54 protein-coding genes and 1 CRISPR repeat array (1 of these 55 running past the window's edge) are annotated in these 57,671 nt (G+C 33.6%); of the genes, 35 read left to right on the top strand and 19 right to left on the bottom strand.

Features of this window, described 5'->3' with window-relative positions:
• Nucleotides 1-471: 471 nt before the first annotated feature.
• Nucleotides 472-1,173: a Bax inhibitor-1/YccA family protein gene (locus tag ACQY56_RS07970; RefSeq protein WP_428739246.1), complete on the top strand. Its 702-nt coding sequence runs from the start codon at nucleotides 472-474 to the stop codon at nucleotides 1,171-1,173.
• Nucleotides 1,160-1,567 carry a thiamine-phosphate pyrophosphorylase gene (locus tag ACQY56_RS07975; protein ID WP_428739247.1) on the top strand — a complete coding sequence of 136 codons (408 nt, stop codon included), beginning with the start codon at nucleotides 1,160-1,162 and terminating at the stop codon, nucleotides 1,565-1,567. Before ACQY56_RS07970 ends, ACQY56_RS07975 begins: the two co-directional genes overlap by 14 nt.
• On the opposite strand, the gene ACQY56_RS07980 is transcribed toward ACQY56_RS07975, so the two are convergent.
• From ACQY56_RS07980 to ACQY56_RS07995, 4 genes are read right to left on the bottom strand one after another with little or no spacing between them, the layout of a single operon-like run.
• On the bottom strand, nucleotides 1,564-2,247 hold the full coding sequence (locus tag ACQY56_RS07980; protein ID WP_428739248.1) for a methyltransferase domain-containing protein: 684 nt from the start codon (nucleotides 2,245-2,247) through the stop codon (nucleotides 1,564-1,566). The genes ACQY56_RS07975 and ACQY56_RS07980 overlap by 4 nt on opposite strands.
• The gene (locus ACQY56_RS07985) at nucleotides 2,244-3,062 is read right to left on the bottom strand and encodes a metal ABC transporter permease (protein WP_428739249.1); all 819 of its coding nucleotides are present in this window, start codon (nucleotides 3,060-3,062) and stop codon (nucleotides 2,244-2,246) included. The genes ACQY56_RS07980 and ACQY56_RS07985 overlap by 4 nt, the downstream gene beginning before the upstream one ends.
• Entirely contained in the window at nucleotides 3,046-3,822 is a 777-nt protein-coding gene (locus ACQY56_RS07990) for a metal ABC transporter ATP-binding protein (RefSeq protein WP_428739250.1), read from the bottom strand. The genes ACQY56_RS07985 and ACQY56_RS07990 overlap by 17 nt, the downstream gene beginning before the upstream one ends.
• Nucleotides 3,813-4,763 carry a metal ABC transporter substrate-binding protein gene (locus ACQY56_RS07995; RefSeq protein WP_428739251.1) on the bottom strand — a complete coding sequence of 317 codons (951 nt, stop codon included), beginning with the start codon at nucleotides 4,761-4,763 and terminating at the stop codon, nucleotides 3,813-3,815. The genes ACQY56_RS07990 and ACQY56_RS07995 overlap by 10 nt, the downstream gene beginning before the upstream one ends.
• A gap of 100 nt (nucleotides 4,764-4,863) precedes the next feature.
• Between ACQY56_RS07995 and secG the strand changes: the two genes are divergently transcribed.
• The 3 genes from secG to pyrE are packed head-to-tail and all read left to right on the top strand — an operon-like array spanning nucleotide 4,864 to nucleotide 6,354.
• Complete coding sequence (gene secG, locus ACQY56_RS08000) at nucleotides 4,864-5,178, top strand: preprotein translocase subunit SecG (protein ID WP_428739252.1); 315 nt, start codon at nucleotides 4,864-4,866, stop codon at nucleotides 5,176-5,178.
• A gap of 10 nt (nucleotides 5,179-5,188) precedes the next feature.
• The gene (gene frr, locus ACQY56_RS08005; protein ID WP_428739253.1) at nucleotides 5,189-5,746 is read left to right on the top strand and encodes a ribosome recycling factor; all 558 of its coding nucleotides are present in this window, start codon (nucleotides 5,189-5,191) and stop codon (nucleotides 5,744-5,746) included.
• Nucleotides 5,746-6,354, top strand: a complete 609-nt coding sequence (gene pyrE, locus ACQY56_RS08010; protein ID WP_428739254.1) for an orotate phosphoribosyltransferase — start codon at nucleotides 5,746-5,748, stop codon at nucleotides 6,352-6,354. Before frr ends, pyrE begins: the two co-directional genes overlap by 1 nt.
• A gap of 10 nt (nucleotides 6,355-6,364) precedes the next feature.
• Here the strand turns inward: pyrE and ACQY56_RS08015 are convergent, their stop codons facing one another.
• Nucleotides 6,365-7,990 carry a cation:proton antiporter gene (locus tag ACQY56_RS08015; RefSeq protein WP_428739255.1) on the bottom strand — a complete coding sequence of 542 codons (1,626 nt, stop codon included), beginning with the start codon at nucleotides 7,988-7,990 and terminating at the stop codon, nucleotides 6,365-6,367.
• A 97-nt stretch (nucleotides 7,991-8,087) separates the two neighbouring features.
• Between ACQY56_RS08015 and ACQY56_RS08020 the strand changes: the two genes are divergently transcribed.
• The 3 genes from ACQY56_RS08020 to ACQY56_RS08030 are packed head-to-tail and all read left to right on the top strand — an operon-like array spanning nucleotide 8,088 to nucleotide 13,483.
• Entirely contained in the window at nucleotides 8,088-9,707 is a 1,620-nt protein-coding gene (locus tag ACQY56_RS08020; RefSeq protein WP_428739256.1) for a CTP synthase, read from the top strand.
• Nucleotides 9,685-11,283: a single-stranded-DNA-specific exonuclease RecJ gene (recJ, locus tag ACQY56_RS08025; protein WP_428739257.1), complete on the top strand. Its 1,599-nt coding sequence runs from the start codon at nucleotides 9,685-9,687 to the stop codon at nucleotides 11,281-11,283. Before ACQY56_RS08020 ends, recJ begins: the two co-directional genes overlap by 23 nt.
• A gap of 52 nt (nucleotides 11,284-11,335) precedes the next feature.
• Nucleotides 11,336-13,483: a hypothetical protein gene (locus ACQY56_RS08030; RefSeq protein WP_428739258.1), complete on the top strand. Its 2,148-nt coding sequence runs from the start codon at nucleotides 11,336-11,338 to the stop codon at nucleotides 13,481-13,483.
• A gap of 2 nt (nucleotides 13,484-13,485) precedes the next feature.
• On the opposite strand, the gene fliI is transcribed toward ACQY56_RS08030, so the two are convergent.
• Together fliI and folE are read right to left on the bottom strand one after the other, a co-directional pair.
• The gene (gene fliI / locus ACQY56_RS08035) at nucleotides 13,486-14,790 is read right to left on the bottom strand and encodes a flagellar protein export ATPase FliI (RefSeq protein WP_428739259.1); all 1,305 of its coding nucleotides are present in this window, start codon (nucleotides 14,788-14,790) and stop codon (nucleotides 13,486-13,488) included.
• Between the two features lie 3 nt (nucleotides 14,791-14,793).
• Nucleotides 14,794-15,378 carry a GTP cyclohydrolase I FolE gene (folE, locus tag ACQY56_RS08040; protein ID WP_428739260.1) on the bottom strand — a complete coding sequence of 195 codons (585 nt, stop codon included), beginning with the start codon at nucleotides 15,376-15,378 and terminating at the stop codon, nucleotides 14,794-14,796.
• A 234-nt stretch (nucleotides 15,379-15,612) separates the two neighbouring features.
• Between folE and cas9 the strand changes: the two genes are divergently transcribed.
• The 3 genes from cas9 to cas2 are packed head-to-tail and all read left to right on the top strand — an operon-like array spanning nucleotide 15,613 to nucleotide 19,763.
• Nucleotides 15,613-18,537, top strand: coding sequence for a type II CRISPR RNA-guided endonuclease Cas9 (cas9, locus tag ACQY56_RS08045; RefSeq protein WP_428739261.1), 2,925 nt, complete (start codon nucleotides 15,613-15,615; stop codon nucleotides 18,535-18,537).
• 12 nt (nucleotides 18,538-18,549) lie between these two features.
• Nucleotides 18,550-19,443: a type II CRISPR-associated endonuclease Cas1 gene (gene cas1 / locus ACQY56_RS08050; RefSeq protein ID WP_428739262.1), complete on the top strand. Its 894-nt coding sequence runs from the start codon at nucleotides 18,550-18,552 to the stop codon at nucleotides 19,441-19,443.
• Nucleotides 19,440-19,763, top strand: a complete 324-nt coding sequence (gene cas2 / locus ACQY56_RS08055; protein WP_428739263.1) for a CRISPR-associated endonuclease Cas2 — start codon at nucleotides 19,440-19,442, stop codon at nucleotides 19,761-19,763. Before cas1 ends, cas2 begins: the two co-directional genes overlap by 4 nt.
• Nucleotides 19,764-19,931: 168 nt before the next feature.
• Nucleotides 19,932-21,287: direct repeats of the CRISPR family, unit length 36 nt; unit sequence AGTATAGCACATCCGAGTGAGAAAGGGAGCTATAAC.
• Between the two features lie 94 nt (nucleotides 21,288-21,381).
• Here cas2 and ACQY56_RS08060 read toward each other — a convergent pair.
• The 3 genes from ACQY56_RS08060 to ACQY56_RS08070 form a co-directional block, all read right to left on the bottom strand.
• The gene (locus ACQY56_RS08060; RefSeq protein WP_428739264.1) at nucleotides 21,382-23,310 is read right to left on the bottom strand and encodes a ribonuclease J; all 1,929 of its coding nucleotides are present in this window, start codon (nucleotides 23,308-23,310) and stop codon (nucleotides 21,382-21,384) included.
• A gap of 9 nt (nucleotides 23,311-23,319) precedes the next feature.
• Nucleotides 23,320-24,096, bottom strand: coding sequence for a 16S rRNA (adenine(1518)-N(6)/adenine(1519)-N(6))-dimethyltransferase RsmA (gene rsmA / locus ACQY56_RS08065; protein ID WP_428739265.1), 777 nt, complete (start codon nucleotides 24,094-24,096; stop codon nucleotides 23,320-23,322).
• Nucleotides 24,097-24,157: 61 nt separating this feature from the next.
• Entirely contained in the window at nucleotides 24,158-24,628 is a 471-nt protein-coding gene (locus ACQY56_RS08070; RefSeq protein WP_428739958.1) for a CZB domain-containing protein, read from the bottom strand.
• 356 nt (nucleotides 24,629-24,984) lie between these two features.
• Here ACQY56_RS08070 and hisF point away from each other — a divergent pair, with 356 nt between their 5' ends.
• The 5 genes from hisF (at nucleotide 24,985) to ACQY56_RS08095 (ending at nucleotide 28,351) form a co-directional block, all read left to right on the top strand.
• Entirely contained in the window at nucleotides 24,985-25,743 is a 759-nt protein-coding gene (gene hisF, locus ACQY56_RS08075; protein WP_428739045.1) for an imidazole glycerol phosphate synthase subunit HisF, read from the top strand.
• Nucleotides 25,744-25,745: 2 nt separating this feature from the next.
• Nucleotides 25,746-26,378: an NAD(P)H-dependent oxidoreductase gene (locus tag ACQY56_RS08080; protein ID WP_428739044.1), complete on the top strand. Its 633-nt coding sequence runs from the start codon at nucleotides 25,746-25,748 to the stop codon at nucleotides 26,376-26,378.
• Nucleotides 26,375-26,917 (top strand): purine-nucleoside phosphorylase, encoded by a 543-nt coding sequence (locus ACQY56_RS08085; RefSeq protein WP_428739043.1) that lies wholly within the window; start codon nucleotides 26,375-26,377, stop codon nucleotides 26,915-26,917. The genes ACQY56_RS08080 and ACQY56_RS08085 overlap by 4 nt, the downstream gene beginning before the upstream one ends.
• Nucleotides 26,914-27,996 carry a 23S rRNA (adenine(2503)-C(2))-methyltransferase RlmN gene (gene rlmN / locus ACQY56_RS08090; protein WP_428739042.1) on the top strand — a complete coding sequence of 361 codons (1,083 nt, stop codon included), beginning with the start codon at nucleotides 26,914-26,916 and terminating at the stop codon, nucleotides 27,994-27,996. The genes ACQY56_RS08085 and rlmN overlap by 4 nt, the downstream gene beginning before the upstream one ends.
• Before the next feature lie 115 nt (nucleotides 27,997-28,111).
• The gene (locus tag ACQY56_RS08095) at nucleotides 28,112-28,351 is read left to right on the top strand and encodes a hypothetical protein (RefSeq protein ID WP_428739041.1); all 240 of its coding nucleotides are present in this window, start codon (nucleotides 28,112-28,114) and stop codon (nucleotides 28,349-28,351) included.
• 386 nt (nucleotides 28,352-28,737) lie between these two features.
• On the opposite strand, the gene ACQY56_RS08100 is transcribed toward ACQY56_RS08095, so the two are convergent.
• The gene (locus ACQY56_RS08100) at nucleotides 28,738-29,649 is read right to left on the bottom strand and encodes a pseudouridine synthase (RefSeq protein WP_428739040.1); all 912 of its coding nucleotides are present in this window, start codon (nucleotides 29,647-29,649) and stop codon (nucleotides 28,738-28,740) included.
• Nucleotides 29,650-29,729: 80 nt separating this feature from the next.
• On the opposite strand from ACQY56_RS08100, the gene purB reads away from it, so the two are divergent.
• The 5 genes from purB to trxC all read left to right on the top strand — a co-directional run bounded on the left by purB (nucleotide 29,730) and on the right by trxC (nucleotide 35,059).
• Nucleotides 29,730-31,067 carry an adenylosuccinate lyase gene (purB, locus tag ACQY56_RS08105; RefSeq protein WP_428739039.1) on the top strand — a complete coding sequence of 446 codons (1,338 nt, stop codon included), beginning with the start codon at nucleotides 29,730-29,732 and terminating at the stop codon, nucleotides 31,065-31,067.
• Between the two features lie 422 nt (nucleotides 31,068-31,489).
• Nucleotides 31,490-33,856: a ribonucleoside-diphosphate reductase subunit alpha gene (locus ACQY56_RS08110; protein ID WP_428739038.1), complete on the top strand. Its 2,367-nt coding sequence runs from the start codon at nucleotides 31,490-31,492 to the stop codon at nucleotides 33,854-33,856.
• Between the two features lies 1 nt (nucleotide 33,857).
• On the top strand, nucleotides 33,858-34,223 hold the full coding sequence (locus tag ACQY56_RS08115; RefSeq protein WP_428739037.1) for a hypothetical protein: 366 nt from the start codon (nucleotides 33,858-33,860) through the stop codon (nucleotides 34,221-34,223).
• A gap of 9 nt (nucleotides 34,224-34,232) precedes the next feature.
• Nucleotides 34,233-34,616, top strand: coding sequence for a flagellar assembly protein FliW (fliW, locus tag ACQY56_RS08120; RefSeq protein ID WP_428739036.1), 384 nt, complete (start codon nucleotides 34,233-34,235; stop codon nucleotides 34,614-34,616).
• Between the two features lie 17 nt (nucleotides 34,617-34,633).
• Nucleotides 34,634-35,059, top strand: a complete 426-nt coding sequence (gene trxC / locus ACQY56_RS08125; protein ID WP_428739035.1) for a thioredoxin TrxC — start codon at nucleotides 34,634-34,636, stop codon at nucleotides 35,057-35,059.
• Here the strand turns inward: trxC and ACQY56_RS08130 are convergent, their stop codons facing one another.
• Both ACQY56_RS08130 and ruvC read right to left on the bottom strand, forming a co-directional pair.
• Nucleotides 35,060-35,374, bottom strand: a complete 315-nt coding sequence (locus tag ACQY56_RS08130) for a pyrimidine/purine nucleoside phosphorylase (protein ID WP_428739034.1) — start codon at nucleotides 35,372-35,374, stop codon at nucleotides 35,060-35,062.
• Nucleotides 35,375-35,412: 38 nt separating this feature from the next.
• Nucleotides 35,413-35,886, bottom strand: coding sequence for a crossover junction endodeoxyribonuclease RuvC (gene ruvC, locus ACQY56_RS08135; protein ID WP_428739046.1), 474 nt, complete (start codon nucleotides 35,884-35,886; stop codon nucleotides 35,413-35,415).
• Nucleotides 35,887-36,013: 127 nt separating this feature from the next.
• Here ruvC and dnaA point away from each other — a divergent pair, with 127 nt between their 5' ends.
• From dnaA to ACQY56_RS08150, 3 genes are all read left to right on the top strand, one after another.
• Nucleotides 36,014-37,321, top strand: coding sequence for a chromosomal replication initiator protein DnaA (dnaA, locus tag ACQY56_RS08140; protein WP_428739033.1), 1,308 nt, complete (start codon nucleotides 36,014-36,016; stop codon nucleotides 37,319-37,321).
• A gap of 169 nt (nucleotides 37,322-37,490) precedes the next feature.
• Nucleotides 37,491-38,558: a DNA polymerase III subunit beta gene (dnaN, locus tag ACQY56_RS08145; RefSeq protein ID WP_428739032.1), complete on the top strand. Its 1,068-nt coding sequence runs from the start codon at nucleotides 37,491-37,493 to the stop codon at nucleotides 38,556-38,558.
• A 6-nt stretch (nucleotides 38,559-38,564) separates the two neighbouring features.
• Nucleotides 38,565-39,428: a DUF3943 domain-containing protein gene (locus ACQY56_RS08150; protein ID WP_428739031.1), complete on the top strand. Its 864-nt coding sequence runs from the start codon at nucleotides 38,565-38,567 to the stop codon at nucleotides 39,426-39,428.
• On the opposite strand, the gene ACQY56_RS08155 is transcribed toward ACQY56_RS08150, so the two are convergent.
• Nucleotides 39,425-40,384, bottom strand: a complete 960-nt coding sequence (locus ACQY56_RS08155; RefSeq protein WP_428739030.1) for a lipid A deacylase LpxR family protein — start codon at nucleotides 40,382-40,384, stop codon at nucleotides 39,425-39,427. The two genes, ACQY56_RS08150 and ACQY56_RS08155, sit on opposite strands and share 4 nt — an antisense overlap.
• Before the next feature lie 110 nt (nucleotides 40,385-40,494).
• On the opposite strand from ACQY56_RS08155, the gene gyrB reads away from it, so the two are divergent.
• The 4 genes from gyrB to ACQY56_RS08175 are packed head-to-tail and all read left to right on the top strand — an operon-like array spanning nucleotide 40,495 to nucleotide 45,083.
• Nucleotides 40,495-42,813, top strand: a complete 2,319-nt coding sequence (gene gyrB / locus ACQY56_RS08160; protein ID WP_428739029.1) for a DNA topoisomerase (ATP-hydrolyzing) subunit B — start codon at nucleotides 40,495-40,497, stop codon at nucleotides 42,811-42,813.
• Nucleotides 42,814-42,817: 4 nt separating this feature from the next.
• Entirely contained in the window at nucleotides 42,818-44,221 is a 1,404-nt protein-coding gene (locus tag ACQY56_RS08165; protein WP_428739028.1) for an EAL domain-containing protein, read from the top strand.
• Complete coding sequence (gene queF, locus ACQY56_RS08170) at nucleotides 44,222-44,608, top strand: preQ(1) synthase (RefSeq protein ID WP_428739027.1); 387 nt, start codon at nucleotides 44,222-44,224, stop codon at nucleotides 44,606-44,608.
• A gap of 4 nt (nucleotides 44,609-44,612) precedes the next feature.
• Nucleotides 44,613-45,083 (top strand): hypothetical protein, encoded by a 471-nt coding sequence (locus ACQY56_RS08175; RefSeq protein WP_428739026.1) that lies wholly within the window; start codon nucleotides 44,613-44,615, stop codon nucleotides 45,081-45,083.
• Here ACQY56_RS08175 and ACQY56_RS08180 read toward each other — a convergent pair.
• Complete coding sequence (locus ACQY56_RS08180) at nucleotides 45,075-46,220, bottom strand: CCA tRNA nucleotidyltransferase (protein WP_428739025.1); 1,146 nt, start codon at nucleotides 46,218-46,220, stop codon at nucleotides 45,075-45,077. The two genes, ACQY56_RS08175 and ACQY56_RS08180, sit on opposite strands and share 9 nt — an antisense overlap.
• 198 nt (nucleotides 46,221-46,418) lie before the next feature.
• Between ACQY56_RS08180 and typA the strand changes: the two genes are divergently transcribed.
• Both typA and ACQY56_RS08190 read left to right on the top strand, forming a co-directional pair.
• Nucleotides 46,419-48,227: a translational GTPase TypA gene (gene typA / locus ACQY56_RS08185; protein WP_428739024.1), complete on the top strand. Its 1,809-nt coding sequence runs from the start codon at nucleotides 46,419-46,421 to the stop codon at nucleotides 48,225-48,227.
• A gap of 69 nt (nucleotides 48,228-48,296) precedes the next feature.
• A complete protein-coding gene (locus ACQY56_RS08190) occupies nucleotides 48,297-49,775 on the top strand; it encodes an ATP-binding response regulator (protein ID WP_428739023.1) in 1,479 nt (492 codons plus the stop codon).
• Nucleotides 49,776-49,779: 4 nt separating this feature from the next.
• Here ACQY56_RS08190 and ACQY56_RS08195 read toward each other — a convergent pair whose 3' ends face one another.
• From ACQY56_RS08195 to ACQY56_RS08210, 4 genes are read right to left on the bottom strand one after another with little or no spacing between them, the layout of a single operon-like run.
• Nucleotides 49,780-51,012, bottom strand: coding sequence for a diguanylate cyclase domain-containing protein (locus ACQY56_RS08195; protein ID WP_428739022.1), 1,233 nt, complete (start codon nucleotides 51,010-51,012; stop codon nucleotides 49,780-49,782).
• Nucleotides 51,013-51,510 carry a Rab family GTPase gene (locus ACQY56_RS08200; protein ID WP_428739021.1) on the bottom strand — a complete coding sequence of 166 codons (498 nt, stop codon included), beginning with the start codon at nucleotides 51,508-51,510 and terminating at the stop codon, nucleotides 51,013-51,015.
• Nucleotides 51,497-53,146 (bottom strand): BON domain-containing protein, encoded by a 1,650-nt coding sequence (locus ACQY56_RS08205; protein WP_428739020.1) that lies wholly within the window; start codon nucleotides 53,144-53,146, stop codon nucleotides 51,497-51,499. Before ACQY56_RS08205 ends, ACQY56_RS08200 begins: the two co-directional genes overlap by 14 nt.
• An 8-nt stretch (nucleotides 53,147-53,154) precedes the next feature.
• Entirely contained in the window at nucleotides 53,155-53,724 is a 570-nt protein-coding gene (locus ACQY56_RS08210) for a hypothetical protein (RefSeq protein ID WP_428739019.1), read from the bottom strand.
• 131 nt (nucleotides 53,725-53,855) lie between these two features.
• On the opposite strand from ACQY56_RS08210, the gene ACQY56_RS08215 reads away from it, so the two are divergent.
• The 5 genes from ACQY56_RS08215 to ACQY56_RS08235 form a co-directional block, all read left to right on the top strand.
• Nucleotides 53,856-54,566, top strand: coding sequence for a sensor histidine kinase (locus ACQY56_RS08215; protein ID WP_428739018.1), 711 nt, complete (start codon nucleotides 53,856-53,858; stop codon nucleotides 54,564-54,566).
• Between the two features lie 13 nt (nucleotides 54,567-54,579).
• Entirely contained in the window at nucleotides 54,580-55,263 is a 684-nt protein-coding gene (locus ACQY56_RS08220; RefSeq protein WP_428739017.1) for a response regulator transcription factor, read from the top strand.
• A gap of 78 nt (nucleotides 55,264-55,341) precedes the next feature.
• Entirely contained in the window at nucleotides 55,342-56,364 is a 1,023-nt protein-coding gene (locus ACQY56_RS08225) for a ribonucleotide-diphosphate reductase subunit beta (RefSeq protein WP_428739016.1), read from the top strand.
• Between the two features lie 3 nt (nucleotides 56,365-56,367).
• Complete coding sequence (locus ACQY56_RS08230; RefSeq protein ID WP_428739015.1) at nucleotides 56,368-57,093, top strand: carbon-nitrogen hydrolase family protein; 726 nt, start codon at nucleotides 56,368-56,370, stop codon at nucleotides 57,091-57,093.
• A gap of 1 nt (nucleotide 57,094) precedes the next feature.
• On the top strand, nucleotides 57,095-57,671 hold the 5' portion of the coding sequence (locus tag ACQY56_RS08235) for a protein-L-isoaspartate(D-aspartate) O-methyltransferase (protein ID WP_428739014.1). Its footprint extends 71 nt past the window's final position; 577 of the gene's 648 nt are visible here — the first part of the coding sequence; it begins with the start codon at nucleotides 57,095-57,097; its stop codon lies beyond the right edge, outside the window.

The raw sequence follows: 57,671 nt of genomic DNA on the forward strand, positions 1-57,671 counted from the left end.
TTGAATTGTTTAATCTTTTGCCCAAGATTTTAAAATCATTGGCTTTATTAAAGTTATCTACTAACTACTATAAGTTAATAGACGGTTGTTGTTTTTTGTATTATTCAAGCTTCCGCTTGCTTAGTTTTCAATGATCTCAAAACAATCGCATCAATCTTTAAACTCTAAAGATCAATTATCTCTTTTTACTCGCTCACTTCCGTTCGCTCAGAAACATTTTTGCTCTGCAAAAAGCGCTTCACTTGTTTTGTGGACGGGAATTATAGGGGAATTTAGATTCAATGTCAATAGTTTTTTTGACAAATTTACAAATTCTTTTGGTTTTGTTTCTTTTAGAATTTCTTTTAGTTATAAATAGTGATGGATTTTTTCTTCTTAAATATGCTCTTTTATAATCATAGTTGCTTCTTGTTTACCTTTTCACTATAAAATTCTTTCAAAATATACAATTTCATATATAAAGGAATGAAAATGGGTCTTTATGATCGTGACTATGCTAGAGAACAAAACTCTTTCACTTATGGAAGCACTCATCGTGATGAAACACAAATAGTATCTTTTGTAAAACAAACTTACAAACTATTTGCCGCTTCTATGATGGCTGGTGCTGTTGGTGCATATGTTGGTATCCCATTAGCTGGGGCAATACATGCAATGTTTTGGCCTCTTTTCTTTTTAGAAATCGGGCTATTGATAGCTTTACAGTTTGTAAAAGGCAAACCTGGTATTAATTTACTAGTCATGTTTGGTTTTGTATTTATGACAGGAATTACACTCGCACCTTTACTCTCTTATACATTAGGACTTAATGGAGGAGCTGCAATTATTGGAAATGCTTTTGCAATGACTGCTGTTGTTTTTGGTGCTATGAGTTTCTTTGCTATTAAAACGACAAAAGATTTTACAGGTTATGGAAAACCTTTGATGATTGCTCTTTTAGTAATTATTGGTTTTTCCATTTTAAATGTTTTCCTTGGAAATCCAATGCTTCACATCGTAATCAGTGGGGTAGTTGTAGTTTTATTTAGTATTTTGGTTATCTTTGATACACAAAACATTATGCAAGGCGCTTACCAAACACCTATTGATGGTGCAATTGCACTTTATCTTGACTTTTTGAATATCTTTACTGCATTACTCCAGTTATTTGGTGTATTTGGTGGAGACGACTAATAATCTTTCACCCGATCTTCTTCGGGTGGTTGATGCAAACCTTAACCGTCTTAAAGAGGGTATCCGTGTTGTAGAAGATATTCTTCGCTATAAAGACAACAATACAAATCTCGCAAAAAAACTTAAATCTCTTAGACATTTAGCAATTACTGAGGATACAAAAAAATTACTCCAACATCGTGATAGTATAAATGATGTGCTACGCCCTTCAACTTTAAGTGAACAAACACGCACTAATTTAGAAAATATCATCATTGCTAATTTCAAACGTGCACAAGAATCTTCACGTGTATTAGAAGAACTTTACAAGCTAGAAAATATAGAATATAGTGAAAAGTTCAAAACAATACGATATGAACTATATAATCTTGAAAAAGAGATACTCTTAGACTAAGAATAAATAAAAACTACCTCAAACTCTAAATAATTTAGTGGATATTCATCCATTAAAGCTTTTGTTTGTTTGTATGAAAGTGCATTTCTTGACCCACTTACACCACTTTTTTTGATATATTGAAACATCTCTCTGGTATCTTCAAATTCTAACTTATAGCTTACAACTTCAAAATTTTGGTCAAAATATTTTTTTTGTAACTCATACACCTCATCTTTTGAATGTAAAATAGGCTCTAACAATGCTGTTTTATGTAAGGTTTCAAATGTCCCTGAAGTAAAAATAGCCAAAGATACAGGTGTATTTAATGCAGCTATATTATCAAACACAGCATCTAAATCTTTCGCCCATTGAAGCGCTGAAGATGATACTATATAATCAAAATGTTTTGATCCAAGTTTTGAATAAAGCATAGGATCATTAAAATCTCCCTCTATACACTCTATAATATTAGATTTAGGATGTAAATCTAACATCCCCTTGGCAAAATCTACACCTGTGAAACGCTCATACTTCCAGTCAATTTTTTCTACAACGGCACCGCGTCCACAGCCAAGGTCTAAAATATTTTTTGGTTTTCCCTTTACATGAGAAAGTAGTTTGTGTGCAACTTTTTCTTGAATCACATTGTATACCCCATAATGGTTAGCATATTTTGAAAATTGTTCGTTTATTTTCATTGTTTATTTACTACTAATGAGGTCACAAATATAGCGATGATACTTAAAACGATCGTAGCTCCTGAAGGAAGTGAAAAGTTATATGAAATTATCATCCCAAAAATAACACTAGAGATTGCAAAAGCGAGTGAAAGTAGCAGTGTATACTTAAATCCTACTCTATATTGTAATGCTGAAACAGCAGGAATAACCATCAATGCTCCAATAAGTAAACTCCCAACTACTCGTATTGATAAAGCGATAATAATGGCAATAACACTCACAAGTAAAAAGTTTAAAAGCTGTACCTTAATACCACTTGTTTTTGCCACCTCTTCATCAAAGGCTATAAAATAAAGCTCTTTTGAAAAAAGAACTAAAAATCCAAGGGCGAATGAACCAAAAATAAAGATTGTGTATAAATCTTGAGTAGTCACTGCTAAGATAGAACCAAATAGGTAAGAAAAAAGAGAGTTATTAAACGATCCACCTACTGAGACTATAATCACAGCAAGTGCTAACGCTCCTGAGAGGATAATAGATAAAACTGCATCAGAATAGAGCGAAAAACTACTTCTAAGATATTCGATCAGCCATGCAAACAAGATTGAAACTATAACAGCTACCCACATAGGATTGTAACCAGCCACCAAACCAACAGCCACTCCAACTAACGCTGAATGTGCTAATGTTTCACTAATGAGTGAATAACGTTTAAGTACTACAAAAGTTCCACCAATGGAAGCGAGGATGGCAATAAAAATACCCGCTACAAAAGCTCGTTGCATAAAATCATAATCAAACATCTCTAACATATTTCTATCCCAAATGCTCATGTTTGTGATTATGAATCAAGTGTGCTTCAATCCCATAAAGTTCACTCATCTCTTCACATGAGAGTGCTTGTTTTGGGTTATTACAAATAGTCGCTTTTTGATTGATCGTAAATAGTCTCGCTATATCATCTACGATAACACCAACATCATGTGTTATAAATAAAATTGTTATCCCATCTTCACGGTTTAGTTTTCTAAGTAACTCATAAAATCTATGTTGTGATTTTACGTCTACTCCTGTATTTGGTTCATCTAAAATTAAAATCTCTGGCGATGATGCTAGAGCACGTGCAATCATAACACGCTGTCTTTGTCCACCAGATAAAGTACCAATCATTTTATCTTTAAGATGACTAATATCCATCTTTTTCATCACATCGTCTACAACTTTTGCATCTTCTTTAGAACTTATAAATAAATTTTCTCTTTTAGCAACTCTTCCCATTTTCACGATATCTTCGACAGTCGCTGGAAAATTTTGATCTACGAGTGATGCTCGTTGTGGTACATAACCTATCTTATGCCACTCTTTAAATTTTTTTTGTTTTTTTCCAAAAATATTGATTACACCAGATGTTGGTTTTTCAAGCCCTAATAAAAGTCTAATGAGTGTAGTTTTTCCTCCCCCATTTGGACCAATAATTGCGATATACTCTCCACCAAAAATATTAAAATTGATATGGTTTAAAATTTTTTGCCCCATCACCTCAAAACAAAGGTTTTGCACATTAAAGATAGGTACTTTAAATTTTAATTGCACTGCATTGCCCTAGCAATCTTTTCCAAATTGATCTTCATTATATCTATGTAAGTAAGTTTTAATGTCGCCTCTGCACCTGTAATATTTCCAAGTGGTTGTAAAGTATCGATAGTTTCTAAGCCTAAATCATTTGCAACTGTTTTAATTGTTTTACTATTTACAAAGTTTTCAAAAAAGACTGTTTTGATATCTTTATCTTGTATCTCTTTTAAAATGCGTTTTACATCATCAGCACTTGGTTGAGCCTCTGTTGAAAGGCCTGTCAAAGAATCCACATGAAAATCATAACGCTGTGCCAAATAAGAAAAAGCGTTATGCGTTACAACTATCGTATCTTTTTTGCATGTCAAAAGATTTTGTTTGTAAAGTGTATCTATCTCATCTAAACTTTTATTGTATGCTTTTTGATTCTCTTCAAAAAAATGTTTGTTTTTTGAATCAAGTGTAATTAATTTTTCTGTAACAAGTTGTGCAATATGCTTCATATTATCAACATCTAGCCAATAATGTGGGTCATACGCTCCGTGATGATGGTGATGGTGTTCATCCTCATCGTAATCTATATGCTCTTCATCTGCATCCGAATCATCAAATTTTATCAAAGATACATATTTACTAACATCTATCCCTTTAGCATTCAATGCCAAATGATCTGCCCATGGTTCTAAAACATCTCCACTAAAGAAAAACAACTGACTTTTTTCAAGTTGTACAACCTGTTTTGGCGTTGGTTCAAAACTATGTGGATCAACACCAAAAGGCATGATATCTACAACTTCTATCTTATCTTTACCAATATGTTTTATAACATCATAAATAGCAAAATTACTCGTTGTTATAAGTGGTTTTGAAGAGAGTTGTGTAGGTTTTGGATTGATAGAAAAAATCATCAAGATAACAATAACTGGTAGTAACGTTAAAACAATTTTTAAATTTCTCATATCAAATCCTTTGAGTAAATATAGTGCAATTATACCCTCAATTTGATAATATGGCTTTTTTTCGCTATAATTCGCCACTTTTAATTTAGGAAATTATATTATGACAACTAGTCTTTTACTTATTGTACAAGCATTTTTAGTACTTATCTTGGTGATTGCTGTTTTACTACAAAAAAGCTCTAGCATTGGTCTTGGTGCATATAGCGGTTCAAATGACTCTGTTTTTGGTGCTAAAGGTCCAAATAGTTTCTTGGCGAAAACAACATTTATTATAGGTTTTCTTTTCGTTGTAAACACTATCGCTTTAGGATATATGTATTCAAAAGCAGCTGAATCTTCAGTTGTAGATGAAGTTGTAGAAAACACTGCCGTAGCTGCCCCAGCAGTTAAAGTTGAAACAAACACTACAAAATAAGGAGAACATTATGACAAACGAGATTTTTGACACTTGCCAAAGTAAGATGAAAGCAAGTATCGAACACATGTTAAAAGAGTTTAAAACACTTAGAACAGGTAAAGTTAATACATCTGTTTTGGACAATGTGAAAATCAACTATTATGGAACTCCAACCCCACTTGATCAAGTTGGTTCTGTAATTGCAACAGATGCAACAACTATTGTCATCAACCCTTGGGAAAAAAATCTTTTAGGTGATATTGAATCTGCTATTGCAGCTGCGAACATCGGTGTAAACCCAAATAATGACGGTGAGCAAATCAAACTTTTCTTCCCTCCAATGACAGTTGAACAACGTCAAGAAGCTGTTAAACAGATGAAAGGGATGGGTGAAAAAGCAAAAGTCTCAGTTAGAAATGACAGACGTGATGCTAACGATAAAGTAAAAAAACTTGAAAAAGATAAAGAGATCACTTCGGATGATTCTAAATCTGCTCAAGATAACATCCAAAAATTTACAGATAAATATGTAGCTGAGATCGATCAAATCTTAAAAGACAAAGAGGCGGAGATATTAAAAGTATAATGGATATTAAACAGATATATATGGATGCGAATGCTCTTTTAGAGGGACACTTTAAACTTAGTTCTGGAAACCATTCACAGTTTTATCTTCAATCTGCAAAAGTTTTAGAAGATCCTAAAACTGCAACGATGTTAGCAACTGAGTTAGCTACGCAAATAAAAGCGAGTGGTTTAGAGATCGATACAGTATGTGCCCCAGCACTTGGTGGTCTTATAGCTGGATATGCTTTAGCACAAGCGTTAGATGTTCGTTACATTTTTGCAGAACGTGTGAATGGTGAGATGTCTATCCGTCGTGGTTTTGAAGTCAGCAAGGGTGAAAAAGTGCTTATGTGTGAAGATATCATTACAACTGGTGGTTCAGCTATGGAAGCTGCAGCAGTTGTAAAAGAGCTTGGTGGAGAGATCGTAGGTGTAGCAGCTTTAGCAAACCGTGGTTTTTGTCATAGAGAAAACAGTGATGTTGCAACAAAACCAAACTGTAAACTTCCTCAAGATATCCCATTTTTTGCATTAGCAGATTTTACATTTGAGATGTATTCCCCTGATAGCTGCCCACTTTGTAAAGATGGTAGTGAAGCTATCAAACCAGGAAGTCGTGGAAACTAAAAAAGTTTCCCTACTTCACTTTTAACTGACACGTCAGCATCCGCTCAACTAATACACGAGCAACCTCAACTTTTCCATCAACTATAGATGTTATAGTAGGGAGATGTGAAAGTTTCGCTTGTTCTCGTAAAGAAGTCGTTTTTACAATAACATTTGCATCTTTTGAATGCTTCAACACTGCTTCACAAATATTGTACTTTTTCTCAACATTATCAAGTGTAACAATAATAGCTGCTGCTTTTTCTATATGTAATGCATCTAAAATCGAAACTTTAGAAGCATCCCCTAAGTATGCATCCCAGCCATGTTTAAGTGCTTTAATAACATTTTTATTTGAGTTGTCAATCACTGCAAAATCAACTCCCATCTCATCAAGATGTTGTGCTACAAACTTTCCAACGACTCCATACCCACAAACAATGACATGATTTTCTTTTTGCGACATTGTTGAGAAGTCAGTTTGGATTACTTTATCTTTTACAAAACTATTCACAAATGGGCTGATTTTAGAGATAAAAAATGGTGTAATCATCATCGAAAAGATCACTATTAAAACCAAGAACATAGACAATTGCTCATCCAATAATCCTCCATTTGTTGCTAACGCAAAAATAACAAAAGAGAATTCACCCACTTGCGAGATAGAGAGTGCTGTTTTTAGAGATTTTGAAGTTGTAGATGAGAGTTTAAGTACAAGAAATGTAATAATAGTCTTTAAAATAAATACAACTACAAACACTAAAATAATGGATGTTATATGCTCAAAGAAAAAACCAAGATCGATTTTCATCCCAACTGTAATAAAAAAAGTTCCAAGTAAAATATCTTTAAATGGTGCGATATCCGCTTCAACTTTATGGTGATACTTTGTCTCAGCTATAATCATCCCTACAACAAAGGCACCTAGCGAATAGGTAAAACCCATTAGTGCTGCAAAAAGTGAAGCACCAACTACTATAAAAAGAACACTTCCCATAAAAAGCTCATCCAGCTCTGATGATGCTGAGAAATGAAGTAGCCATGATACAACCCTCTTTCCAACTATAAACAAAAGCCCTACAACAACGATGGCACTTGAAAAAGTGTGCCAAAGAATAGTTGCCACACTTTCATCCCCTTCAGTTGTTAAAAACCCAATCAAAATTAAAATCGGGATAACTGCAATATCTTGAAATATCAATATACCTGTTGCTTTTTGCCCATAAGGTCTGTGTATCTCTTTTGAGCTTTTTAGATAACTAAGCACTACTGCTGTAGAGGAGAGAGAAAATGCGAGTGCAATCATAAGTGATGGTATAGAATCGAGTCCAAAAAGATAATGCCCAAGGAGATAAAAAACTATAGAGGTCACTCCAACTTGTAATAAACCATTACCAAAAATCTCTTGTCTTAAAGTGTTCATTTTTGCTAAAGAGATTTCAAGTCCTATTGTAAACATCAAAAATACTATACCAAATTCGCCAACCATCTCTAACTCATGCGAATGACCTGCATCTCTAAGATCAAAAGCATAAACAATTATAGTCCCTGTTAAAATATAACCGATAATTTGGGAGATACCTATCTTTTTCAATAGTATATTTACAACTATCGATATCCCCAAAGCGATAATGATATAAATAAGTGTATTTTCCATTTAAACCTTTTTCTTAACCTATGATTACTTTCATAATTTAATAAGTGATTATAGTATATAATCACGCTTATATTAATAAATATGTGGAGATTTTTATATGACTAAGTACATTTTCGTTACCGGTGGGGTTTTAAGTTCGCTTGGAAAGGGGATCACTGCAGCTAGTATTGGTACACTTTTAAAACACGCTGGTAAAAAAGTGGGGATGTTAAAAATCGATCCATATATCAATGTTGACCCTGGAACAATGTCTCCACTAGAACATGGGGAAGTATTTGTTACAAAAGATGGGGCAGAGACTGACCTTGACATTGGAAACTATGAAAGATTTTTAGATACTTCTTACCTAAAAACTTCAAACTTTACTACGGGACAAGTATATTCAAGTGTAATTGAGCGTGAACGTGCAGGTGGATATCTAGGGCAAACTATCCAAGTTATTCCTCACATTGTAGGTGAGATTGTTAGCCGTATAAAAGCTGCTGGTGAAGGGCATGATATCTTAGTAGTTGAGCTTGGTGGAACTGTTGGAGATATTGAAGGTCTTCCGTTTATGGAAGCTATCCGTCAAATGAAACACGATGAAGAGGTTGCGGGTACATTTTTTATCCATGTAACACTCATTCCTTACATCAAAGCTGCTGGTGAGCTAAAATCAAAACCAACACAACACTCTGTACAAGAGTTACGTCGTATCGGTATCACTCCACAAATGATTATAGCGCGCAGTGAAAATGCTCTTCCTAAAACATTTAAAAAGAAACTGGCAATGAGCTGTGATGTACATGCAGATAGCGTTATTGAAGCACTTGATGCTGCATCTATCTATGATGTACCAATGAGCTTCTTAAGACAAAATATCTTAAAACCGATTGCAAAAGAGTTAGAACTTGGCGAACTTGAACCAGATATGGAAGAGTGGGATGACCTTGTTAAGAAAATCGTACAGCCAAAAGGGAAAGTTGTTATCGGTTTTGTTGGAAAATATTTAGCACTAAAAGAATCATATAAGTCTTTAATTGAGGCTCTAATTCATGCTGGAGCACACCTTGATAGTCGTGTTGAGATTGTTTGGGTTGACTCTGAAGAGATAGAGGAAAAAAGTGCTGAAACACTACTAGCTGATTGTGATGGTGTATTGGTAGCAGGTGGCTTTGGCAGCCGTGGTGTTGAGGGTAAAATTCAAGCTATTGAGTACGCTCGTGTAAATAATGTTCCATATCTTGGAATCTGTCTTGGAATGCAACTAACACTTGTTGAATATGCTAGAAATGTATTGGGCTTAGAGGGTGCAAACTCTGTAGAATTTGATGAAGAAACACCTTACCCGATGATCTATCTCATTGATAACTTCCTCGATCAAAGTGGTGACACACAACTTCGTACACACAAATCACCAATGGGAGGCACACTGCGTCTTGGAGAGTACCCTTGTGATACAAAAGATGGTTCACTCATCCAAAAAGCATATCATGGTGCAAAAACTATTTATGAGAGACACCGCCATAGATATGAAGCAAATCCAGCTTTTAGAGAGCAACTTGAATCAGCGGGGATGATTGTAACTGGAGAATCAAATGGACTTATTGAAGCTGTTGAGATCAAAGGGCATCAATGGTTCTTAGGTGTACAGTTCCATCCAGAGTTCACATCTCGTCTTCAAACTCCAAATCCTTCAATTTTAGCGTTTGTTGATGCAGCTCTTAAATCAGAGTAACAAACTTTTAACCAAACAAGACCTCTATAATCTGCTCTCACGCAGATTTGAATCAGAGGACAAAAAACTTTCACAAATTCCCAATCCAGCACTTCTTTTAAATGGAGAAAAGGCAGCAAAAAGGATAGCTAACGCAATCAAAACAAACCAAAAGATTGTGTTAGTTGGGGATTATGATGTTGATGGTGTAAGTTCTACTGCTATCGTTGTAGATTTTTTCAGACAAATCCCTTATCCGATTGAAGCGATAATCCCAAATAGATTTACAGATGGTTATGGAGTAAGTCCAAAGATATTAGAGCGAATTGAAGCCGATCTTGTCATAACAGTCGACAATGGAATCACAGCTGTTGAAGCGGCAGAAATTTGCAAAGAAAGAGGGATCGATCTTATCATTACAGATCACCATACACCCTCTGAGAACCTTCCAGATGCATACGCTATAGTTGATCCAAAACTCCCAGAATGTCATTACCCATTTAAAGAGATTTGTGGGGCACAAGTAGCATGGCTTATTTTAGCGCTAGTAAAAAAAGAGTTGTCACTTGACATTGATATGAAACAATTTTTAGATATTTTGGCAATTGCTATAATTGCAGATGTTATGCCGTTAATTGACATTAATAGAACTATTGTAAAAGAGGGGCTTAAATATATGATGTATTCTCCTCGACCATCTTCTATAATCATTCGAGACTTTTTAAACAAATCACAAATAAACTCTGAAGATATAGGCTTTATGATTGCTCCACGTATAAACTCTGCAGGTCGTCTTGAAGATGCTTCTATTGCTCTAAACTTTTACACAGCAGTTGATGTAAATAAAGCGTATCATTACTTTGAACTTCTTGGCAAACTTAATGAGCTTAGAAAAGAAACAGAACTCCAAACAACACAAATAGCTTTTGAACAAGTCAAAGGGGACGAAAATATCATCGTAATTGCAGGAGAGAAGTGGCATGAGGGAGTTGTTGGTATTGTTGCATCAAGACTTGTAGATAAATTTTCAAAACCAACTATAGTGCTTAGTATCAGCGATGATGAGGCAAAAGGGAGTGCTAGAAGCATAGGAAATGTCGATATTTATGAGCTTATAAAAGAAAATGAACACTTGTTAACAAAGTTTGGCGGACATAAAATGGCGGCTGGACTAGGATTAAAAGCAGAAAATATAGCACTCTTTAGAGATGCAATTAACGCTAGTGCAAACAAGCTTTCTAAAGAGGATTTTCTCCCCCATGAATCTTTAAATGGTATCTTATCTACTGATGAAATAGATGATGAGATACTTGATCTTTTTGAACATTTTGAGCCTTTTGGAGAGGCTAATATTCGCCCATCTTTTTTACTTCAAGATGCAGAAGTTGTGAGCATCAAACTTTTAGGTGCAGACAAAGCACACTCTAAGATAGAAGTACGACAATACCCTCATCAAAGAAAGACTATAGAACTTATCGCCTTTAAAACAGTTTTTGAAATGCCAGATGATCGAAAAATAACTTGTAGCTATACAATTGCAAAAAATGAGTTTAACAATAGAATCTCTCCACAGTTGCTACTCAAAAAGATTTATTAAGTCATTAGTATGTATAATCAACCCATAATTAATGGGTTGAAGAAGTTTAAAAATGGTAAAAAAAGAGGAGTGTTTTCGCTCACGTGGAAAAATAATTGCGTTTGAAAAAGTAAATAACAATGAAATTATTTATGCCTTGCAACATAAGATTATAAAGTCTTTTTCCACACTTACTTGCAAAACTCTTGGCAATCTCTCTTTAGAATATCTCTCAACCCAAACTACAGCTATTTGTTTTCATAAGTCTCTTGATCTTGTTGCTATCGCTAATGGAAAAACCATTTATATTATCAATACAAAATCAAAAATGGTTTTACAAACTATTATCAGCTATACAGGGGATATTACAACTCTACATTTTGTTCAAAACTCTCCATATCTCATTACGGGTACAACAAATGGGCGTGTTGTACAGTATAGATATGATGGTAAATCAAGCCTATCACGCCTTTGTTCTTTCCCTTTTAACAACCCTATTGGCAAACGTGTTATTGGAAAAAACTATGTAGGGGCTATCGATTCAAATGAAAAATATGTAGCATGTAGTGGGTATGGTGGTGCTATAACTATTATAAAACTTCATTCACTAACACACAAACAAACAATTCAATCTGCTCGTGTTCGTGTAAATACTTTAAAATTAATCTCTGATGAGCTCTTAATCTCTGCGAGTATTGATGCGAATATCTACTTTCATGATCTAAATAAATACAAAAGTACAAAAACAATCTCTAGCCCAATAGGCAATATATCAGATATCATTCCGATTCAAAATTCATCCTATGCTATCTTAGTAGGTGAATCAAATAAGTTGGCACTTTTAGACACTCAAGAGCAAAAAGTGGTTTTGGATGACTTCGTTAAATTTGAAGAGAACATAAAATTTGTCGCACTTTTAGATGATAACTCTATCATCGCTGTTTTAGAAAACAACTCTGTTGAAAAAGTCTATCTATCAACTGTTGAAGAGCTAACAAGACTCATAGAAAAAAACTTGTTAGGGGATGCTTTTTTACTTCTAGAAAAGAACCCCCTACTTCAAAACACCCCAGAACACAGGGAGCTCGAAGAACTATATAGTAAATTATATAATAAAGCCTTGGATGCTTTTTTAAATGCAAATAAACAAGAGGCTGTAAAGCTTTTAGAACAATTTCTCAAAGTAAAAAGTAAGAAAAAAGAGCTTGATATTATCATCGATTCTTTCGATCAATATAAAAAATTTTATACACTTATTTTAGAGAAAAAATATCATGTCGCTTATGCAATTAGCGATAAATATCCAGCTTTAAAACAAACACACCCTTATCAAAAAATGGAGGATGAATTTAAAAGAGCTTTTGCATTCGCACAAAAACAGATAAAAATTGGCAGAGACGATGTGGCAAAAGATGCTCTCGCCATCTACTCTGGTACAAATTCTAAAAAAACGATAGTTAAACTTTTACTTAATCAAAACAAAGATTTTTTAATATTTTTAAAATCTCTACAAGCAAAAAACTATAAAAATATCGCCATACTCATCAAAAAAGATGAAACGTTTACACAACTTCCACACTATCAAGAACTTCTTAAAGAGATAGAAAAAAATCTCCAAGAAATTAAAGAAGATATATTTCAATCTCAAATAGATGAAGCGATAGAGAAGATCAAGCAACTCCAATATTTACCACACATTACAGAACAGCTAAAAGACCTCTATGAACTTGCGAACTATACAAAGATGTTTTTACACGGTTACCACAATAACGATTTTCTTTCATGTTATGCAACTATTGACAAATCAAAACTTCTCGACCAATTAGAACTGAGTGATATGCTTGAAAAGCATTGGCATAAACTTATGGATAAATGTGAGAACTTAGCCCTTAAAGGTGATCTAAAAGGGATAAAAGAAGCTCTAGCAGAATTGATCTCTTTGAAAAGTAGAAGCGCAAAAATAGGGGATGTTCTACGACTCAGTTTTCATACGAAAATCAAACAACTTTTAGCAAAACGGACTTACATAAAAGCAGAAGCAATTATCTACTCATATATAGATATCTTTGGCTTAGATACAGAGATAAAAGCACTCATGAAAACATGTGAAAAACTCTCTGGTGATAAACTTGCGATCACTGAAAACCAAGAACTTTTTAAAAGTCGCAATGCTTGGCTAGAGTCTGAGTTTATTGTAGGGGATTATAAAGGACAGTTCTAAAACTAACTCATAATTTCAAGGAGCTCTGAAACAGCTTCATCAAAACTCACTTTATACATTGCTCCTTGAGCGATAAAGCGCTGCATCACCTCTTTTTTATCAATCGCTTCATCAAGCTCTGGATCAGTCCCTTTGTTATACGCACCTATACGGATAAGTGTCTCATTCTCTTTTAAAAGGGTATACAAGCGTCGAAACTTCATTGCAGATTTATAATGGTCTTCTGAGATAATGTCGTTCATCACGCGTGATGCTGAGTTTAAAATATGTACAGGTGGATAAATACCAAAATCTGTCATTTCACGAGAAAGTACTATATGACCATCTAAAATTGAACGAGATTGATCGGCGATAGGATCACTCATATCATCACCCTCAATAAGTACTGTAAAAAAGGCTGTGATGCTTCCCTTACCAACCTCTTTTCCAGCACGCTCCATCAGTTGTGGCAAAAGTGTTAGTGATGATGGCGGATATCCCTTAGAGGTTGGTGGCTCACCCAAAGCTAATCCTATCTCACGTTGAGCCATCGCAAAACGAGTTACCGAGTCCATGATAAAAAGCACATCTTGATTTTTATCTTTAAAATGCTCTGCAACACTCATCGCTGCAAAAGCTCCGTACTTTCTCATTAAAGGAGAGTCATCACTTGTTGCGACTACAATTACGGTATTTGTCAGATCACCACCAAGATTTTTTTCTATAAATTCAGGTACTTCACGTCCACGCTCTCCAATAAGAGCAACTACTTTAATAGGAGCATCAGAACCGCGTACAATCATCCCCATCAAAGTTGATTTTCCAACACCACTTCCAGCAAAGATGCCTAACTTCTGCCCTTTCCCACAAGTTAAAAGCCCATCTATACTTTTAACTCCTACACCAAAAACCTCATCGATCATTCCACGTTTCATCGCTTCTATAGGTTGTTTTATAATTGGTGTTAGTTTTGAGCTTTCAATTGGACCTTTTCCATCGATGGGTTGCATAAATGGATCAACTACACGTCCTAAAAGACCATCTCCAACAGGTATATTTAACCCTGTAGAGTCTAAAAAAACTTTATCACCTGCACGGAACCCCTCTACAAAACTAAAAGGGGTGATATAAAAGTTCGCACCATCAATCTCTGTAACCATCCCCACAGTCTCCTGTGCTGTTTCATTGGAAACAATCTTTACCATATCACTAATACTTACACGAAGCCCTTTAGCGATAATAACTGTAGCATTAATCTTTTCAACTTCACCAAATGCTACTGAATAGTTTCTGTTCCCGAGTTTATGTTTGAGTGAAATGAGTGGCATGGGTTAAAATTTATTTCCTGATGGAGAGTTTATAAGTGAGAAAAACTCTGCTCTTGTTTTATTATCTGATTTGAACAAACCACGCAGTGCTGAAGATGTAGTTGTGGAATTGATCTTCTCAACTCCCCTCATCTCCATACACATATGTCTAGCTTGGACAACTACAGCCACACCTTTAGGCTCGATTGTCGTCATGATAGCATCTGCTATCTGTTCTGTAAGTTGCTCTTGAATCTGCATACGACGTGCAAAAACATTCACAACACGAGGAATCTTTGAAAGCCCAACCACTTTGCCATTTGGGATGTATGCTACATGTACATGCCCTATGATTGGCAAGAGATGATGTTCACAATTGGAATAAAACTCTATGTCTTTTACAAGTACCATCTCATCATTGCTTGTTGTAAAAAGAGCTGATGAGAGAATCTCTTCTGGGTTCTCTTTGTACCCGCCATACATAAACTCAAAAGCTTTTCTCACACGTTGAGGGGTGTCTAATAGCCCTTCACGAGAGGGGTCTTCACCCACATGTTGCATTATCAGTTTTATAGCGTTTTCAAATTCTGTGTTTTTATTTTCTGACAAGATTTTGCCTTTAAAAAAAGTTATTGTTGATATATTAGCAAGATATTACTGAGAAAGAAATGTATAAAAAAAGTTTTTGGAGAAAATTGGTTTTTGAAGTTATAAAACTTTTCGGATGAACAATGTTCAGAGCCTTGCACAGGAACCATAACCTGTTTATTATAGCCCATTCGTTTCTCACTCGGATAAACTATATCCGTTATGATATAATTGTTTCTATTAAAAGGGAATTAAATGTCAAAACTTATATTAGGATTAGATGTAGGTATTACATCAATTGGATGGGCACTTATTTTAATTGATAAAGAAAATAATCTAAATAATAAAATAATTGATAGTGGTGTTCGGATTTTTACAATCGCAGAACACCCAAAAGATGGGAAGTCTTTGGCACTTCCAAGACGAGAAGCGAGATCAGCTAGACGCACCACAAAACGCAAAGCTCAAAAAGTAAGGGCTATAAAACGACTACTTCAAAAATACAAGATAATAACACTTCAAGAGTTAGAACATCTTTTTATTGGTAATAAAAACCAAAAAGATGTATGGCAACTTCGTAGAAATGCACTTTACCAGAAACTAGACAATAAAGAACTCGCTCGTGTAATGATCCACATCGCAAAACATCGTGGATATTTTTCAAATAGAAAAAGCGATCAACCAAGAAAAGACGATAAAGAAGGTAAAGCTGTACTTGGTGGAATAAGTCATAATGAAAAAATTTTAGACGAAAAAAGTTATCTTACTATAGGAGAATATTTATCTACAAAAGATAAAAAAAGAAACTCAAAAGGTAACTACGAAAATTCGATCTCCAGAGCGATGCTTGAATATGAGATAGAGACTATTTTTGCAAAACAAAAAGAGTATGGAAACACCTTAGTAAATGATACTCTTTTGCAAGAGTATAAAACGATAGCTTTTACTCAACGACCTTTAAAATCTGTTGAAGGGATGGTGGCAAATTGTCCATTTGAAACTTCACAAAAAAGAGCACCAAAAGCAAGTATAAGTTTTGAGACATTTCGAGCCTTACAAAAACTAAAAAACCTAAGAATTATTACACAAGATGAGGAAATTACACTCTCAAAAGAGCAGATATTACAAGTTGTAGAAAAGGCAAAAACCGTTTCATCATTGAGTTATAAACAATTAAAGAAGTTTTTAGGATTTGATGAAATTGTACAGTTTAAAGGTTTAAGCTATTTTGACCATAAAACAGGGGAAACAAAAGAGCCTGAAAACACTAAGCTATTAGAGTTTAGTGCATTTGTAAAACTAAAAAAAGTTCTAGAAAATGCTGATCATCTATACTGGTCAAAAATTGAAAATGACAATGAGCAACTTGATAAGATTGCAGAGATATTGAGTACCGAAAAAGATGATAACAAATCATTAGAAAAGCTTCGTCAAATTATTAGTAATGAAACAGTATGTCAAGCACTTTTGACACTCTCTTTTTCAGGGTTTGGGCATGTAAGTATAAAAGCATTGCAAAAAATCAATCCGCACCTTGCTAATGGCTTAGATTATGATAAAGCTTGTGAGATGGCTGGTTATGACTTTAAGGCGGTTTTTCAAGGAGATAAAACACTTTTACTCCCACCTTTAACTCCTCAAGAAAATTTAGAGATGACAAACCCTGTAGTAAAACGTGCAATAGCACAAATGCGTTTGGTTTACAATGCACTTGCCAGAAAATATGGAGCATTGGATGCTGTGCATGTTGAAGTGACTAGAGATATAAAAAAATCGCACAAAGATAGAAATGAGATTAGCAAAGCCCAAGAGGAGTTTCAGACACAAAAAGAGGAAGCAAAAGTGCATGCTATAGAGGTTTTAGGCAAAGAACCAAATGCAAAAGAACTTTTAAAATTTCGTCTTTGGAAAGAGCAAAACAAAGAGTGTATCTATAGTGGAAAATATATTGATCCACACACGCTATGTGATCCATATGCTACAGAAGTTGATCATGTATTGCCATATAGCAGATCATTAGATGATTCACTCAACAACAAAGTACTTTGCTTGACAAAAGAGAATCAGAATAAGGGGAATAAAACTCCGTTTGAGTATTTTGGATCAGATAAAGACGCAAAAGAATGGCAAGAGTTTGTTGGACGAATTGAAGGGCTAAAAAACTTAAAACAAGCCAAAAAAAGCAGACTTACAAAAACCAACTTTGATCAAAGTAGTGAGCAAACTTTCAAAGAAAGAAATAAAAACGATACATCTTATATAGCTAAATTTGTAAAAAATTATATAGAGGCACATATAGCATTTAAAGAATCCAAAGATAAACAGCACGTATTTACTAGAAATGGAATGCTAACAACTCAGCTTCGTTACAAATGGGGAGTTGGAGATAAAAACAGGCAAACCCATTTACACCATGCAGAAGATGCGATCATAGTAGCATTTTCTACTCAATCTCAGGTACAAAAACTCTCAGAAACATCCTCAAAAAGAGAAGGGTTTATCTACGAGAAAAAAGAGGAAAAAGCAAAGAAGATCAAGTTTGAACCACCTATGGAAGATTTTGGAGCGAAAGTTCAAGAAAGCATTGAAACGATTTTTGTTTCTTTTATGCCTCGTAGAAAAGTTGGAGGTTCTGCACATAAAGAAACAGTCTATAGTCCTAAAACGATGAGTGTAAAAAAAGAGGATGGAAAAATTGACACTCTCAAAGGTAATAGTAGTAAAAATAATGTCAAATTAAAACATGGAATAGCTTTAAATGATGGTATGCCTCGTATAGACTTATTTCAGCATAAAAAGACTAAAAAGTACTATATTGTTCCAATTTATGTAAGCGATTTTGTCAAAGAGACATTACCAAATAAAGCAATAGTCGCTGGAAATAAGCCTTGGCTTGAGATGGATGAAGAATATGAGTTTATGTTTTCTTTTTATAAAAACGATTTGATCGGGATAAAAACAAAACAAACTCCAAAAAAAGAGTCAGTACAAATTTTAGGATATTACGATAGCACTCATAGTGGTACTGCCCAAATAACAATTAAAGCGCATGATGCTTCTCAGGAATATCAATATGGTGCTCAAAACCTTGTCTTTATAAAAAAATATCAAGTCGATCCATTGGGCAATTATGTTGAAGTAAAACAGGAAAAACGTCAAGGAACAAAAAAGCAAAAATAAAAGGGGAGAGTGATGGCTGCTTGGAGAAGTATACTGGTAACAAAACCTTGTAAGTTAAGTCTAAAAGATATGCAACTTGTCTATAAACCCTACGAAGAAGAGAGCATAAAAGTTCCCCTCGAAGATATAACTGTTATAGTTCTTGAAACAAATCAAGCGACTATAACAACTGCACTTTTAAGTCAGATTGCTGAAAAAAATATAGCGATGTTTAGCTGTGATAGTTTTCATATACCAAATGGTTGTTTTACCCCTTTTCATCAACACTCAAGGCTCTCTCAAATAGCCCATATACAAACAGCTATGAAACTACCTCTAAAAAAACAATTTTGGCAAAAGATCATCACTCAAAAAATCACTAACCAATCAGCAATGCTTCATAAGTTTGAAAAAGAAAATATGCAACTAGAAGTTTTAAAAGACAAAGTAAAATCAGGTGATAGTGAAAATCTAGAAGCTTTAGCTGCTAGAAAATACTGGAAACTTTTTTTTGATCGATTTACCCGTGATCAAAAAGCACTTGATCCAAAAAATATAGCACTTAATTATGGTTACGCCATTGTACGAGGTGCAGTAGCTAGATCACTTGTAGCGTATGGACTTTTACCTACTTTTGGAGTATTTCATAGTTCTGAGCTTAATGCTTATAATTTAGCCGATGATATGATCGAGCCTCTTAGGCCAATGGTTGATATGGTTGTGAAAAAGTTAGAATTAGAAGATGAGCTAGCTGTAGAGATGGGTGTGAGTGTAAAATCTGCACTCATAAATATCTTAAATATGCAGATGCGTTTGAATAATGAAAATGTCACAATAGTGAGTATATGTGACATCATGGCATACAGTTTTGTAAAAGCATTGAAACATAATGATGTAAATCATCTAAAACTTCCAGAGATAGCATGAAAGAGCAAAAGTTTATGTGGTTGTTTGTATTTTTTGACCTACCAACAAAAACAAAAAAAGATCGACGTAAATACACACAATTTCGTAACCACTTACTAAAAGATGGTTTTATTATGATGCAATTTTCTGTATACACAAGAATTTGCAAGGGAGATGATAGTGTTGAAACTCACAAAAAGCGTGTCAAAGATCATATACCCCCAAAAGGAAATGTGCGGATGATCTCTATCACAGATCTACAGTACTCAAAAATGGAAACTGTTATAGGGATCAAGACCCAAGAGGAAAAACTAGAAAAAAAGCAACTTTTACTTTTTTGAGTAAAATTGAAACAAAATTTATGATTATTTTTTCAAAAAGTGTATGTTTTTAGTATGTATACTCAACAAAAAAATACAACTTTATTGGTAAATTTTTAGAAGTTTAAATATTTTTTTTAAAGAAACATCTGTTGTAGAACCCCTAATATAAGGGTTCTAGAAGCTTGTAGTATAGCACATCCGAGTGAGAAAGGGAGCTATAACTTAAAGAGCAGTTTTTTAATATTTATGAAGAGTATAGCACATCCGAGTGAGAAAGGGAGCTATAACGGAAGATATTACACATATACATTCAGTAACAGTATAGCACATCCGAGTGAGAAAGGGAGCTATAACTGTCGCACCATCAATTGAATAGTAAGTTACAGTATAGCACATCCGAGTGAGAAAGGGAGCTATAACCATAGACAAACTCTGGTCATGCAAGCATTCAGTATAGCACATCCGAGTGAGAAAGGGAGCTATAACGTTTGAAAAAAGAGTAACAAAGGTAAAAGTAGTATAGCACATCCGAGTGAGAAAGGGAGCTATAACAAATGAAGCTGAGGAAACTTTAAAGATCATAGTATAGCACATCCGAGTGAGAAAGGGAGCTATAACGTATACTTACGACTAGCCACCATCAAGACAAGTATAGCACATCCGAGTGAGAAAGGGAGCTATAACCCAAAGCGATCACGTGTCGTAATAGTGTGAAGTATAGCACATCCGAGTGAGAAAGGGAGCTATAACTTATTCCCACCATGGAACTTGTTTGTCACGAGTATAGCACATCCGAGTGAGAAAGGGAGCTATAACTGGATATCTTGCTGCTCTTGCAAATCATCAAGTATAGCACATCCGAGTGAGAAAGGGAGCTATAACAATCATAAAAGATGTGAGGCTTAGACATATAGTATAGCACATCCGAGTGAGAAAGGGAGCTATAACCTATTACTAAAAGGATTACATTTTATTTCTAGTATAGCACATCCGAGTGAGAAAGGGAGCTATAACTCTCTTTATCATCATTAGAAAAACCAAGTAAGTATAGCACATCCGAGTGAGAAAGGGAGCTATAACTTTCCGATTAGCTTTATATTCAGGATAAAGAGTATAGCACATCCGAGTGAGAAAGGGAGCTATAACTTGAGCTTGAGCTAATTGTTGTTGTGCTCTAGTATAGCACATCCGAGTGAGAAAGGGAGCTATAACACTGTATCTAAATATCATCTAATCCCCTTTAGTATAGCACATCCGAGTGAGAAAGGGAGCTATAACTCTATCAATTGTGGTTTGAGATAAGCAATCAGTATAGCACATCCGAGTGAGAAAGGGAGCTATAACCGATAGTTAACGACTTCAAAAGAATGTAAAAGTATAGCACATCCGAGTGAGAAAGGGAGCTATAACTGTAAAACTTACAAAACTTGATACCATAACAGTATAGCACATCCGAGTGAGAAAGGGAGCTATAACGATCGAGATATTCAGATCATGGATTATCCAAGTATAGCACATCCGAGTGAGAAAGGGAGCTATAACAAACTACTTACATATGATCCAAACGGTTCAAGTATAGCACATCCGAGTGAGAAAAGAGATTAGTATGAATGCATAAAAATGCACTCATAAAAGATTAATGTATAAAAGTATGTGGAACGATAAGTGGATACTTTTTCATTCTTCTGTAGATATGTTTACGTACAGCTTGACGTAAATCTGCTTCAAAAGCTTTATGGTTGTTGATAAGCCCTGGCTTCATATTGATTAGAAAATGTTCTATTACATCTTCCATCTCTTTTGCAAAAGCTTTATCTTTTTTATCTGCTACAAGACCAAATGACGTTACTTTTGGTTTGTTAAGCATTTTGCCATCTTGCTCACTCACTTCAACAACTAACATAACAACACCATCGTTAGCTAACTTTTGACGATCGATTACGATATCATCTTCGATCTCAAGGTTATTTTGGTTGTCGATGTATGTTTTACCAGTTTTGACAGTTTTTACTTTTCTCATATATTTTGGTGCTACTTCAATCTGCTCACCATCTGTCATAAGTAAAATATTTCTCTCAGGAACTCCACACATGATAGCTGTCTCTTTGTGCTTCATAACATGGTTAAATTCACCATGAACAGGTAAGAAAAACTTAGGATTAACCAAACGAAGCATTAGCTTTTGCTCTTCTATCGAAGCGTGACCTGAAACGTGAATATCTCTATCCATAGCTACTTGTGCACCACATCTTTGGATAAAGTTCATCATATTTGAGATACTTCCCTCATTCCCAGGGATTGGTCTAGAAGAGAGGACAATTAAATCTGTTGGTTTAATCTTAATGTGTCTATGCTCACCTATACTCATTCTAAAAAGTGCCGAGTTTGCTTCCCCTTGTGAACCAGTTGTAACAATGAGTACATCTTTATCGTTCATACGAGAAACTTCTTCGGCATCAACGAAGATATTTTTTGGAAAGCGGATATAGTCATACTGCATTGCTATCTCAATATTACGCTCCATACTACGCCCAATAACACACACTTTACGCCCATACTTTATACCATACTGGATAGCTTGGTATACACGGTGAATATTTGAGCTAAATGTTGAAAGGATTACCCTCCCCTCAGCTCTATAAAACACACGGTCAAGTGCTGGAGCGACTGTTAACTCTGATGGTGTTGGATTTGGGTTATGTGAGTTTGTTGAGTCACTAAGTAAACAAAGTACCCCTTTATCTCCATAATGTGCTAAACGATGTAAATCAGCTGGGTATCCATCAACTGGCGTGTGGTCAATTTTAAAGTCACCCGTATGGATGATAGTTCCCGCTTCAGTAGTGATAGCAAGTGCTGAAGAATCTACAATAGAGTGAGTCATATGCATCCACTCGATCTCAAAGTCATTACCGATTTTATATACTTGACGCTTTTCAATAGGATTGAAAAATCTTCTACAATCTTTTAGATGATGCTCATCAAACTTATTTCCAATCATCGCAAGTGGAAGTGGTGTCCCATAAATTGGGAACTGCATCTCTTTGTAAAGGTATGGCATCGCACCGATGTGATCTTCGTGAGCGTGGGTAATAATCACACCAACGATTTTATTTTTTATCTCTCTGATATATGAAAAATCAGGGATTAGAATATCAACACCATGCATCTCACCATCAGGGAAACTCATCCCAACGTCGATCAAAATTGCTTCATTTTCAGTTTCAAAAACAGCAATATTTCCACCAATTTCACCTAAACCACCAAGTGGAGTTATGCGTACTTTTGCTTTAGAGTTGAGATCAAGCTTATAGTGAGGGTTAAGTCTTTGTTTGTGAGATTCTTGATTTTTTACTACAAAAGCTTTGAGGTTTTCATCAACTGGTGTAGACTGTTTACGTCCACGTGAGCCACTTCTACTTCTATTGTTGTTAGCTGCTGGTTTTTTTTCATCACCAGTTTTAGCGTTTGCATTTGGTCTGCGATTGTTATTGTTTCTTCTATTTTGATTTGGTTTGCGATCTGTTTGAGGTTTTTGTTGTACCTCTGTAGTCTCTTCTGCCATCCAAACTCCTTATATTATTTTTTTATAGAGTTGGTGATAGTCCTTAGTTGAAACCTGATGTGGGCGGATAGTCGATAAAAGCTCTAATTCACTAAAAGCTACTTGGAGTTTTTGTTTATCATACTTCGAAGAGAGATTTTTCATCAGTGTTTTTCGAGGCTGTGTGAATGCAACTCTCAAATATGCCTCAAAAGCACTGTCTGATCTATCTTTTTGCTTCTTTATAAGAAAAACTGCGGAATCAACCTTTGGCTGTGGATCAAAAGCGGTTGGTGGAACTTTGACTATAATGTTAGCCTCTCCAACACTTTGGGTAATGACTCCCAAAGAACCAAAAACTTTTTCACCTTCACTTGCACAAAACTTCTCTGCAACTTCAAGTTGTACCATTACAAGTATATTTTTACACATCGAATCTGCAAGGGCTTTTAAAATGATGTTCGTAGCTATATAATAGGGCAAATTTGCCACTAAGTCATACGGCTCATCTATAAGCTCACTCTGCCAAGCTTCTAAAACATCCCCACTATTTATATGGAGTCGCTTGGTATTGATCTCTTCTTCAAATTTACTTTGTAACAGTTTACATAAATCGGTATCTACCTCAAAAGCTTCTACACTTTTGACATCAACTAAGAACTTAGTTAAATCACCTAAGCCAGGTCCAATTTCAACAATTTTATTGTCATTTTTGGGCATCGCTTCGACGATTTTTCTCAAAACTTCTTGGTCTTGCAAGAAATTTTGTCCAAATTTCTTTTTAGCCACAACATTATGGTTATTCATGCTTAGGAGTTTATAATATTATTCCTTACATGAAGGTAATAATATCATAAATTTTTCCTTTTTAGACTAATTGCGCAATCTTTTCTTCTGGAATCGCTATTAAACGACGCTCTAAGCGATTTATCTCATCTAAAAGTTGTCTTGAAATCTCTTCCATCTCTTTATAATAAGTTTCTGCGAGTTCATGTTCTGTTTTTGTAATCTCTTTTCTTTTAAATCCAAAAAGTTTTGCAAAAAAACCAGCTTTTTTTTCTTGAGAAAAATAGATATTAAAAATCTTGAGGTATTGGTCATGAAGATTGAAATGTAGTTTTTCAATCCCTTGCATACACTCTAGTGGATTATTTGAGAGACCATTTAACACTTGCCCATCACTATAAAACCATTTTCCAAATTTACACTCTGTAGAGTCAACAGGGATAGCACCCTCTTCTATATCTACACCATTAATAAGTAATTTCGCTTTTTGAACCCATTTAATATGTGCAGACTTGGCTGCTCTTAAATGCTCCAGTACCTCTTCTTTTGTCATGTTTTATCCTATTAGAAGATATAGTTCTATCATTAGTAAATATTATATTGCCATTATATTTAAAAATTTCTAAAACAAGCAAAATTTATCACAATTTTAGTCTGTTATAATATATTAACATAATTTTATCACATGTTTCACGTGAAACACGTTAAGAAAACGACAATTTCTTGTCGTTTTTAGTGTTGGAACCGCCGACCATGTCCGAAGGACGGGCGAGGACTTATTCTAATTGAATGAGAACTACAGATGATGTCCGAAGAACGAGCAAGGACTACTCCAACTTGTTTAAAGCACCAAAATATATCAACAAAACTCTAAGCATATATAAACATCATAAAAGATATAATACCCACATGAATTATTTTGCTAAAAGAATCATCCCTTGTTTGGATGTAAAAGATGGTCGTGTTGTCAAAGGTGTTAACTTTGTTGGTTTACAAGATGCAGGTGATCCTGTTGAAGTTGCTCGCCGTTATAATGAAGAGGGAGCTGATGAAATCACTTTTTTAGATATTACAGCCTCTTCAGATAATCGTGACACAATTGTAGATATCGTTGCACAAGTAGCTCGTGAAATATTTATCCCCTTAACTGTTGGTGGTGGGATTCGTAAACTTGATGACATCTATAAACTACTCAATGTAGGCTGTGATAAAGTAAGTGTAAACTCCGCTGCAATTAAACGTCCTGAACTTATAGATGAAGGTGCTAAAAGATTTGGTAGTCAATGTATAGTTACTGCAATCGATGTAAAAAAGACTGGAGATAGATACAATGTATACCTCAATGGTGGACGTGTTGATACTGGTATAGATGCTATTGAGTGGGCAAAAGAAGCAGTAGGGCGTGGAAGTGGAGAGATACTCCTTACTTCTATGGATACAGATGGTACAAAAGCTGGTTTTGAGCTGGATATTACCAAAGCTATCTCAGAAGCTGTGAATGTTCCTGTCATTGCGAGTGGTGGTGCTGGAACAATGGAGCACATTAAAGATGCTTTTAATGCTGGAGCAGATGCAGCACTTGCAGCGAGTATCTTTCACTATAAAGAGATTGATATCATGGAACTCAAACACTACCTACATGAAAACAATATCCCTGTAAGGTTATAAGAGTGCAAGATTTAAAACAAACTCTTTTAAAAGCATATGAGTTTCGTCACGCATGTAAACTATTTGATGAAAGCAAAAAGATTTCAGATAAAGATTTTGAGTTTGTTTTAGAGACTGCTAGACTCTCACCTACCTCTTTTGGTATGGAAGGTGTGAGACTAATTGTTATAACAAATCAAGAGCTAAAAGCAAAGCTAAAACCTCTATGTTGGAATCAAAACCAAATAGACTCATGCTCACATTTGGTAGTTTTTAAAACAAAAACAAAAGATTTAAAGCCTTATAGTGAATGGACAAAAGCTAAATTTGCCCAAAGGGGACTAGCTCAAGAGGCACAAGATAAATATATGCAAGTGTATGCAAACTTTCACAAAACCCTCAAGTCTGATGATATCTATGAATGGGGAACTCGTCAAGCGTACATAATGTTTAGCTCGATGATAACCTCTGCTGCTTTGCTTGGTATAGATTCCTGCCCAATTGAGGGTTTTGAGAAAGAAAACCTTGAAAAAACACTTGAAATTGATCTCAGCGAAGAAGAGATATCTTTAGTTTGTACATTTGGTTATAGAATAAATCCTCAACCTGCAAAATTTAGACTCTCTCTTGATGAGATGTGTGAGTTCAAACAATGATAATCTGTGCTGGAAACAATGAAACATTTGATTTTGCCACTCCTATGGGCGTTGGATTAATAGAGAGTGCAATGAATATAACGCGTCTTTGTTTATTTGACAAACCAGAGTTTTTACTCTTTGTTGGAACTGCTGGAAGCTACGGGAATGCAAAAATATTTGACATAATTGAGAGTAAAACAGCTGCAAATATAGAGCTTGGTTTTTTAGACAACTGCGCATATACACCTCTTGATAATGTTATATCCACTAACACTGAAGAGACAAAAGATGTTATAGTCAACAGCTCCAACTATATAAGCACTTGTAAAGACAAATCTGCAAAGTTTTTAAACTATGGCATTGGTATAGAAAATATGGAGTTTTTTTCAATTCTTTCAGTGGCAAAAGAGTTCAATATCCCTGCTGGTGGTGTGTTTTGTGTTACAAACTATACAGATGAAAATGCACATAAAGATTTTGTAAAAAATCATGAAAAAGCAAAAAAACTTTTAGAAGAACATACTAAAAAACGCATTAAGGAACTAACAAAAAGATGACTAACATAAAACCATCTCTATACGATTTTTCCTTACAAGAGCTAAGCCAACAAGTAAAACCCTCTTTTCGAGCAAAACAAATTTATGGTTGGTTATATCACCAATATGCTCAAGATTTTGATGATATGAAAAACATTCCTAAAAATCTCAAAGAGGAACTGAGAGAAAAGTTTGTCATAAACCCTATGAAAATAGTTCGTAAAGAGGAATCAAGTGATGGAACTATCAAGTACCTTTTTGAACTTCAAGATGGAAAAACTGTAGAAGCAGTTTGGCTTAAAATGAAAGAGGATCAATATGACGATGCTGGAAAACTAATCCAAGAAGCAAAGTACACTATTTGTGTCTCGACTCAAGTTGGCTGTAAAGTAGGATGTGCCTTTTGTTTAACAGCTAAGGGTGGTTTTACGAGAGATTTAAGTGCTGGAGAAATTGTTGCTCAAGTTGTAAACCTAAAACGCGATAATGAGCATAAACACAATAGAAAAATAAATATAGTCTATATGGGGATGGGTGAACCACTCGATAATCTAGATAATCTAGCAAAAGCTATAGAAATATTTAAAGAAGAAGATGGACTTGCAATCTCGGGAAAACGTCAAACTGTAAGTACAAGTGGTTTAAGCAATAAGATAGACGCTCTTGGAAAAATGGATTTAGGAGTTCATATAGCAATCTCTTTACATGCAGTTGATGATGAACTAAGAACTGAACTTATTCCAATGAATAAAGCCCATAATATCAATTCTATTATAGAAGCAGTAAAACGTTTTCCAATTGATACTCGTAAACGTGTTATGTTTGAGTATTTAGTTATAAAAGATAAAAATGATGATATAGCTAGTGCTAAAAAACTTGTAAAACTACTCTCAGGCATAAAAGCTAAAGTAAATCTTATCTATTTCAATCCCTATCCAGGAACTAGTTATGAGAGGCCTAGTTATGAAGATATGTATAATTTTCAAGAGTATTTAATCAAGCATGGTCTCTTATCTACTATTCGGGATTCTAAGGGGATTGATATTAGTGCCGCTTGCGGTCAATTAAAAGAAAAAACACAAAAGGATTTAAATGGGTGATTTTACAAGTGTTGATATATTTGAAGTTATTATTATAACTATTGTATTTGCAGTAGGTGTAGGTGGTTTTTTATATGCCGCTACGAAAAAAGACTAATTAATAAGGGAAAAAACTATGGCTATAGAGAAAACAGATGCTGATAGAATAAAAGAAGTATATAAATTATGTAAAGGCCATTTTGGTGATGTTCGTTTCGTTGGTATCAAATACCATGCGAAGATAGGATGGATAGCAAAAGCACAACTTGGTGAGGATTTTGAAAATCTTACAGCAGATGGAAAAACGAGTACAGATGCTATAAAAAAACTAAGATCTCGCGTTAAAAAAATTATAAAAAGATACAACGAAGTATAAATCTAGAAGAGAGACGACCAACACACCAGGGAGGTCGTCTATAAATGTAATAATACCCTACTTTTCTTAAATAAAAATTCTAAAAACAATATGTCCATATTTTTCAATTTTCATTGCTTAAATGAACTTATAATAGAAATAAAATTACGAAATTATTACAAAGTGTGTATTATTCACACATTGTTCTAATATGTGAATTATTTTCCCATTTAATGATAAAAAATCTCAAAATTCACTCCTCATTTAAGAGTTTTTTTATATAGAAAATTTCTTTTTCTAAAAAACATGAAACTGCTTGAAACAACCAGTTTTAGGGCTTTGTTAAAGATTGTTTATTTTGTGATTTCTTAAAATTTCTTTATTGGATGTCTTAATGAAAAAGTTATTCACATAAACAAGAGTTTTAAACTCTCTTTTTCAAATTCAAAAGAGCTTTTAATGTTATAGACTTTATTATATAGTTCAAATTCCAACTCATTAGCATGTAACAGTAACCTACGGCAACCACTTAGTTTCATTCTTTGTTTTACTGATAATTCTTTATCTAAAAAACGAACTATGTCTTCCTCTTTTTGTCCATAAATTGGATCACCAACTATTGGATGTTTCACGTGAAACAAATGCACCCTGATTTGATGTTGTCTTCCTGTATGTGGTTTACACTCTACTAAAGTCATATCTAGCTCAGGAAAATATTTTAATGGTCTAAAAAATGTTTTAGAGGGTTTCCCCTTTGGATCAACTTTAACAACCATTCTAACTATAGCTGACTCATCTTCTTTTCTTAATAATGGTGCTTCTACAATTTGCTCTTTTTCAAAATGACCGTGTACCATTGCTAGATATGTTTTTTTCATATCTCTCTCTTGAAACATGATCTTTATATCTCGTTCACTCTTTTTGTTTGTAGCACACAAAACCAATCCACTTGTTTCTTGATCGATACGATGAGTAATGTTCGCATCATTACCATATTGAGATTTTAGTTCATCTATTAATGAATATTCAGTATGTCTATTTTGAGGGTGAATAAGAACTCCACTTGGTTTGTCATATACTACAAACTCTTTTTCTATATATATAGGAAGTAACCCTTTTGAAATTGCTTTGAAATATATAAACTCTATCTCACCTTCAACTTCCTCAGAAGCTTTATCTATAACTTTTCCATCTTGAAGAACTCTTCCTTTTGCTATTAACCTTTGAGCTTCTTTTTGTGTATAACCCAACTCGTTTATAAGGTAGAGAAAAAGTCTCTGTTTTTTCTCTATCAAATACTTCTCAATTACAAATGGCAATTAATCCCTCTTTCATTATCTGTATAGTAAAATACGTTATTAAATTATGCGAATGATAACATATTATATAAGGGTTATAAATGGTAGAAAGATACGCTCGTGAAGAGATGAGTAAACACTGGACACAACATGCAAGATATGCTGCATGGTTAGAAGTTGAAAAAGCAGCTGTAAAAGCTTGGAATAAAATTGGTCTTATTCCTGATGAAGATTGTAAAAAAATTGTAGAAAACGCTACTTTCTCTGTTGAGAGAATTGAAGAGATCGAAGCAGTTACAAAACATGATCTTATCGCTTTTAATACATCTGTTTCAGAATCACTCGGTGATGAATCACGTTGGTTTCACTACGGTATGACTTCTTCAGATGCAGTCGATACTGGTGTAGCACTTCAAATGAGAGATTCTTTAACAATCATAATCGAAGATGTAAAGATGTTAATGGAGTCGATCAAGAAACGTGCTGAAGAACACAAGTTCACTTTAATGGTTGGACGTTCTCACGGAATCCATGGTGAGCCAATTACATTTGGATTAACTTTAGCAGTATGGTACGATGAAGTTGCACGTCACCTTAAAAACTTAGAAGAGACAATGGAAGTTATTTCTGTTGGTCAAATTTCTGGTGCAATGGGTAACTTTGCTCACGCTCCATTAGAACTAGAAGAATTAGCAATGGCAGAGTTAGGTTTAAAACCTGAGCCTTGTTCAAACCAAGTTATTCACCGTGACAGATATGCAAGACTTGCAACTGCTTTAGGATTACTTGCTTCTTCAGTTGAGAAGTTTGCTGTTCAAGTTAGACATTTACAAAGAACAGAAGTATATGAAGCTGAAGAGTATTTCGCTAAAGGACAAAAAGGTTCATCTGCTATGCCTCATAAACGTAACCCTATTCTTACAGAGAACATTACTGGTCTTTGTAGAATGATTAGAGCTTACTCTATCCCTGCAATGGAAAACGTAGCTTTATGGCATGAAAGAGATATTTCTCATTCTTCTACTGAGCGTTTTTGGTTACCAGATGCATTTATTACAACGGACTTTATGCTTCACCGTATGAACTCTGTAATTGCTAATCTTACTGTTATGCCTGAGAACATGATGAAAAACCTAAACCTTACAGGTGGACTTGTTTTCTCTCAACGTGTACTTCTTGAACTTCCTCTCCAAGGTGTAAGCCGTGAAGACGCTTATAGAATCGTTCAGAGAAACGCTATGAAAGTTTGGGAAGAGATAGGACAAGGAAAACCGACTACAAATGAAAAAGGTGAATCACTTTACCTTAACCATCTTTTAGCAGATGAGGAACTTAGAAGTAAACTAAGTGAGGAACAAATCCGCGAATGTTTTAACTACGACTACTACACTAAAAATGTAGATGCAATCTTTAATAGAGTTTTTGCTAAAAATTCATAGTTCGCAGGAGTATAGATTTTCGTAAGAAAATCTGTAACCCGTAGAACTATAGTAAAAGAATTTTTAGTACTTAAAGCATATAGTTTGTAGAAGCAAAGATTTTTTTTAAAAATCTTTAGCCCGAAAAACTATAATAAAAACGCTTTAGGTACTCAAGGCAAATAAACACTAAAAAGACACTTTTTTGTGTCTTTAACAACTTCCAATATTTATCAAAGCAACACTTCGAAACAAAGTTAAAATTTGTTTCGAAATCCTCTTAAATTATCTGAAATATTACAACAAATTATATATATAAATTTCATAAAAATTTCATCATTTTTAAAGTTTACTATGGATAAAATCTAGCTACTTTTATAGTGAAATTTTGAAAACGATTGGTGGTTGGTTTTCAAAATATTCACGAACACTTAGGATGATTAATGATAACAGTTATAAAAAGAAATGGTAGAACAGAACCATTAGATGTAACAAAGATTCAAAAATACACTTCGGCAGCTGTAAAGGATTTGACTAATGTTAGCCAGAGTGAACTCGAAGTTGATGCACAACTCCATTTTCGCGATGGAATAACCTCTAAAGAGATACAACAAACTCTTATAAAAACTGCTGTAGATAAGATCGATATCGATGCACCAAACTGGACATTTGTAGCAGCTCGACTTTTTCTTTATAACTTGTATCATGAAGTAAATGAGTTTACTGGGTATTGCTCACTAGAAAAATATTTTGAGCGTGGTGAAAAAGAGGGACGTATCCTTTTAGGTTTAAAAGACATGTACGATCTAAAAGAGTTAGAAAAACATATCAAACCTGAACGTGACTTACAGTTTAATTATCTTGGGGTAAAAACACTTTACGATAGATATCTTATAAAAGATAGACAAAACAAACCTATAGAACTTCCTCAACATATGTTTATGGCAATAGCGATGTTTTTAGCACAACGTGAAGAGAACCGTCAAGAGTGGGCAATTAAGTTCTACGATATGATCTCAAAATTTGAAGTGATGATGGCTACCCCTACTCTTTCAAATGCTAGAACAACAAGACACCAACTAAGTTCATGTTATATCGGTTCAACTCCAGATAATATCGAAGGTATTTTTGATGGTTATCAAGAGATGGCTATGCTTTCTAAGTTTGGTGGAGGAATTGGTTGGGATTGGACACAAGTTCGCTCAATGGGTTCATACATCGACGGACATAAAAATGCAGCAGGTGGTACTGTACCATTTCTAAAAATAACAAATGACATAGCAATCGCTGTAGATCAACTTGGAACTAGAAAAGGTGCGATTGCTGTTTATCTTGAACCTTGGCATATTGACATCAATGACTTTTTAGACCTGAAAAAGAACTCTGGTGAAGAGCGTCGTCGTGCACATGACTTATTCCCTGCTCTTTGGATCAATGACTTATTTATGAAACGTGTTCAAGAAGATGCTATTTGGACTCTATTTGATCCTTATGATACAAGAGAGTTAACAGAGTTACATGGTGAAGCATTTGAGAAAAGATATATGGAACTTGAACAAGATGAAACCATCATAAGAGAGCGCGTAAAAGCAAAAGATTTATGGAAAAAAATTCTTACATCTTATTTTGAAACTGGTTCACCATTTTTATGTTTTAAAGATAATGCAAACCGCGCAAATCCAAATGACCACTATGGTGTTATTAGAAGCTCTAACTTATGTACTGAGATATTCCAAAATACACAACCAAACCATTATAAAATCAAGTTCATTTTTGAAGATGGTTCGTATGAAAGCCATGAAGAGGAAGAGATCATTAAAGTTGATAGCGGTATAGAAAAACCAGCTAAGAAAGTAACAGCTCTTGACACATTAAATGGTAGAGAGATTTTTGTGGTTGAGAAAGAAAAGATTGATGGTGCGACTGCTGTTTGTAACTTAGCATCTGTAAACTTATCTCGTATCAATACAAAAGAAGATATTGATAGAATTGTCCCTATTGCAATTCGTGCACTTGATAATGTCATTGACCTTAACTTCTACCCTGTTGAAAAAGTAAAACGGACTAACATGAGAAGCCGCTCAATTGGTCTTGGTGTTATGGGTGAAGCACAAATGTTAGCAGAAGCGGGTATAGAATGGGGAAGCCAACAACACTTCGATAAAGTAGATGAAGTTATGGAAGCTGTTTGTTATAACGCTATCTCTGCTTCATCAGACCTAGCTATTGAAAAAGGGGTATACCCTGAATTTGAAGGGAGTAAATGGTCTCGTGGAATTTTTCCTCAAGATCATGCCAATGCAGAAGTTATTAACCTTATCGATCGTGGTGGTTTGTTTGCTTCAAATTATGAATGGGATGAACTTCGTACTAAAGTGAAATCTCAAGGGATGAGAAACGGTTATTTAATGGCTGTTGCACCTACTAGTTCTATCTCTATTTTAACTGGAACTACACAAGCGATTGAGCCTGTATTTAAACGTAAATGGTTTGAAGAAAATTTAAGTGGACTTATCCCTGTAGTTGTTCCTAATCTTTCACCTGAAACTTGGACATACTATACACCAGCCTATGATCTAAACCAAACAGTACTAATAAAAGCTGCTGCAATTAGACAAAAATGGATCGATCAAGGACAATCACTTAATATCTTTATTACGCTTGATAAAGCGAGTGGTAAATACCTCAATGAGATATATATGCTTGCATGGAGATTAGGTTTAAAATCAACATATTACTTAAGAAGTCAATCACCTGAAGTGAAAAATGATGTTGAAGATAGATCTATGGAGTGTGTAGGTTGTCAATAAAATGAAACCTTTAACCTCCCCTGCACTTTCAGAGTTTCTATCAAGGTTTGACAACTTTAAAGGGGGTGAGCTTCGCTCAGTAGAAGTTATTAACCCTTTTGAGTTAAAAATGATTATAGCTACACAGGACAAAGCAAGAGCATATGACTGGATAACAGTAGAATTACTCTTTAGTGGTGTAGAGGTCGCTAACCTTATCGAAGATAATCAACTAAACTTTTTAGATATGCAAGATGGTATTAGTATCATTTACGATGAAAATAGATTTGCTTTTGGTATAGGAGAGTGCTATAATATTTCAACTATAAAGAGTTCCTCTTTATATATCATCTGTGAAACTCTTAAATATCAAGAGGGACAGTTTTAAAGGATATAAATGGCGTATGAGATAAAAGGTACTTTATACGGGTTTGATACTACAAGAGATGTTGAGATTAAAGAGATTGATCCTCTTTTTTCTACCATGGTAGATGTAAATGATGAAAATATATCTTTTACCTTGGTTAAACCTAATCTATTGCGTCAATATGCCTTTGACCTCCCTTCAGACGTAAAAGCTCTACTAGAGATAAATGAAAACTCTACAGTAAGTGTATATAACATTTTAGTTATTCAAAAACCTCTAGAAAAATCAACAATAAATTTTTTAGCACCTATTATTATCAATGTCGATAATAATTTTGCAGCCCAAGCTATTTTAGATCCAAAAAAATACCCTGATTATGGTATGGCAGAGAGCATAGAGTCATTTAAAAACTAACTTTTAGGAGAAGTATCATGAAAGTAGTATGTCCTCATTGTTTTAGTGTGAATAATGTTCCAAAAAAAGATTCTTACAAAAAAGCAAATTGTGGAAAATGTAAAAGCTCACTTTTAGATACAGAACCCGTTAATCTTATCAGTACAAATTTTGATGATATGATTGTTAATAGTGACTTACCTGTTATGGTTGACTTTTGGGCAACATGGTGCGGACCATGTCAAATGATGGCACCAAATTTTAGTGCTGCTGCCAAACATTACCCACTTAAAGCTGTATTTGCAAAAGTAAACACTGAAACGCAAGAGATATTAGGTGCAAGGTTTGGAATCAGAAGTATCCCTACTCTTATCATCTTTAAAAATGGAGTAGAGAAAGAGAGAGTATCAGGTGCACTCCCTAAAGAGAGTTTAATGCAATTGATAGATAAATATACAGATTAATTACTCTTTAATATAAGAACAGCAGTAATCTGTCACTGTTTTGATTTTCAAATCAAATGAAGAATTTGCAGGAACACTGAACGTTTCTGGTGTATTTAACGTTTTAAAATCTTCTCCTGGTAGACGAATATCAAGCTCACCACTCATCATCTCCATAATCTCAGCTTCGTGCGTATTAAAAGTGTACTCACCAGGTAACATTACTCCGAGAGTTTTTCTCGTACCATCAGCAAACTCAACTGTTCTACTTGATACTTTTCCTCCATCATAAATATTTGCTTCTTTTATGATTGTTACATTTTCAAATTTTGACATTATAACTCCTAAATAATTTTGTGAAATAATACACTAAGTTATTTAAATTTTACCCTTTGAGAGTGTGTAATAGCTACAGCCATTGCATCTGATATATCAAGTGGTTTAATCTCTTTTTTTATCCCAAGGAGTCGCTTAACCATAAAAGCAACCTGCTCTTTTGAAGCTTTTGCTTTACCCGTAAGTGCTTTTTTTACTTGTAGTGCCGTGTATTCATGAAATTGTCCAAACTCTTGAAGTAGTTTTAACATGATTGCTCCACGAAACTGTGCAAGTTTTATAGTTGTAGATGGATTGTGTGCATAAAATATATCTTCCATAGCAACTTCATCAATAGTATACTTGGAAAAAAGTTGCTCTAATCCTTCAACCATCTGCGGAATTTGAAACTGCAAATCTTCGGCTTTCATTTTAATAAGTCCAGCCTCTACTAAAGATATTTTGTTATTTTCTAGGGAGATTATTGCATAACCCATGTTTCTCGTTCCAGGATCTATGCCAAGTATATTGATCTTATTCATAAAATGAATTATACCTAATTATTCACTTATTGATTTTTACTTATTCACATATATTTAACCCTATTTTATGCTATAAAAATGTATTATTCACATATATATAGAAATAAGCGAGTGAAATGTGAATATTGGTCAACAAATACTAGGGGAACTAAAAAGTGAAATCACTGAAGTTGAATACAATAGATATATCAAACATTTAGAATATGATATAAAAAAATCTTCAAGTGACATGGCCATATTTTATGCTCCAAATGCTCTTGTAGTAAGCTGGATTCAAAAAAAGTATAAAGATAAACTAGCTCATCTTTTTGAGATAAAAACAGGTAATAAGGTAACTGTAAAAATTACACTTAAATCTGCACAAACTACAAAAAAAGCAAAAACTATAAAAGAGATCAATAAAGTAAGTTCACTACTCAATCCATCATACTCTTTTGATAACTTCATGATTGGTGGTTCAAATCAGTTCGCGTACGCTGCTATTAAAAGTGTAAGTGAAAATCCTGGTAAGGTCTATAACCCAGTGTTTATATATGGGGGTGTTGGTCTTGGAAAAACTCACCTTATGCAAGCAGCTGGAAATGTACTGCAAAATAGTGGGAAAGTAGTTATCTATGCAACAGTTGAACAGTTTTTAAATGACTTTATCCGTCATGTGAAAAACAAAACGATGGATCGTTTTCAAGAAAAATATCGCAAGTGTGATGTACTTTTAATTGATGATATACAGTTTCTCTCAAATAAAGAGGGTATTCAAGAGGAGTTTTTCCATACATTTGAAGCACTAAAAGGTGCTGGAAAACAAATCATACTTACAGCTGATAAACATCCAAAAAAAATAGGTGGTCTTGAAGCACGTCTACAAAGTCGATTTGAATGGGGATTAGTAGCTGATATTCAACCACCAGAACTTGAAACAAAGATAGCAATTATTAAGAAAAAATGTGAGATAAATAAAGTTAAACTCTCAAACGAAATCATCAACTATATTGCTACTGTTATAGAGAGTAATGTTCGCGAGATAGAGGGGATACTTTCAAAACTTCATGCATATTCACAATTGATGCATGTTGATATCGATCTAGAGTTTACTAAAAATGTTTTAAAAGATCAAATCAAAGAGAATCGTCAAAATCTTACTATGGATACAATTACAAATGTGGTAGCAAAAGACCTAAATATCAAACCAAGTGAGATACGCTCAAAAGGTAGAGCTAAAAATCTTGTATATGCAAGAAGAATATCTATATATATTTGTCGTGAGCTCACTCAAAGTACAATGCCACAACTTGCTCAATACTTTGGTATGAAAGACCACACAGCCATTTCTCACACCATTAAAAAAATTAACGATTTAATTGAAAAAGATGAAGATTTTAAAGTAAAAATTGATGAACTCACAAATAAACTTTCATCTTCTTCGTAGTTTTGTAAAAAAAAAGATATAATTGTAAAAGTGAATAGATGTGAATAGACAAAAAAATCTCATCACATCAAAAAAGTACTAGTATTTGGGTGTTTGAAGTCTATTTTCACATATTCACTTCCCCCTACTACTAACTACTAAAAATTAAAATATATATAGGGAAATTCATATGAAAATTACTATATCAAAGTCTATACTTGAAAATATACTTATTCATGCTGGACCATTTCTAGAAAAAAAAGATACTTCACAAATTACATCACATATATTTTTAAATGCTAGTAATAATCAACTAACACTTAAAGCTACTGATTATGAAATAGGTTTTTTAGTAACTGTAAATGATGTTAATATTACTCAAGATGGTAGTGTAACGGCTAATGGTAAAAAGTTTTTAGACATTGTTAGAATTTTAAAAGATGGAAATGTAGATCTTGATGTTAGAAATAACATGCTTCATATTGAACAAGGAAGTTCTAAATTTAAACTCCCTACATTCTCATATGAAAATTTTCCAGAATTTCCTTCATATGAAACAAAATCACGTATCTCTATAGATTCACATACCTTAATTGAATCACTTAAAAAAATTACACCTGCAATTGACACAAATAATCCAAAATTTGAACTTAATGGTGCTTTAATTGATATTCACAATGACGCTATAAATTTTGCTTCAACAGATACAAGAAGATTAGCAGTTGTAAATGTAACTAATATAAGTGATAATCAACTCTCTATAATCATTCCAAAAAAAGCCATCGTAGAGATTCAAAAACTATTTTTTGATAATATAGAACTTTATTATGATGAAACTAATTTAGTTATTCGCTCAAACCAATACACTTTTTTTACAAAACTAATTAATGGTAAATTCCCAGAATACTCAAGAATTATTCCTAAAGAGAGTGCACACAATTTAGTACTTCCAAAAGCAAATATGATTGATGCTATTAAACAAATTACGACTATCTCTACAGATGTAAAAATTACATTTACAAGCAATAGCATCACTTTTGAATCTTTAAGTGATGACAATATAGAAGCAAAAACAGAATTAGCTTTTTCGACTGAATTTAATGAACCGTTTTCTGTTGCAATAAATTCAAGATACCTTCTAGACTTTTTAAACTCTATAAACTCTTCAGAATTCACAATGAAATTAAATGAGGGAAATCTTCCATTTATTTTAAGTGATGAAAATTTTATTACAGTAGTTATGCCAATAGTAATTTAGGATTATATGGCAAAAATATTTCTACTATTTTTTCTCTTACTCCATATTTCACTATATGGAAGTAAAGAGATAAATATCAATAAAACAGATATATACAAAGAGATACAACAGTATCAAAATAATTCACTCCTAGAGATAAAATATATCCCTTTATATCTAAAAACTGACTACAATCCTAAAGATATCAATGTAAATGAAACATTGACTTCCCCGCAAAGAAAATTGGTAGAGGGTACTGTATATACTCAAGTATTTATGATTGGAACAGTACTGTTTTTATATGCTATGCCAGAATCCGTTTCAAAATGGGATAAAGATGCACTTGCTGAAGAATCTTTGGGAGAAAAATGGAAAGAGCATGTAAAAGAGGGACCTGTATGGGATAAAGATGATTTTGCTATAAATTATATTGGACATCCTGTTTCTGGTGCTTGGTATTATATGATGGCAAGAGATTATGGGATTTCACAAGAGGGTTCTTTTTTGTATTCTGTATTTTTATCAACTTTTGTATGGGAATATGGATATGAAGCGTTTGCTGAAATACCTTCATGGCAAGATATATTTTCTACACCTATTATTGGTTCAATAATGGGAGAGGGTTTTTACTATTTAGAAAAAAAGATAGATAAAAACAATGGAAAAGTTTTAGATTCAAAAATATTGGGAAATATTAGTTATTTTCTCTTAAATCCTATAGGAAATATTTCAAATGGTTTGAGTGATTTTTTTGATGTTAGTGCTACTTTAAGGTTTGAAACATATCAACCAAGATATTCTATAGAACAGCAAAACAGATATATCTATCAAATAAAACCTATAGAGACAAAATATCAAGATTTTGGGGTTATATTAAATATAAATTTTTAAAAATTATAAGAGAAGATTAAAGAACCATAGCTATGAAATCTATCTTGAGTTTTAAACTGATGTGAAAGATGTTTTCGCAAATAATCTATACTAAATTTTCCATAGTTTATAGAAAAACCATATCCTATCTCAGCTACAAAACTATTTTTATCTACACTATGAGAGTTTTTAAAACTATTTCCATCTAAAAATATATCATGTATCACTAGATTAGTTTTAAGTGAAAGATTCAGCACATAACCCAATTTATTTTTATATTTTGTTTGTGCCTTTAGAGGTATTTTATTGTAGTTAGTATTATCTATTTGGCATGATCCATAATCTTTTGGTAGATAATTTCCCCATCGAAATAATCCTATAGCATATACTTTTGTAGAAGCATTTCCTAACTCTACACCATATTCTGGAATAACAGCTATATTTTTGGAAATCTCTATATATTGTTTATGTGAATAATTGAGTTGAAGTATAAATTCATCTTGTATTTGATGATTCCAACCAAGAGGATCAATAGACCCTACAAGTGAATGTATAGATTTTTGTACAGTTCTCATTTTTGAAGAGGGACCAACTATTCCTATTTGTAAAACTAAAGTTTTTAAATTGTTATTGTATGATTGATATAAACCTGATTTTAAATAACTAAAACCAGCATATGGTCGATCATCAACTATAATATCTGGACTTTCTAAATCAAAGGGTGTATAAATTTGTTGGGCATAAGAGATAGATATATAATTATCTTGATTTTTATAATCTGTAAAAGGGATATGTAAAAAAGAGTTATTTATATCTTTTCTATAAAATAAAACAGAAAGCTCAGAGCCATAAGTATAGTCATTGTCCTCTCTAAAATCAGCATCATTTTCTGTAACAAAAGTTATATTTTTTATCTCAAAACTCTCAGCATATAGAGAAACAATAAAAATTATTAGTAATAATGTTTTCTTTAACATCCAAATAGTATAGGTTTATTTTACTTATAAATAGCTATAAATCTAATTTTTATATTTTTTTAGATAAAATAACTAGTACTATGCTAAATTAGCTATTTTGGAGAGTGTAAATGGAACAAAACTACGGTGCTAGTAATATTAAAGTCCTCAAAGGTTTAGAAGCTGTTCGTAAACGTCCTGGTATGTATATTGGTGATACTGGACATCGCGGTCTTCATCACCTTGTTTATGAGGTAATTGACAACTCAATTGATGAAGCGATGGCTGGACATTGTGATACCATTGAAGTGACTTTAACAAAAGATGGAAAGTGTAGGGTACAAGATAATGGTCGTGGTATCCCTACAGATATGCACCCAACAGAGGGTATGAGTGCAGCTACAGTTGTTTTAACAGTACTTCATGCTGGTGGAAAATTTGATAAAGATACTTATAAAGTTTCTGGTGGACTTCACGGGGTTGGTGTATCGGTTGTAAATGCTCTTTCATCTGATCTTCATATGACTATTCATCGTAATGGTGAGGTTCATGAACAAGACTTTAAAAAAGGTATCCCTCAAGCTGCCCTAGAGGTTACAGGGACTACTAGAAAATCAGGGACTACAATTGAATTTAGCGCTGATCCATCAATCTTTACTGAAACAGTAACTTTTGAATACGAATATTTAGCAAAAAGATTTAAAGAACTAGCATACTTAAATCCATTTATTACAATCAAATTTAACGATGAAAGATCAGGCGAAAAGCAAGTTTATAAGTTTGAAGGTGGTATCTCTCAATATGTAGAGGATATGAACAAAAAACAAACAGTTGCAAATGTTTATTTCTTCTCAGGAAAAGCTGAAGATATCGAGTACGATATCGCATTTATGTACAACGATGCATATGATGAAAAGTTTTCATCATTTGTAAATAATATCCGTACACCAAATGGTGGGACACACGAAGCAGGTTTTAGAGCAGGGCTTACACGTGTTGTTTCAAATTATAATGCTAAAAACGGTGCAGCAAAAGAAAAAGATGTAAAAATCTCTGGTGATGATGTTAAAGAAGGATTAATTGCTATTGTTTCTGTACGTGTACCTGAACCACAGTTTGAAGGACAAACAAAAGGGAAGCTTGGAAATACATATGTGCGTCCACTTGTGCAAAAAGCAACAGGTGATGCACTGAGTAAATATTTTGAAGAAAATCCGATCGAAGCAAAAGCAATAGTTGCTAAATCATTAATGGCAGCCCGTGGTCGTGAAGCTGCGAAAAAAGCAAGAGAGCTTACACGTCGTAAAGATGTTATGAGTGTTGGAACACTTCCAGGAAAGTTAGCTGATTGTCAGAGTAAAGACGCATCTATTTGTGAACTCTACCTAGTGGAAGGGGATTCTGCGGGTGGTTCAGCAAAAATGGGACGAGATCGTGTATTTCAAGCAATTCTGCCACTTAAAGGTAAGATATTAAATGTTGAAAAAGCACGTCTTGATAAGATACTTAAATCTGATGAAATCACTAACATGATTACAGCTATGGGTTGTGGGATTGGTGAAGAGTATAATGAAGAAAAACTTCGTTATCATAAAATCATTATCATGACCGATGCTGATGTTGATGGTAGCCACATTCAAACACTTCTACTTACATTCTTTTTCCGCTATTTTAGAAATATTGTTGAAAATGGGTATCTATATCTTGCTCAACCACCACTTTATCGTTACAAAAAAGGGAAAAAAGAGATATATTTTAAAGATGACCGTGTAATGAATGACTTCTTGATTGATAATGGTATAGAATCTTTAGAGATTGAAGGAATAGGGCACAACGATCTTATAGGGTTTTTCAAAATGGTTGATCACTATGCTGGATCGCTTGAAGCATTAGAGCGTCGTTACGCATTAGTAAGATTGATTCGTCACTTTATTGAAAATCCAGATATTATCGCTAAACCTGCAAAAGCGATGTTTGAAGATGTAAAAACATTCTTAGCATCTATCAATAACAACATCCTTACACATACACTTAATGAAGAGACAAATGAGATACATCTTTTTGTACAAACAGAGGGTGGTATGGAAGAGTTACTTATAAATGATGATCTTTTCTCTGCACCACATTTTGCTGAGGCTGATTATGTGTACAGAAAGATCAAAGAGTGGGATATCTCATTTGATAAAGATATTTTAGAAGTGTTAGAAGATATCAAAGAATATGCGAAAAAAGGTGCGTATATTCAACGTTATAAAGGTCTTGGTGAGATGAACCCTGATCAGTTATGGGAAACTACAATGACACCTGAAAATCGTGTACTTCTTCAAGTAAATATCGAAGATGCAGAAGCAGCTTCGGATGCATTTACACTCTTTATGGGTGATGAAGTAGAACCTCGTAGAAACTACATAGAAACACACGCAAAAGATGTAAAACATCTAGACGTATAATGTCATGTTATTACCACAAACAAAAGAGAGGGAGTACCGTTTTAAGTTAGCGCTTAGGATGGGTCTACCTATCTTTGCTCTCATTGTTGCATTTATCTCGCATACTCTTATTACAAACTATTCAAGTCTGCAAGCATCGTTTTATTTAGAGGCTATTTTACTTTTAGTTTTTACTATCTATTTTATTTTTTATCTTATTTACAACGGGTTTACCGTAAAAATTACAGATGATGTAACAAAAACATTTACACGTGAGTATCTGAATAAGTATGTAAAATCTCAAATAAAACATAAAAAAAACTACACCTTAATCTTAGTAAGTGTAGATAACTTAAATGATATAAACAATCTCTATGGGATAAAAAATGGAGATAAGGTTTTAAAAGAGGTTGCTCAGTGGATAGCGACATATTTAAAGAGTGAAAAGATAGAGGGTTTTCCTATTGGGCATCTTAAAGGTGGTGACTTTATACTTGGATTTGAAGGGTTTCAAAATGAGTATAAGACAGTGCTTGATCTTATGTGTCTTAAAGCAACAGAGTTTAAAGTGGGTGATATTGAAGTAAAAATATCGGGTGCTATAACTGATACAAATTATTCAACTAACTTAGACTATTTAATAGAAAATCTTCTGGAAATACAAGAGAGTACACGAGATATTAAGGAACGTTTCAAAGAGGATAAAATTGATCCAAATGAACTAGAATCATTGGTAATTAGGGCGATAAAGAATAGCGACTTAGTTATAAGTTCTCAAGATGTTGTAGGTAAAGATGAAAACTTTCAAGAGTGTTTTGTGAAACTAAAAAGTTATAATGGAAGATATATCTTTCCAAAAGCATATATCAAAATCATCAATAAATTAGGGCTTGGTGTTGAGTTTGATATTATGGTTTTAGAGCAGATTGCCTTAGTGTATAACACAGAGGTTACAATTGCTGTCAATATTTTTCCAACATCACTAAGAAATGAGAAGTTTTTATCTAAAGCAAAAGAGATGATGAGAGATAAAAAGAATCTGCATATCATCTTTATGTTGTATGAAATGGAATACTATTCATACACAAACAGATATAACTCTATTATAAGCTCTTTAAAAGAGTACAATATCTCTATAGGTATAGATAGAGTAGGTTCAATTCACACAAGCTTTTTATATCTACGTGAATTGCAAATAGAGTATATACGTTTTGATACATACTATTCTCGTTATGAAAAGATGCAAAACAATAAAAGTGTCATAGAGGGATTTAATATAATGGCTCATGATAAAAATATTAAGAGCTGGATAAAAAATATTGAAGAAAAAGAGAGTTATATTTTAGCAAAAGAGTTAAATATAGACTTTATTCAAGGAAAATATCTCAGTGAGGTTGAGAAACTTTATGAAAAAGGTGAAAAAATATAGATGAAATATGGTGAAAAAGAGATACGTGAATTTGACGTAGAAAAAGATATGGAAATATGGCCAAATGAACATGAAAAAGAGTATCTAATTAAAGTTACTTTACCAGAGTTTATGGCTCTATGTCCAAGAAGTGGATATCCTGATTTTGCGACTATGTATATAGAGTATACACCAGATAAATATGTTGTAGAACTAAAAGCTTTAAAACTTTATATTAACTCATTTATGGGTCGCTATATTTCGCATGAAAACTCTGCGAATGAAATTTATGATACAATATATAATAAAATCAAACCAAAATATTTAAAGTTGATTGCTGACTTTAAACCAAGAGGCAATGTTCACACTGTTATTGAGATAGATAGCACAAAGGTTTTAAAAGGTTGAAATTATGTTACGGAAGATTTTGGGTAAAAAGCCAAAACATGACACCCAAGTAGAGATTGTAAACCCACAAATGGTTGAAAAGATTGCTAAGATGAATCTTAGTGATATGAGAATCTATGTAAAAAATGGCTTTAAAGATTTTGAAGTTTGCATAGATGGTTTAAATGAAGTTATGAAAAGACTTACAACTCATATAAATGATAAAGGGGAGTATTATATCAGGCATGATGATATGGACTCCAAAAAAAAGAAAGCTTTTGAACTAGTATTATTAGTTGCAAGTTCAAAACGAATATCCATAGACTCTTTGACACTTATTGAAAATTTTACAAAAATTTATGAAGAGATGATACGAGAGTATGATAAAAAATATAAAGATATATACCACTCACGTTTTAAAAAAGCGATAGAGACAGCGTTGGTAAACATCCATACAATTACACATGTACATAAAAAGATAGATATGTTACATTAAGATATCTTTTATCTGTTTTTGATACTTCTGTTCTAAAATTTCTCCAAATTTTTTTGATGGTTTGAGACCTTGAGCAATAAGCTCTTTTCCATTTATTTTTGGTTCTATTGAATCTACAATTTCCATATAATTTTTTACATTCATAGCTTTAAGATAAGCTGCTAAAACCTTTTTGTCTATACGCATTGCTAGAGTATAGCTAGGGGAGTTTAAAAAGCTATGTATATTTGTCACCTTGTGAATAAGCTCCTTGTCATCACTTAAACGGTTTAAAAATGAGATGGTATCATCCTGGTTAAACTTTGAGGTAAGCAATGTGAACAAGGTTATAACACAGAGTTTGTTAGTAAGATTGTTTTGAAAAGTTTTAAAGTTATCCAAAAGATGAGCTAGTTCAAAATACTCCTCTTGTGTTAGTTGATTAAGCTCTTCAAACACTTCAAACAATCCCATCTTTTGTAAAAGTATAAAGCCACTAGAGGGAGTCATGGATTTTAAAAGAAGTTTTTCTATCTCCATATATATTCGTTCTTTTGAGAGATATGCAACTTGATTGTTTCGCACAATCTCTTGACATTTTAGAAGTAGTTGTTGGTCTATCTCTAGCTCAAATCTGGAAGCAAATTGGATGGCACGAAGTACTCGCAAAGGATCTTCACTAAACTTTTCTAAATCAACAGCTTTGAGTTTTTTATTTTTTAAATCATTTAAACCATCAAATGGGTCAAGTATTTTTTGTTCTATTACATCGTACCCTATAGCATTAATAGTAAAATCACGTCTACTTGTGGCAGTTTTAAAATCAAGATTCGAATTTGCAGTTACTTTAAAACCTCGATGTCCTTTGGCTATTTTACTATCAGTACGTGGAAGGGAAAAATCAAGATCAAGCCCATCAATACAGAGTTTGAGCACACTAAATGATTTTCCAACTTCATTAACAGTTCCAAATTCTGTAAGAATTTTTTCTAAAATATTTATATCATCTAAATTATAAAGTTCAATATCTATGTCTTTTGAGGCAATACCCAACAATTTGTCTCTTACATAACCACCAATAATAATAGGTTTTATATTATAATTATTTAGTTTTTCAAATATTTTATCTAGTATTATTGGATATTGGATTTTTTTCATGATTCACTTCTAGCAAATTTATAATTATTTGGTTTTTAAAAGAAAAAACAAAAATTTGTTTGTTTTATGATTTCTAAAATAAAACGCTCAAGAGAGTTTAATAGATGAGTATAACATATCTGTAATATAAATTTGGGTATAATCGCGAAAATATTTACCTCGAGGGTATTTTAGATGCCCTTGTAATAAGGAACACACTTGCAAAAAATTAGAAATATTGCAGTTATTGCACACGTTGACCATGGTAAAACAACATTGGTTGATGGGCTTTTAGAGCAATCAGGGACTTTCGGTGCACATGAACATCATGATGAAAGAGCGATGGATAGTAACGCGTTAGAGAAAGAGCGTGGTATTACGATTCTTTCTAAAAATACAGCGATTAGATATAAAGATCATAAAATTAACATTATTGACACTCCAGGTCACGCCGATTTTGGTGGTGAAGTTGAGCGTGTACTTAAAATGGTTGATGGTGTTTTAGTACTTGTTGATGCGTATGAAGGTGTTATGCCTCAAACAAAATTCGTTGTTAAAAAGATGTTAGGTCTTGGAAAAAAACCAATCGTTGTTATCAATAAAATTGACAAACCTTCAGCAGAACCTGAGCGTGTTGTTGATGAGATGTTTGATCTATTTAGTGATATGGATGCGACAGATGATCAACTTGATTTCCCGATCATCTATGCTGCTGCTCGTAATGGTATTGCAAAACTAGATATGGATGAACCAGATGGAAACTTTGAGTGTATCTTTGAAACTATTGTAAATGAGATTCCAGAGCCAGATGGTGATGCTGCGAATCCTTTCCAAGCGCAAGTATTTACACTTGATTATGATAACTATGTTGGTAAAATCGGGATTAGCCGTATTTTTAATGGGACAGTTAACAAAGGTGACCAAGTAGCACTCGCAAAAGCTGATGGTGAAATTGTAAAAGGGCGTATTACAAAACTAATAGGTTTTCATGGTCTAAATCGTATGGAGATTGAACAAGCTGAGGCTGGTGATATCGTAGCATTTGCTGGTATGGAGACTGTTGATGTTGGAGATACTGTTTGTGATGCTAATAATCCAGTAGCACTTGATCCTATGCATATTGAAGAGCCAACTCTTACAGTTATTTTTGCTGTAAATGACTCTCCACTTGCTGGTCAAGAGGGTAAACATGTTACTTCAAACAAAATCAAAGACAGACTTGAAGCAGAGATGCGTACAAACGTTGCAATGAAGTTAGAGACTGTTGGTGAGGGTAAATTCAAAGTAAGTGGACGTGGTGAGCTCCAAATTACAGTTCTTGCTGAAAATATGAGACGTGAAGGGTATGAGTTTAGTATCTCTCGTCCAGAAGTTATCGTTAAAGAGATTGAGGGTGTTAAATGTGAGCCATTTGAACACTTGGTAATCGATGTTCCTGAAGAGTTAGGTGGGACTGTAATTGAGCGTCTTGGTAAACGTAAAGCTGAGATGAAATCTATGGTTCCAATGGGTTCAGGTTTCCAACGTATCGAGTTTGAAATTCCTGCTCGTGCCCTTATTGGATTTCGTGGGCAGTTCTTAACAGATACAAAAGGTGAGGGGATTATGAATCACTCATTTATCGAATTCCGTCCATACTCTGGAAGCGTTGAATCTCGTTCTTATGGTGCGCTTATCTCTATGGAAAATGGTGAAGCACTAGCATACTCACTCTTTAACTTACAAGATCGTGGTGTTCTTTTCATTGGACCACAAACAAAAGTGTATGAGGGTATGATTGTAGGTGAACATGCAAGAAACAATGACCTTGTTGTAAATGCGATCAAAGGAAAAGCACAGTCAAACGTTCGTTCATCTGGTGCTGATGAAGCTATCAAACTAGTTCCACCACGTGACATGTCATTAGAGCGTGCACTAGAGTGGATCGAAGATGATGAACTTCTTGAAATTACTCCTGAAAATATTCGTATCCGTAAAAAATTCTTAAAAGAATCAGATCGCCGTAGAGAGACTAGAAAAACTAAATAGTCTTCTCACTACTTCCTCACTTCAATAATATACACTTTCTTTTATAAACTCTGTAAAAGGAAGTGTATTATGCAAAACTTCACTACTCCAACATTTCAAAATGGTTCTGATATCTCAAATCAGGCTATAAAAAATGAGATAGCAACTTTTATTCATGACATTAGAACACCAGCAAGTACTTTACATGGTTTTTTAGAGCTTTTAGAAGATCATATACAAGATAACAGGTTTCAAGAGTATATTTTTCATGCAAAAGAGAGTACGATATTTATCAACAAGCTTATAAGCTCTATGTTAGAGAGAGTTTCGTTAAGTAAAGAAAAAGAGATATCGCAAAATAAAGAGATTGAGAGTGCTAGGTTTTTTGCAGGTATTGCTGAGATGTTTATCCCAAATATGTACGATAAACATATAGATTTCAATATATACATAGACCCTTTACTTCCAAAAATTATTGAGCTGGATGAGTTAAAGCTCAAACGAATTATCTTAAATCTTATTGGTAATGCTTACAAATTCACACCCGCAGAGAAAACGATCGAATTTCAAGTTACGTATAACAGAAGAAAAGAGGAAGTTACAATAGCGGTCAATGATACAGGAATTGGGATTGCAAAAGAGAAACAAGAGAAAATTTTCCAGGCATATCAACAAGCTGATGATACTACATCTATTGAGTATGGTGGTACAGGGCTTGGTCTTTCAATATGTTCAGAATATATAGATGACTTAGGTGGAAAACTTGAACTATTCAGTGAAGTTGGTAAAGGGAGTAAATTCTTTTTCACACTACCTTTACAAACCAAAACTCAAGAGTCACACTTAACACCTTGTGCAAATTCAGATATAAAGATTGCTGTATTGATGTCTGAAAAAAATGGTTTTTCATTCTCAAATTTGAGTCGTTATTTTCAAAAAATGGGTTTTGAGAAAAATAATATTATGACTGTTTCATCTTTTGAAGAGATTCCAGATGATGTTACACATCTTATCGTGTATCAGCATAAATTTAACTCTGTAATTAAAGCAGTGATGGCAAAATTTTCTAAAATTTTGATAGTTGAAGAGAAACTCTATACATTTAATAATGACGATCTTTTAGAAAATTGCGGTGTTATTTCACAGTATGGATATTACGCACAGGAGTTATATAAGTTCATCACAGTTGACAAAGCACCTAAAATTTTAATAGCAGATGATGATAAAGTCTCTGTATCATTACTCAAAAGAATTTTTAGAGATGAGTACTGTGAAGTAGATATCGCCTATGACGGTCAAAAGGCTTTAGATATGATAATCAATGCATATAATGAGCAGAACCCTTACAATGTCATATATATTGATAATCATATGCCTTTTTTAAATGGAAATGAGGTTATACGTCAAGTGAGAAATTTTGAACGTATTAATAAATTTGCACCTGTATATGCTGTTGCTATCACGGGAGATTTATTTGATCTGAAAAAGTACAAAGATGTTGATAAACATATAGGTAAGCCATTTCGTGTAGCCGATATAAGAGGAGTTTTTCACGAAAGGACAAAGTAAAGATTTAATCTTTTTTTTGTAATTTATCTCGATTCATCACTTTTTTTGCTTGTTGAATAAGTGATAGGATGTCATTTGCATCTTGTGGAAAACTTGCAATCCCTAAACTAAAAGAGAACTCTATGATATCTTCCTCAGAGTAGATTAGGGGGTGTTTTGGTACTAAATTTAGTAATCTTTTTTCCATTTTTTTTATATCTTTTTTATCATTTATCGCATTAAAAATGATGATAAACTCATCTCCTCCAACTCTTGCAACAAGATCATCTTCACGAACAAAATCTGAAAGTATTTTTGCGATATGTTTTAAAAGCATATCCCCTGCATGGTATCCATAGGTTTCATTTATAGGTTTAAAGCTATTGAGATCGATAAAACAGATACTAAAACCTTGTTTGGTTTTTTTAGCAGTTTTGATCGAGCTATCTATCTTCTCAAGTAGTTGTGAACGGTTTGGAAGTCCTGTAAGGGAGTCGTGAGAAGCCGCAAGTTTGAGTTCTTTTTCAATCTGTTTGAGATAGGTAATGTCTTGGCAGAGTATGATGTTTTCATACACTATCTCATTTTTTGCTAATGGAATGATGTTGGCATGAAAAGAGATTATTTCATTTTTTACATTTTTGGCATTAAATATAATGGTCGCATTTGCATTGATATTAAAATCTCTAGCTTTAAAAAAAGTAGAAAAATGTTTTCCCATAATTTCACTTTTATCTTTGTCAAAAAAAAGCAAAAAAGTATTGTTCACTGAAGTGATTAGCCCATCCATATCTACATTAAAACTTAGTAGTTTTTGATTTATGAGATCAAAGTTTTGTTCCCCAGAGGTTTTATTTTCAGTTTCATAAATGAGTGTTTTTTTATTGATCTCTTTTACCATATTGAGGTAAGCAAGAGATTCTTTAGGTTTTTGCATTGCATATGCTATAAAGAGTTTTTCACCTGAGTCTGTCACAAAGGTTTCAATATCTAAATCGTAGTAATCATTTGTTTTTAAGATCATAGGGAAGTGTAAAGTATTGCTTTTAAGAAGATTGTTATATAGGTTATCTAAGTTGTTCTCAAGCCCAATGATTTCCCATAAAACATCCCTGATATCTGTATTTATGGTAAGTTTTGGAAGATCATCAACGATACTTTTAAAAGTTTCACTAAAATCTAGTATTTGAAACTCTTTATTGAAAATAACATAAGAGATTTTATTTTTTGTACAGATAAGATTTGTAATGTTTGGCATCTAATGGCCTAGACTGTTAGTTACAAAACTGTTTAAAGCTGTAAATATATCGTTTACACCTACATCTTCTTTGGCAGATGTAAAAGAGATGTTGATGATTTGATCAGAAATTTTATACAATTCATCGACAGTATTTGCAGCGAGATTATTGGGTAGGTCGTTTTTATTAAAAGCGATACATATAGGGGCATCTTTTACAATTGAGTGACAAAGCTCAATATGTGTTTTGATAGAATCTATAGTGTTTTGACGATGAATGTCCGCAACAACTATGAAACCTTTACTTCCAAGTAAATATTGCTTTGATACAGGTTTAAACTCTGTTTGTCCTTCTATATCCCAAAGCATGATTGTAGCGTTTTCTAAACTCTTTTTAGAGATCGAAACACCTATAGTACTGAGGTATTCTTCGCTAAAGCTATTTTCAACATAACGCTTTACTAATGATGTTTTACCAACACCAAAATCTCCAACCATAACTACTTTATATGCTAACATTTGTGTCTCTGTTGGTAAATGTTATTATTACAGTTCGAGCTTTCTGTGGTTCTAATGCAGCATTTATACCGATAGGTGGAGTATCCTTAGTTATTAGGATAAAATTATTTTGTAGTCCCCCTTGATTTTTTAAAAAATTCTCAATGTTTGAGAGTCTTTGGTGAGAGAGAACTCTATTTCTTTGGAGGGTTCCTATTTGATCACTATAAGATGTGAGAACTATTTCGCAAGAAGTATCTACATTTTTAAGTAGTGTTACAAGCGATATGAGTTTTGTTTGTGATGTGGTATTTAAGTGCGTTAAACCTTTTTCAAAATAGATTTTTGTATCTATTTTTGGAGGAAGAATCTCTATCTTATCCTCTATTTTTTTTATAAAACTGATTTCTCGAAGCTGTTTAAGAAGGTCTTGTTTAAGAGAGTTGTTCCATACATTTCCTTGTAGTGTAAGTGTATTATAGTCAAATTTATAAGTAACATTTACACCTTGTTGGGTGTTGAAACCTTTTAAAAGATAGGCTATGTTTGAGCTTATTTGTACAGGGTCTTGTAAAGTATTCACAATGACTATCTCATTTTTAATCTCTTTAATCTCTTGAATATCTTCCAGAGTTGTTTGTGCCAGTTGTTTGTGATATGCAAAAGGGACTTCTCCATGAAGGATGACTATACCATTGTTATAAATATTTGCAGAGAGTCTAAAAGATGTGAGTGAAGGTGTTTTATAAAGTTTGGTGTTTATTTTGTTCAGTAGTTCTTCTTGAAGATAACTTTTATAAGTGTAAAAAACTGTAAGAATTATTATAAATATGGGGAGAATAAAAAACAAAGGATGAAGTTTTCTATTTACATTCTCTTTGGCGTTACCAGAGCTAAGCAGTTGAGATATCTCTTTATAGATGGTCATGTTACCAAAATTTTCAAGCATACCATCAAACTCTTTTATCTCATCTCCATGATTAAAAACAATATTTTCTAAAGTTTCTCTGATTTTATCATAGATAGGCTTGTTAGCATTACCTTGAACAATTACTGCAAGATAGCTATAACCACTTGATTCTATAATAATTTTTTTATCACCATATTCTATCTCACCTAGTTCATTATTATCGCTGTTCTTTTCAACCCAGTCATTGACAAAGCTTCTAATTGCTGTCATCATAGAGGCTAACATCTCAGGTTCACTTACTGGATAGTCAGGGTTCTCTACATGTGCTAAAACTATTCCTGTCTCTTTATGGATAAGTAGAAGAGCACGTATATTTGCAACAGCATTTTCACTTAGAAGAAGTTCACTTTCACTTACACCTTTTATCTTCGCTGTAAATTTACGCTTGAGTGTTGTAAAAGAGAGACCATTTTGAATTTTGTTATTGATGTTTGTAAGCATCTCCTCGAACATTTTGGTAACATAACGACTAATCATATTCCCGATAACTGGATAAAGAGCATCAACTATATCATCTTTTTTAGATTTAATTTGTTGGCGGATAGCAGCACCAATAAGGGGTGCCATTTGCTTGGAAATTTTCTCTTGAGATGATTCATAGTTTTTATCTATAAGTCTATTTACCAATGGGGAGAGGGCTTCTTCTAAAGAATCTTCCTCACGAGATGCTTGATTGTCACTTTTCATATTGAAGTTTATTTTTTATTTATACTTTCAATTGAGAGTTGTTCGTTGATTTGTTTGCCTTTCATAGCCATTGCAGCTTCCATCAGTATATCTGCTGCATCATCACGTGAAAGTTTAGCACCAGAGAGCTGCATCACTTTTTCATCGAGTGCTTTTAGAAATTCATCTTGAAGTGCATCCATCTGTGAACGAAGTGTGATATTATTTTCATTTTGTTGTTTTTGGAGTTGTTCACGTTTAGCATTTAGCTCCTCTTCGACATTTTCAAGAGAATTTTGTAAACGTTTTTCTTGTTTGAGTGCAGCATCTCTCACATCAGCAAACTCATCTTGTTGTTGTGAAGTCATATTTTTTAGTTTTCTATTGAGTGCTTCTAGCTCATTTTCTATTTTAGAGTTAAAGTCAATTTGCGTTTGTTGTATTTTTTTACGCATCTCTTCTTGGATAGAATTTATAGAGTTTTCAAGTTTTTCAAATCTTTCTTGTAGTTCGCGAGATTGTGATCCAAAAAGAATCTCTCTAATTTGATCAACATTGCCTAGTTCTGAGATGTTTTCCTGTTTTTCTTCTTTTTTCATTAAGTCCCCTTATAGTCAATACTCAATAATAATATAGACTTATACACCTAAAAAGTGAGATTTCAGTGAGTATCTTTTATTTTTGATATAATTATAACATGAAATTTTGTGATTTATGGGCTGTATAGGTAGTGAGTAAAAAAAACGACAATAGTATTGATGAGCAAGTAAAGGGCTCTGTTTTTGAGATAATGGAAAATATAGCGCATCAATGGCGACAACCTTTAGCACAGATAAATGCTACAGTAACTACCATTGACAATATCTTGTTCGAGCAAAAAATAGACAATCCACGTTTAGAAGAGAAGCTATTAGAGATCGAACGACTGACAAAATATATGTCAGAGACCATAGAAGATTTTACTCAAAATTTTGACAACCAAGAGTTAAAAGCTGAAACAAAATTGGGTCCATTACTTCAAAGTGCTATAGAAGTTGTAAGAGACTCTTTTGAAAAAAACAACATAGAAATAGTTCAAAATTTTCATGATGATTACAAATGTAAATGTTTGGCAAAAAAGCTCAAACAGATCGTGGTTGTTTTATTAAACAATGCAAAAGATGCGTTGCTGATAAGAAATACATTTAACGCTAAAGTTTGCATCTCATTAGACCAAGTTGATACTAGGTATATAATCTCTATTAGTGACAATGGCGGTGGTATCTCAAAAAGTGTTCAACAAAAAATGTTTGAACCCTATTATACAACGAAACACACTTCAGAAGGTACAGGAATAGGGCTTTATATGGCAAAAAAGATTATACAAGAAGAGTATAAAGGTTCTTTGGATGTGAAGAATGTAGATGATGGTACTCGCTTTACCATCTATCTTCCAAAATAGGGGAAAAAAGAGGATGAGTGAAAAGATTTATGACCTTTTATATGTTGAAGATGAGATAGATGTAAGGGGTCATTATGTTGAGTATTTAGAGCGTTTCTTTCGTAACGTGTATGAGGCGGCTAATGCTAAAGAAGCGCTTGAAGTATATAAAAATAAAAAACCAGCTATTTTAATAGTGGACATTAATCTCCCAGATAAAAGTGGTATAGAATTTTTACAAGAGATTCGTAAGTACGATCAAACAACAAAAGCAATTATGTTAACAGCTAACTCAGATGTACAGACACTTTTAAATGCTACAGAGTTAAAACTGACTAAGTATCTAGTAAAACCTGTTTCACGTGCTGATTTAAAAGAGGCGATAGCGTTGGCTCAAGAGGAGCTGTCTAATTATACTGTTGTAGCAAATAAGATTGTAAAGATGAAAGATTCATTTTGTTGGGATAAAAAGAAACAAGTATTACTGCATGGAAATGAGCAGCAACATCTTACAAAAAAAGAGCGTGAACTTTTAACACTTCTTTTTTCAGATATTAACAGAATTTTTAGTGTAGATGATATTGTGTATGAACTTTGGTACGATAGTAATATTTATGGTGATAATGCCCTAAAAACCCTTATAAAAGGGCTCAGAAAAAAACTCCCAGAGGGAAGTATTAAAAATATTTTTGGAGTTGGATATAAAATAGAGATTTAAAATCTTTTATAAATAATTATATTTTAATTTCAAGCAGGTTATAATTTAACTCTTAAACAAAATGGTTGGAGTTTTTCGATGAACAGAAAACAGATATATAACCCAGACTCAAAAGAGAGTGTAAATGACAGAAAAATTTTTGGTGGAAATCCAACAGGAATTTTTGAACTAAATGATATAAAATATCAATGGGCGTATAACCTATGGGAAGTGATGTTAAACAACACTTGGTTCCCTAAAGAAGTTGATATGACTAAAGATGTGAATGACTATAAAAACCTTACAGATGCTGAAAAAACGGCGTATGACAAGGCACTTTCACAACTTATTTTTATGGATTCACTTCAAACTAATAACTTAATCGATAATGTAAATCCATATGTAACTTCTCCAGAGATCAATCTTATCTTGGTTCGTCAATCTTTTGAAGAAGCACTTCACTCTCAAAGTTATGCGGTTATGGTTGATTCTATCTCTACAAACTCTGATGAGATTTATGAGCTTTGGCGTAAAGATATGATGTTAAAGCATAAAAATGATGCTATTGCAGCTGTGTATAGCGAACTTGCAACAAACCCAACCGAGACAAACTTTGTAAAAGCATGTTTTGCTAACCAAATTTTAGAAGGGATCTACTTCTATAGCGGGTTTACATATATCTACACATTAGCACGTTCAGGAAAGATGCTAGGTTCAGCTCAGATGATCCGTTTTATCCAGCGTGATGAGGTAACACACTTAGTGTTATTTAAAAATATGATAAATACCCTTAGAAAAGAGAGACCTGATCTTTTCACTGAAAAGCTAAAAGGTGAAGTTATCGATATGTTCAAACAAGCGGTTGAACTTGAAGTACAATGGGGTAAATATATCACTCAAGGGCAGATTCTAGGTTTAACGGATGCTATCGTTGAGCAATATATCAAGTTTTTAGCAGATGACAGACTTACTTCTGTTGGATTTGAGAAACTTTATAATGTTGAAAACCCGATCAAATGGGTAGATGATTTTTCTAAATTTAACGATCAAAAAACTAACTTTTTTGAAGGAAATGTTGCAAACTACTCAAAAGGTAGCTTGACATTTGATGACGATTTTTAAGACTTGCAAGTAAAAAACCTCGTAACTCTCTCACTAAAAACATCTCCAGATTATCAAAAAAATCTGGAAGGTTTTTTACAACAACTAGATTCCATAGAAGATAACTCCCTTATAGTAGCACCTGAAGTGTGTCTAACTGGATTTGATTATGAAAACTTAGATCAAGCAACTACGATGGCTTCGGAGTTCACTACCAAAATACTGCAACACTCTAACAATAAAATAGTTATCCTGACAATGCTTGAAAAAAAAAGTGAACAAGTGTTCAATATGGCAAAAGTTTTTGCAGATGGAAAACTAGTACACCAAAGAGCGAAAGCAAAACTTTTTAAACTTGGAGATGAGCATAAGTATATGCAAGAGGGTGATGAGAACGAGATTAAAATTATAGAGATTGCAGGGGTCAAGATTGCACTGCTTATCTGTTTTGAACTTCGTTTTAAAGAGTTATGGCAAAAATGTGAGGGTGCAGATATCGTTGCTATCCCTGCATGGTGGGGAAAAGCAAGAAGTGAACATTTTAGATCACTCACGCAAACATTAGCGATTATCAACCAATGTTATGTGTTGGCAAGTGATAGTGCGAATGATGAGTGCAGTATTTTAAGTGGAATAATAACACCACAAGGAATTGAGAGTAGAAATGGGAATAACCCTTGCTTGGTACAGGAGTATAGGGAAAAAGAGATCGCCACTATGAGGCGATATTTGGATATAGGAATAAAATAGGGTGTTAGATAGAATTAAAGCAACAAAAACAGCAAAGTTGGCACAGGAGTGTAGTGCCAAAGTTGGTGGTTTAGATGAAGATGTAAAAAAAGCGATAGCGCTTACAGATAGAGAGGCATTTGTTCCACAAGGGTTTCGACACAATGCATATAAATTAGATGCCTTACCAATAGGTTCTAGTCAATATATAAGTTCTCCTCTTACAGTGGCTAAGATGACAGAGTATCTCATCCCACGAGGTGCAGATAGGGTTTTAGAGATTGGTTGTGGGAGTGGGTATCAAGCTGCTGTACTTTCACATCTGTTTCGTGGAGTATTTACGATTGAGAGAATTGAGAGTTTAATACTTGAGGCAAAAAAAAGGTTTCGTGATCTTGGGCTTGATAACATCCACACACGTACAGATGATGGACAGAATGGTTGGGTGCAATACGCCCCATTCGATCGCATCCTTTTTTCAGCTACTGCAAAAGAGATACCTACAAAACTTTTTGAGCAATTAGCAGAAGATGGCATCCTAGTCGCTCCAATAGAAAAAGGCTCTAAGCAGGTAATCACACGCTTTATAAAAAGAGGTG

This window comes from Sulfurimonas sp., assembly GCF_050296975.1.
GTDB lineage: Bacteria > Campylobacterota > Campylobacteria > Campylobacterales > Sulfurimonadaceae > Sulfurimonas.

What these genes read in the sequence shown, in the direction of transcription:
- ACQY56_RS08165 (WP_428739028.1), top strand. Translation starts at nt 42,818, where the DNA reads ATGTTATTACCACAAACAAAAGAGAGGGAGTACCGTTTTAAGTTAGCG.
- ACQY56_RS08180 (WP_428739025.1), bottom strand. Translation starts at nt 46,220, where the DNA reads ATGAAAAAAATCCAATATCCAATAATACTAGATAAAATATTTGAAAAA.
- ACQY56_RS08110 (WP_428739038.1), top strand. Translation starts at nt 31,490, where the DNA reads ATGATAACAGTTATAAAAAGAAATGGTAGAACAGAACCATTAGATGTA.
- queF (WP_428739027.1), top strand. Translation starts at nt 44,222, where the DNA reads ATGAAATATGGTGAAAAAGAGATACGTGAATTTGACGTAGAAAAAGAT.
- fliI (WP_428739259.1), bottom strand. Translation starts at nt 14,790, where the DNA reads ATGCCACTCATTTCACTCAAACATAAACTCGGGAACAGAAACTATTCA.
- purB (WP_428739039.1), top strand. Translation starts at nt 29,730, where the DNA reads ATGGTAGAAAGATACGCTCGTGAAGAGATGAGTAAACACTGGACACAA.
- dnaN (WP_428739032.1), top strand. Translation starts at nt 37,491, where the DNA reads ATGAAAATTACTATATCAAAGTCTATACTTGAAAATATACTTATTCAT.
- ACQY56_RS08225 (WP_428739016.1), top strand. Translation starts at nt 55,342, where the DNA reads ATGAACAGAAAACAGATATATAACCCAGACTCAAAAGAGAGTGTAAAT.
- ACQY56_RS08030 (WP_428739258.1), top strand. Translation starts at nt 11,336, where the DNA reads ATGGTAAAAAAAGAGGAGTGTTTTCGCTCACGTGGAAAAATAATTGCG.
- ACQY56_RS08150 (WP_428739031.1), top strand. Translation starts at nt 38,565, where the DNA reads ATGGCAAAAATATTTCTACTATTTTTTCTCTTACTCCATATTTCACTA.
- ACQY56_RS08220 (WP_428739017.1), top strand. Translation starts at nt 54,580, where the DNA reads ATGAGTGAAAAGATTTATGACCTTTTATATGTTGAAGATGAGATAGAT.
- ACQY56_RS08060 (WP_428739264.1), bottom strand. Translation starts at nt 23,310, where the DNA reads ATGGCAGAAGAGACTACAGAGGTACAACAAAAACCTCAAACAGATCGC.
- ACQY56_RS07985 (WP_428739249.1), bottom strand. Translation starts at nt 3,062, where the DNA reads ATGAGCATTTGGGATAGAAATATGTTAGAGATGTTTGATTATGATTTT.
- hisF (WP_428739045.1), top strand. Translation starts at nt 24,985, where the DNA reads ATGAATTATTTTGCTAAAAGAATCATCCCTTGTTTGGATGTAAAAGAT.
- trxC (WP_428739035.1), top strand. Translation starts at nt 34,634, where the DNA reads ATGAAAGTAGTATGTCCTCATTGTTTTAGTGTGAATAATGTTCCAAAA.
- ACQY56_RS08015 (WP_428739255.1), bottom strand. Translation starts at nt 7,990, where the DNA reads ATGGAAAATACACTTATTTATATCATTATCGCTTTGGGGATATCGATA.
- rsmA (WP_428739265.1), bottom strand. Translation starts at nt 24,096, where the DNA reads ATGAATAACCATAATGTTGTGGCTAAAAAGAAATTTGGACAAAATTTC.
- recJ (WP_428739257.1), top strand. Translation starts at nt 9,685, where the DNA reads ATGCAGCTCTTAAATCAGAGTAACAAACTTTTAACCAAACAAGACCTC.
- ACQY56_RS08095 (WP_428739041.1), top strand. Translation starts at nt 28,112, where the DNA reads ATGGCTATAGAGAAAACAGATGCTGATAGAATAAAAGAAGTATATAAA.
- fliW (WP_428739036.1), top strand. Translation starts at nt 34,233, where the DNA reads ATGGCGTATGAGATAAAAGGTACTTTATACGGGTTTGATACTACAAGA.
- ACQY56_RS07980 (WP_428739248.1), bottom strand. Translation starts at nt 2,247, where the DNA reads ATGAAAATAAACGAACAATTTTCAAAATATGCTAACCATTATGGGGTA.
- ACQY56_RS08085 (WP_428739043.1), top strand. Translation starts at nt 26,375, where the DNA reads ATGATAATCTGTGCTGGAAACAATGAAACATTTGATTTTGCCACTCCT.
- ACQY56_RS07995 (WP_428739251.1), bottom strand. Translation starts at nt 4,763, where the DNA reads ATGAGAAATTTAAAAATTGTTTTAACGTTACTACCAGTTATTGTTATC.
- secG (WP_428739252.1), top strand. Translation starts at nt 4,864, where the DNA reads ATGACAACTAGTCTTTTACTTATTGTACAAGCATTTTTAGTACTTATC.
- ACQY56_RS08210 (WP_428739019.1), bottom strand. Translation starts at nt 53,724, where the DNA reads ATGAAAAAAGAAGAAAAACAGGAAAACATCTCAGAACTAGGCAATGTT.
- cas2 (WP_428739263.1), top strand. Translation starts at nt 19,440, where the DNA reads ATGAAAGAGCAAAAGTTTATGTGGTTGTTTGTATTTTTTGACCTACCA.
- ACQY56_RS08190 (WP_428739023.1), top strand. Translation starts at nt 48,297, where the DNA reads ATGCAAAACTTCACTACTCCAACATTTCAAAATGGTTCTGATATCTCA.
- ACQY56_RS08130 (WP_428739034.1), bottom strand. Translation starts at nt 35,374, where the DNA reads ATGTCAAAATTTGAAAATGTAACAATCATAAAAGAAGCAAATATTTAT.
- frr (WP_428739253.1), top strand. Translation starts at nt 5,189, where the DNA reads ATGACAAACGAGATTTTTGACACTTGCCAAAGTAAGATGAAAGCAAGT.
- cas9 (WP_428739261.1), top strand. Translation starts at nt 15,613, where the DNA reads ATGTCAAAACTTATATTAGGATTAGATGTAGGTATTACATCAATTGGA.
- cas1 (WP_428739262.1), top strand. Translation starts at nt 18,550, where the DNA reads ATGGCTGCTTGGAGAAGTATACTGGTAACAAAACCTTGTAAGTTAAGT.
- rlmN (WP_428739042.1), top strand. Translation starts at nt 26,914, where the DNA reads ATGACTAACATAAAACCATCTCTATACGATTTTTCCTTACAAGAGCTA.
- ACQY56_RS08195 (WP_428739022.1), bottom strand. Translation starts at nt 51,012, where the DNA reads ATGCCAAACATTACAAATCTTATCTGTACAAAAAATAAAATCTCTTAT.
- ACQY56_RS08155 (WP_428739030.1), bottom strand. Translation starts at nt 40,384, where the DNA reads ATGTTAAAGAAAACATTATTACTAATAATTTTTATTGTTTCTCTATAT.
- gyrB (WP_428739029.1), top strand. Translation starts at nt 40,495, where the DNA reads ATGGAACAAAACTACGGTGCTAGTAATATTAAAGTCCTCAAAGGTTTA.
- ACQY56_RS08020 (WP_428739256.1), top strand. Translation starts at nt 8,088, where the DNA reads ATGACTAAGTACATTTTCGTTACCGGTGGGGTTTTAAGTTCGCTTGGA.
- pyrE (WP_428739254.1), top strand. Translation starts at nt 5,746, where the DNA reads ATGGATATTAAACAGATATATATGGATGCGAATGCTCTTTTAGAGGGA.
- ACQY56_RS08205 (WP_428739020.1), bottom strand. Translation starts at nt 53,146, where the DNA reads ATGAAAAGTGACAATCAAGCATCTCGTGAGGAAGATTCTTTAGAAGAA.
- ACQY56_RS08200 (WP_428739021.1), bottom strand. Translation starts at nt 51,510, where the DNA reads ATGTTAGCATATAAAGTAGTTATGGTTGGAGATTTTGGTGTTGGTAAA.
- ACQY56_RS08070 (WP_428739958.1), bottom strand. Translation starts at nt 24,628, where the DNA reads ATGACAAAAGAAGAGGTACTGGAGCATTTAAGAGCAGCCAAGTCTGCA.
- ACQY56_RS08115 (WP_428739037.1), top strand. Translation starts at nt 33,858, where the DNA reads ATGAAACCTTTAACCTCCCCTGCACTTTCAGAGTTTCTATCAAGGTTT.
- ACQY56_RS07970 (WP_428739246.1), top strand. Translation starts at nt 472, where the DNA reads ATGGGTCTTTATGATCGTGACTATGCTAGAGAACAAAACTCTTTCACT.
- ACQY56_RS08175 (WP_428739026.1), top strand. Translation starts at nt 44,613, where the DNA reads ATGTTACGGAAGATTTTGGGTAAAAAGCCAAAACATGACACCCAAGTA.